This is a genomic window from Mesorhizobium sp. CA6 (genome assembly GCF_020165035.1).
Taxonomy (GTDB): domain Bacteria; phylum Pseudomonadota; class Alphaproteobacteria; order Rhizobiales; family Rhizobiaceae; genus Mesorhizobium.
On the sequence record NZ_JAIUHI010000004.1, the window covers coordinates 111846 to 168391 of the forward strand.

At 60.1% G+C, this 56546-nt stretch carries 55 protein-coding genes and 3 pseudogenes (2 of these 58 cut by a window edge); 35 read left to right on the forward strand and 23 right to left on the reverse strand.

Annotation, left to right across the window (positions count from 1 at the left end; genetic code table 11):
• A protein-coding gene (gene traA, locus LB526_RS07280) for a Ti-type conjugative transfer relaxase TraA (protein WP_224627048.1) crosses the window boundary here: on the reverse strand, nt 1-45 show its 5' end (the start). Its footprint begins 3003 nt before the window's first position; 45 of the gene's 3048 nt are visible here — the first part of the coding sequence; its start codon is at nt 43-45; its stop codon lies off the left edge, out of view.
• 172 nt (nt 46-217) lie between these two features.
• Here traA and LB526_RS07285 point away from each other — a divergent pair, with 172 nt between their 5' ends.
• Entirely contained in the window at nt 218-544 is a 327-nt protein-coding gene (locus tag LB526_RS07285) for a conjugal transfer protein TraD (protein WP_224582117.1), read from the forward strand.
• Nucleotide 545: 1 nt separating this feature from the next.
• Entirely contained in the window at nt 546-794 is a 249-nt protein-coding gene (locus tag LB526_RS07290; protein WP_224582116.1) for a conjugal transfer protein TraD, read from the forward strand.
• A gap of 280 nt (nt 795-1074) precedes the next feature.
• On the opposite strand, the pseudogene LB526_RS07295 reads toward LB526_RS07290, so the two are convergent.
• Nucleotides 1075-1351: pseudogene (locus tag LB526_RS07295) on the reverse strand (zincin-like metallopeptidase domain-containing protein); the annotation flags it as partial.
• A 211-nt stretch (nt 1352-1562) separates the two neighbouring features.
• On the reverse strand, nt 1563-2258 hold the full coding sequence (locus LB526_RS07300; RefSeq protein WP_224627049.1) for a helix-turn-helix transcriptional regulator: 696 nt from the start codon (nt 2256-2258) through the stop codon (nt 1563-1565).
• Nucleotides 2259-2349: 91 nt separating this feature from the next.
• Between LB526_RS07300 and LB526_RS07305 the strand changes: the two genes are divergently transcribed.
• The 5 genes from LB526_RS07305 (at nt 2350) to LB526_RS07325 (ending at nt 5795) form a co-directional block, all read left to right on the forward strand.
• On the forward strand, nt 2350-2748 hold the full coding sequence (locus LB526_RS07305; protein WP_140691910.1) for a VOC family protein: 399 nt from the start codon (nt 2350-2352) through the stop codon (nt 2746-2748).
• Between the two features lie 1398 nt (nt 2749-4146).
• The gene (locus LB526_RS07310; protein ID WP_224582114.1) at nt 4147-4308 is read left to right on the forward strand and encodes a hypothetical protein; all 162 of its coding nucleotides are present in this window, start codon (nt 4147-4149) and stop codon (nt 4306-4308) included.
• A complete protein-coding gene (locus tag LB526_RS07315; RefSeq protein WP_224627050.1) occupies nt 4309-4542 on the forward strand; it encodes a DUF982 domain-containing protein in 234 nt (77 codons plus the stop codon). It abuts the gene before it with no gap.
• 85 nt (nt 4543-4627) lie between these two features.
• Complete coding sequence (locus tag LB526_RS07320; protein ID WP_140691922.1) at nt 4628-4810, forward strand: hypothetical protein; 183 nt, start codon at nt 4628-4630, stop codon at nt 4808-4810.
• Nucleotides 4811-5609: 799 nt separating this feature from the next.
• Nucleotides 5610-5795, forward strand: a complete 186-nt coding sequence (locus tag LB526_RS07325) for a hypothetical protein (RefSeq protein WP_140691926.1) — start codon at nt 5610-5612, stop codon at nt 5793-5795.
• A gap of 28 nt (nt 5796-5823) precedes the next feature.
• Here LB526_RS07325 and LB526_RS07330 read toward each other — a convergent pair whose 3' ends face one another.
• Nucleotides 5824-6039: a hypothetical protein gene (locus LB526_RS07330; RefSeq protein ID WP_224627051.1), complete on the reverse strand. Its 216-nt coding sequence runs from the start codon at nt 6037-6039 to the stop codon at nt 5824-5826.
• Nucleotides 6040-6063: 24 nt separating this feature from the next.
• Here LB526_RS07330 and LB526_RS07335 point away from each other — a divergent pair, with 24 nt between their 5' ends.
• The 6 genes from LB526_RS07335 to LB526_RS07360 all read left to right on the forward strand — a co-directional run bounded on the left by LB526_RS07335 (nt 6064) and on the right by LB526_RS07360 (nt 11367).
• Nucleotides 6064-6294 (forward strand): hypothetical protein, encoded by a 231-nt coding sequence (locus LB526_RS07335; RefSeq protein ID WP_224582111.1) that lies wholly within the window; start codon nt 6064-6066, stop codon nt 6292-6294.
• Nucleotides 6295-6604: 310 nt separating this feature from the next.
• A complete protein-coding gene (locus tag LB526_RS07340) occupies nt 6605-6814 on the forward strand; it encodes a hypothetical protein (protein ID WP_224582110.1) in 210 nt (69 codons plus the stop codon).
• A gap of 12 nt (nt 6815-6826) precedes the next feature.
• Nucleotides 6827-7096: a hypothetical protein gene (locus tag LB526_RS07345; protein WP_224582109.1), complete on the forward strand. Its 270-nt coding sequence runs from the start codon at nt 6827-6829 to the stop codon at nt 7094-7096.
• A 523-nt stretch (nt 7097-7619) separates the two neighbouring features.
• The gene (locus LB526_RS07350; RefSeq protein ID WP_224627052.1) at nt 7620-8147 is read left to right on the forward strand and encodes a beta-class carbonic anhydrase; all 528 of its coding nucleotides are present in this window, start codon (nt 7620-7622) and stop codon (nt 8145-8147) included.
• 447 nt (nt 8148-8594) lie between these two features.
• On the forward strand, nt 8595-11003 hold the full coding sequence (locus LB526_RS07355; RefSeq protein ID WP_224627053.1) for a PAS domain S-box protein: 2409 nt from the start codon (nt 8595-8597) through the stop codon (nt 11001-11003).
• Nucleotides 11004-11172: 169 nt separating this feature from the next.
• Nucleotides 11173-11367 carry a response regulator gene (locus LB526_RS07360; RefSeq protein ID WP_263483172.1) on the forward strand — a complete coding sequence of 65 codons (195 nt, stop codon included), beginning with the start codon at nt 11173-11175 and terminating at the stop codon, nt 11365-11367.
• 107 nt (nt 11368-11474) lie between these two features.
• Here LB526_RS07360 and LB526_RS07365 read toward each other — a convergent pair whose 3' ends face one another.
• The 4 genes from LB526_RS07365 to LB526_RS07380 all read right to left on the reverse strand — a co-directional run bounded on the left by LB526_RS07365 (nt 11475) and on the right by LB526_RS07380 (nt 15717).
• Nucleotides 11475-13094 (reverse strand): MFS transporter, encoded by a 1620-nt coding sequence (locus LB526_RS07365; protein WP_224627054.1) that lies wholly within the window; start codon nt 13092-13094, stop codon nt 11475-11477.
• On the reverse strand, nt 13091-14185 hold the full coding sequence (locus tag LB526_RS07370; RefSeq protein ID WP_224627055.1) for an HlyD family secretion protein: 1095 nt from the start codon (nt 14183-14185) through the stop codon (nt 13091-13093). Before LB526_RS07370 ends, LB526_RS07365 begins: the two co-directional genes overlap by 4 nt.
• Before the next feature lie 251 nt (nt 14186-14436).
• Nucleotides 14437-14847, reverse strand: coding sequence for a GlcG/HbpS family heme-binding protein (locus tag LB526_RS07375; RefSeq protein ID WP_140502839.1), 411 nt, complete (start codon nt 14845-14847; stop codon nt 14437-14439).
• A 33-nt stretch (nt 14848-14880) separates the two neighbouring features.
• A complete protein-coding gene (locus tag LB526_RS07380; RefSeq protein ID WP_224582104.1) occupies nt 14881-15717 on the reverse strand; it encodes an enoyl-CoA hydratase/isomerase family protein in 837 nt (278 codons plus the stop codon).
• Between the two features lie 283 nt (nt 15718-16000).
• Here LB526_RS07380 and LB526_RS07385 point away from each other — a divergent pair, with 283 nt between their 5' ends.
• The 6 genes from LB526_RS07385 to LB526_RS07410 all read left to right on the forward strand — a co-directional run bounded on the left by LB526_RS07385 (nt 16001) and on the right by LB526_RS07410 (nt 21566).
• The gene (locus tag LB526_RS07385; RefSeq protein ID WP_224627057.1) at nt 16001-16585 is read left to right on the forward strand and encodes a hypothetical protein; all 585 of its coding nucleotides are present in this window, start codon (nt 16001-16003) and stop codon (nt 16583-16585) included.
• A gap of 415 nt (nt 16586-17000) precedes the next feature.
• The gene (locus LB526_RS07390) at nt 17001-18275 is read left to right on the forward strand and encodes an epoxide hydrolase family protein (RefSeq protein ID WP_224627059.1); all 1275 of its coding nucleotides are present in this window, start codon (nt 17001-17003) and stop codon (nt 18273-18275) included.
• Nucleotides 18276-18482: 207 nt separating this feature from the next.
• Nucleotides 18483-19079 (forward strand): VOC family protein, encoded by a 597-nt coding sequence (locus tag LB526_RS07395; protein WP_224582279.1) that lies wholly within the window; start codon nt 18483-18485, stop codon nt 19077-19079.
• A 110-nt stretch (nt 19080-19189) separates the two neighbouring features.
• On the forward strand, nt 19190-19966 hold the full coding sequence (locus tag LB526_RS07400) for an alpha/beta fold hydrolase (protein WP_224627060.1): 777 nt from the start codon (nt 19190-19192) through the stop codon (nt 19964-19966).
• Between the two features lie 182 nt (nt 19967-20148).
• On the forward strand, nt 20149-21147 hold the full coding sequence (locus LB526_RS07405) for an alpha/beta fold hydrolase (protein ID WP_411962590.1): 999 nt from the start codon (nt 20149-20151) through the stop codon (nt 21145-21147).
• 89 nt (nt 21148-21236) lie between these two features.
• The gene (locus LB526_RS07410; protein ID WP_224627062.1) at nt 21237-21566 is read left to right on the forward strand and encodes an alpha/beta fold hydrolase; all 330 of its coding nucleotides are present in this window, start codon (nt 21237-21239) and stop codon (nt 21564-21566) included.
• 432 nt (nt 21567-21998) lie between these two features.
• Here LB526_RS07410 and LB526_RS07415 read toward each other — a convergent pair whose 3' ends face one another.
• Nucleotides 21999-22373 carry a response regulator gene (locus LB526_RS07415; protein ID WP_140502853.1) on the reverse strand — a complete coding sequence of 125 codons (375 nt, stop codon included), beginning with the start codon at nt 22371-22373 and terminating at the stop codon, nt 21999-22001.
• Nucleotides 22370-25165, reverse strand: a complete 2796-nt coding sequence (locus tag LB526_RS07420) for a PAS domain-containing protein (RefSeq protein ID WP_224627064.1) — start codon at nt 25163-25165, stop codon at nt 22370-22372. The genes LB526_RS07415 and LB526_RS07420 overlap by 4 nt, the downstream gene beginning before the upstream one ends.
• Nucleotides 25166-25890: 725 nt before the next feature.
• On the opposite strand from LB526_RS07420, the pseudogene LB526_RS07425 reads away from it, so the two are divergent.
• Nucleotides 25891-26162: pseudogene (locus tag LB526_RS07425) on the forward strand (hypothetical protein); the annotation flags it as partial.
• A gap of 161 nt (nt 26163-26323) precedes the next feature.
• Here LB526_RS07425 and LB526_RS07430 read toward each other — a convergent pair.
• Nucleotides 26324-26917: a redoxin domain-containing protein gene (locus LB526_RS07430; protein ID WP_224582097.1), complete on the reverse strand. Its 594-nt coding sequence runs from the start codon at nt 26915-26917 to the stop codon at nt 26324-26326.
• Between the two features lie 246 nt (nt 26918-27163).
• Here LB526_RS07430 and LB526_RS07435 point away from each other — a divergent pair, with 246 nt between their 5' ends.
• The 5 genes and pseudogenes from LB526_RS07435 to LB526_RS07455 all read left to right on the forward strand — a co-directional run bounded on the left by LB526_RS07435 (nt 27164) and on the right by LB526_RS07455 (nt 33773).
• Nucleotides 27164-27820, forward strand: a complete 657-nt coding sequence (locus LB526_RS07435; protein WP_224530498.1) for an MEDS domain-containing protein — start codon at nt 27164-27166, stop codon at nt 27818-27820.
• Nucleotide 27821: 1 nt separating this feature from the next.
• On the forward strand, nt 27822-30881 hold the full coding sequence (locus tag LB526_RS07440; protein WP_224627066.1) for a PAS domain-containing protein: 3060 nt from the start codon (nt 27822-27824) through the stop codon (nt 30879-30881).
• A complete protein-coding gene (locus tag LB526_RS07445; RefSeq protein WP_224582095.1) occupies nt 30878-31252 on the forward strand; it encodes a response regulator in 375 nt (124 codons plus the stop codon). The genes LB526_RS07440 and LB526_RS07445 overlap by 4 nt, the downstream gene beginning before the upstream one ends.
• A 92-nt stretch (nt 31253-31344) precedes the next feature.
• Nucleotides 31345-31962 carry a response regulator transcription factor gene (locus LB526_RS07450; protein ID WP_224582278.1) on the forward strand — a complete coding sequence of 206 codons (618 nt, stop codon included), beginning with the start codon at nt 31345-31347 and terminating at the stop codon, nt 31960-31962.
• 1168 nt (nt 31963-33130) lie between these two features.
• Nucleotides 33131-33773 (forward strand): annotated as a pseudogene (locus LB526_RS07455) (VOC family protein).
• A 66-nt stretch (nt 33774-33839) separates the two neighbouring features.
• Here the strand turns inward: LB526_RS07455 and LB526_RS07460 are convergent.
• Nucleotides 33840-35600: an MOSC and FAD-binding oxidoreductase domain-containing protein gene (locus LB526_RS07460; protein ID WP_224627067.1), complete on the reverse strand. Its 1761-nt coding sequence runs from the start codon at nt 35598-35600 to the stop codon at nt 33840-33842.
• 291 nt (nt 35601-35891) lie between these two features.
• Here LB526_RS07460 and LB526_RS07465 point away from each other — a divergent pair, with 291 nt between their 5' ends.
• From LB526_RS07465 to LB526_RS07485, 5 genes are all read left to right on the forward strand, one after another.
• On the forward strand, nt 35892-36872 hold the full coding sequence (locus LB526_RS07465; protein WP_224627068.1) for a DUF4331 family protein: 981 nt from the start codon (nt 35892-35894) through the stop codon (nt 36870-36872).
• An 80-nt stretch (nt 36873-36952) separates the two neighbouring features.
• Entirely contained in the window at nt 36953-37534 is a 582-nt protein-coding gene (locus LB526_RS07470) for a HupE/UreJ family protein (RefSeq protein WP_224627069.1), read from the forward strand.
• Between the two features lie 133 nt (nt 37535-37667).
• Nucleotides 37668-38378, forward strand: a complete 711-nt coding sequence (locus LB526_RS07475) for a sensor histidine kinase (protein WP_224582091.1) — start codon at nt 37668-37670, stop codon at nt 38376-38378.
• 98 nt (nt 38379-38476) lie between these two features.
• Nucleotides 38477-39541: a dicarboxylate transporter/tellurite-resistance protein TehA gene (locus LB526_RS07480; RefSeq protein WP_224582090.1), complete on the forward strand. Its 1065-nt coding sequence runs from the start codon at nt 38477-38479 to the stop codon at nt 39539-39541.
• Nucleotides 39542-39756: 215 nt separating this feature from the next.
• Nucleotides 39757-40212 carry a VOC family protein gene (locus tag LB526_RS07485; protein ID WP_224627070.1) on the forward strand — a complete coding sequence of 152 codons (456 nt, stop codon included), beginning with the start codon at nt 39757-39759 and terminating at the stop codon, nt 40210-40212.
• Between the two features lie 569 nt (nt 40213-40781).
• Here the strand turns inward: LB526_RS07485 and LB526_RS07490 are convergent.
• The 8 genes from LB526_RS07490 to LB526_RS07525 all read right to left on the reverse strand — a co-directional run bounded on the left by LB526_RS07490 (nt 40782) and on the right by LB526_RS07525 (nt 48062).
• Entirely contained in the window at nt 40782-41576 is a 795-nt protein-coding gene (locus LB526_RS07490; protein WP_224582088.1) for an ABC transporter ATP-binding protein, read from the reverse strand.
• A complete protein-coding gene (locus LB526_RS07495; protein ID WP_224582087.1) occupies nt 41573-42295 on the reverse strand; it encodes an ABC transporter permease in 723 nt (240 codons plus the stop codon). Before LB526_RS07495 ends, LB526_RS07490 begins: the two co-directional genes overlap by 4 nt.
• Nucleotides 42295-43014, reverse strand: coding sequence for an ABC transporter permease (locus LB526_RS07500; protein WP_224582086.1), 720 nt, complete (start codon nt 43012-43014; stop codon nt 42295-42297). The genes LB526_RS07495 and LB526_RS07500 overlap by 1 nt, the downstream gene beginning before the upstream one ends.
• The gene (locus LB526_RS07505; protein WP_224627071.1) at nt 43007-44194 is read right to left on the reverse strand and encodes an NAD(P)/FAD-dependent oxidoreductase; all 1188 of its coding nucleotides are present in this window, start codon (nt 44192-44194) and stop codon (nt 43007-43009) included. Before LB526_RS07505 ends, LB526_RS07500 begins: the two co-directional genes overlap by 8 nt.
• A gap of 47 nt (nt 44195-44241) precedes the next feature.
• Nucleotides 44242-45699, reverse strand: a complete 1458-nt coding sequence (locus LB526_RS07510) for an NAD(P)/FAD-dependent oxidoreductase (protein ID WP_224627072.1) — start codon at nt 45697-45699, stop codon at nt 44242-44244.
• Nucleotides 45696-45992 carry a (2Fe-2S)-binding protein gene (locus LB526_RS07515; RefSeq protein ID WP_140709768.1) on the reverse strand — a complete coding sequence of 99 codons (297 nt, stop codon included), beginning with the start codon at nt 45990-45992 and terminating at the stop codon, nt 45696-45698. The genes LB526_RS07510 and LB526_RS07515 overlap by 4 nt, the downstream gene beginning before the upstream one ends.
• Complete coding sequence (locus tag LB526_RS07520; RefSeq protein ID WP_224627073.1) at nt 45967-47133, reverse strand: NAD(P)/FAD-dependent oxidoreductase; 1167 nt, start codon at nt 47131-47133, stop codon at nt 45967-45969. Before LB526_RS07520 ends, LB526_RS07515 begins: the two co-directional genes overlap by 26 nt.
• 62 nt (nt 47134-47195) lie before the next feature.
• Nucleotides 47196-48062 (reverse strand): transporter substrate-binding domain-containing protein, encoded by an 867-nt coding sequence (locus LB526_RS07525; RefSeq protein WP_224627074.1) that lies wholly within the window; start codon nt 48060-48062, stop codon nt 47196-47198.
• 244 nt (nt 48063-48306) lie between these two features.
• Between LB526_RS07525 and LB526_RS07530 the strand changes: the two genes are divergently transcribed.
• Both LB526_RS07530 and LB526_RS07535 read left to right on the forward strand, forming a co-directional pair.
• Complete coding sequence (locus LB526_RS07530) at nt 48307-49194, forward strand: LysR substrate-binding domain-containing protein (RefSeq protein ID WP_224627075.1); 888 nt, start codon at nt 48307-48309, stop codon at nt 49192-49194.
• An 868-nt stretch (nt 49195-50062) separates the two neighbouring features.
• Nucleotides 50063-52318, forward strand: a complete 2256-nt coding sequence (locus LB526_RS07535) for a hypothetical protein (protein WP_224627076.1) — start codon at nt 50063-50065, stop codon at nt 52316-52318.
• Nucleotides 52319-52422: 104 nt separating this feature from the next.
• Here the strand turns inward: LB526_RS07535 and LB526_RS07540 are convergent, their stop codons facing one another.
• The gene (locus LB526_RS07540) at nt 52423-53073 is read right to left on the reverse strand and encodes a hypothetical protein (protein ID WP_224627078.1); all 651 of its coding nucleotides are present in this window, start codon (nt 53071-53073) and stop codon (nt 52423-52425) included.
• A 251-nt stretch (nt 53074-53324) separates the two neighbouring features.
• Here LB526_RS07540 and LB526_RS07545 point away from each other — a divergent pair, with 251 nt between their 5' ends.
• Both LB526_RS07545 and LB526_RS07550 read left to right on the forward strand, forming a co-directional pair.
• Complete coding sequence (locus tag LB526_RS07545) at nt 53325-53840, forward strand: hypothetical protein (RefSeq protein ID WP_224627080.1); 516 nt, start codon at nt 53325-53327, stop codon at nt 53838-53840.
• Nucleotides 53841-54237: 397 nt separating this feature from the next.
• On the forward strand, nt 54238-54471 hold the full coding sequence (locus tag LB526_RS07550; protein ID WP_140633997.1) for a hypothetical protein: 234 nt from the start codon (nt 54238-54240) through the stop codon (nt 54469-54471).
• Nucleotides 54472-54602: 131 nt separating this feature from the next.
• Here the strand turns inward: LB526_RS07550 and LB526_RS07555 are convergent, their stop codons facing one another.
• Nucleotides 54603-54776, reverse strand: coding sequence for a hypothetical protein (locus LB526_RS07555; RefSeq protein WP_224627082.1), 174 nt, complete (start codon nt 54774-54776; stop codon nt 54603-54605).
• A 308-nt stretch (nt 54777-55084) separates the two neighbouring features.
• Here LB526_RS07555 and LB526_RS07560 point away from each other — a divergent pair, with 308 nt between their 5' ends.
• The gene (locus tag LB526_RS07560) at nt 55085-55264 is read left to right on the forward strand and encodes a hypothetical protein (RefSeq protein WP_224627084.1); all 180 of its coding nucleotides are present in this window, start codon (nt 55085-55087) and stop codon (nt 55262-55264) included.
• A gap of 970 nt (nt 55265-56234) precedes the next feature.
• Here the strand turns inward: LB526_RS07560 and LB526_RS07565 are convergent.
• Nucleotides 56235-56546 carry the 3' portion of an aldehyde dehydrogenase family protein gene (locus LB526_RS07565; RefSeq protein WP_224627085.1) on the reverse strand. 1122 nt of this gene lie beyond the right edge of the window, so 312 of the gene's 1434 nt are visible here — the last part of the coding sequence; its start codon lies off the right edge, out of view — the gene reads right to left on this strand; the stop codon is at nt 56235-56237.

Genomic DNA, 56546 nt, shown 5'->3' on the forward strand with positions numbered 1-56546 from the left:
AGCCTTGCGGCCAATGACCTTGACGTGAAGATGATAGATCGCCATCGCGACCAGACCATTTGCACGTCTAAGCGTACGTCGGCACGACGTATAAGCGCGCCCTCCCTCGAAAAATTCTCGGGAGCGACCAGCCCGTCCCGGGCTGTCTCGGCAACCCTGAAGCCTTCCGGCAGGCGCTCCCCTATCATCCTCCGATCGACAACCGACGGAGACAGCCATGCGCAAACAGCGAGACTTCGACGCCGAACTGAAGGCGCTGGAAGAAAAGGCGCGCGAGCTCAAAATACGAAAGGTACAGCAACTTGGCGAACTGGTGATCGCCACCGGCGCCGATCAACTCAGCACCGACGAACTGGCCGGCGCACTAGTCGCAATTGCCGAGACGAAAGACACCTCAAAGCGCGAGGCATGGGTCAAGCGTGGGGTGATGTTTTTCGAGAGCCGGTCCCGGCGAACTGCTTCGGCATCTCAGCGCAACCCACGCGGCGCTCCAGCGCAACCGGTCAGCCCACAATCGCCGGCAAGCGGCACAGGCTCGCAATGATATGCGCACCTGGCAGGTCGAGCGTCGCAAGCGCACACGGCTGCTCATCGAACTTGGTGGGCTCGTCGTCAAAGCAGGCATTGTCAAGCTCACCAATGACGATCGCGCCACGATGTACGGCGCGCTGCTCTGGATTGCCGAGAAGCTGCAGAGCCATGAAGGCGAGCAAGCGCGCGACCTCTGGGTTGCGAAGGGGAAGCAGGCGTTCAATGCGGAAAGGCATGAAGGGGGAAAGGATCAGCGAACTTAGCGGCGCTTGCGCTACGCCGCGGCCCCGACGTCAAATATCTCGAACCGGACTGAAGGAAAGCAAGACCTGCACTTGTTGCTGCGCCCCTGGTGGAAGAGCTGAGGTCGGCGGAGCCTTGCGAAAGCTACCTGTTCCAGGTCTCAGGCCGTCGAGTAACAAACTTCGGAGATCACCGACACAACTGATAACCCACCTTGGCATGGCGCCCACCCGGTCCAGAGCAGCGCAGCGCGGCCGGATTGAGCAGACCCCGTCGCGCCGTTGCCCGGCAGACCAGACATTACGCAGCCAAGCCCTTAGCCTTCGCCTGTGCATGCAGAAACGCCACCGCGCGACCGGCATGTGATGCAGCGGTGAATATCGCCCGCGTGTCGTCCTTCAAGACCTTCAGCCAGCTTGCGACATAAGCTGCATGATCATCGCGCGTCTTGGGGGTAAGCTGGAGATCGGCGCACAGAAAGGCCGCGCCAAGTTCCGCCACCAGCTCTTCCAGGGCCCTCATCGCCAAAGCGCTTGCGGCCTAACTCCCGGTCAAGGCGCTTGGGATGTTTCGTCCATGGCCATTATGCCGATATCGGCATAAGGGGCATTATGCCGTAAGTCGGATTATGCTGCATGCCTGATTTTGGCCACTGTTGAGCTAGCGTTCAGCGATGCGACAGTTAGGCATAATCAGAGCGGTTCGAGGGGGGCGAGTATGGATGTTTTGCGAAGGTCTGGTTACAGGCAAGCGACCTAGGAAGCGGACTAGGGCTATCACCAAACGTGTTAGCGGACAGGAAGTTGTTTCTCTCGCAATGTCTGCCAGCGCCGACGCAACTCACCATCGCGTAGGGAAATGGCCTCTTCTGAAACCTCCACCGCCACAATGCGATCGGTGCGGAAGTGCCGAAGGTCCTGCCGCAGTTCACACCAGGCCACCAGCAATCGGCTGGTCTCGGAATAACCGAGAATGACCGGCCACACAGTGCGCGTTGTCGTCTCATCGGCTTTCGAGCGATAGCGAAGACGCAGCTTTCGTCCGTCGCAAATTGCCTGGCGGATAGGCGCAATATTGATGGTCTCGTTCGGCGGCGATTGCACCGGCCGTATGGTCATGCTTGGTTCGGCGATGAACGGCCGCAGTGCATCGGGAACGACGGCAGCGATTTTGCTAACGACATCGCTAGCAGCAGTGGCGATGAGCGCATCCGAATGAGAGGAAACCCATTTGGCGCCCAGAAGGATGGCTTCAATCTCGTCTGGCGTGAACATGAGGGGCGGCATGTCGAACCCAGGATGGAGAATATAGCCGAAGCCGGCCTCACCGGTAATCGGCACCCGCTGGCCCATGAGGTCCGCGATGTCGCGGTAGACCGTGCGCTTCGAAACCTCCAGTTCCTGCGAGATAGCAGCGGCCGTCACCGGCCGGCTGCTGCGCCGCAGGATCTGGATGAGCTGAAAAAGACGGTCGGCTCTGCGCATATGCTGACTCCTGCTGCCATAATGCTGGCAACAGCGATGTGAGACAAGCCTGTGAAGATGCGGCAAAGGCATCGCCATCCAGGAGTTTTTCATGAAATTCGCATCCGCTCGCATCATCGCCGGCGACATCAAACAGATGGTCGCCTTCTACGAAATGGTCACCGGGGTCACGGCAAACTGGCTGGCGCCGGTCTTTGCCGAACTCGTCACCCCTGGCGCAGTCCTTGCGATCGGCTCGGTGGAGACTGTATCGCTCTGGCAGGAAAACAGCGCCCAGCCAGGAGATAACCGCACTGTTTTTCTCGAGTTTCAGGTCGATGACGTTGATGCCGAATACGCGCGCCTCAAGGATAGCGTTCCCCTTGTGCATGAACTCAAGACCATGCCTTGGGGCAACAAGACATTCCAGTTCCGCGACCCGGAAGGAAGTGCGGTATCGCTCTTCATGCCGGCAACGGAAGATGCCAAACGCCGGTTCATAGGACGATAATCAGAACGACAGATAGGGTGCGCGAGCGCCCCGCGCGCAGTAGGCAATGCAACAATGGCAAACATGGCGTCGCAGACGTAGCGCTTTCCGTTATCGAGTCGAATGACTGCTATCAGGATATCTGGAACTCGATGGCGAACGTCTGTGCTAGGGTCGAAAACTGCCGCTAGGCTGGAAAACAGATATGGATTTGACGTGAAGATTGTCGCTCCAACAACATGGAGCACAAGAGACGGATATATCAAACCAGACTACCTGCCTCGATCCCCACTTCACGTCGTTCGAGGAAAGTCTTTCTTCCAGGACTTACAAACCTGACACCCCTACGAATTATCGCTACCTGCTTCGCGTGGGCGGCAATCGGCGTCCCAACTCGACAGCAAGGTCCGGCGTCAAAGCCGACGGCGCAATGCCCTCGGCCTCGAGCAAGCGGGCGAAGCGACCGTGATCGTCTGGAAGGTTAGCGGCTGGCTGCGGCGTTGTCATTGTCCGCTGGGCCCTTGCGGGTCGTCGGGGTAGACGATTCGGCCCTCTTTCTTTCCACGCAGATTTTCATTGCTTTCCCGGGGGTCTTGCCGCAACGGTAGGCACTCGGGTTTGTAGGGTGGAGTTGGGCTGGTGGACGTTCAAGCCGACCATGGTCGGGCGAGCACCGCTAAAAAGCTTGTCCATGCAGCGCTCCTAAACGCGTTTCCCATCAATGCCGCTATCCTCACCCCCAGTTCGACAGCACTGGGAGACCCCCCTCGACGGTGCTGCGGGCTGTGAGGGTCGGGTCGCTGCGCAGGCAGAGCGCGCTGAGCTGCCGAGCAACTTCGAAACCTACCTTCTGCGACAGCGCAGCCTCAGCCCGCGCATGGTCTATCACGTGCTCCGGTTCGCGGATGCTTTCTCGATCATCGCTTCGGCGACCATATGCTCGATCTGCCCGCTCTGGCGCGCGAGATGTCGTGGCATTCATGGAGCACCTTCTGACGCGCAAGCGACCGTTCCGCGACAAGACACCAGCCACGCATTTGCGCAGCTTCTTTCAATATCTGTTCCCCCAGGGCCTTACGACTACGCACCTGTCGCTTTGCGTCCCTCGGGTGCATTAAACCCTGGGGCCCAAGACTTCCTCGTCATCTGTTGCCTGACGAGGTGGAGGCAGTCGTGGCCTCGCAATTCGCGGCGCGATGCACGCGACTACGCCATGCTGCTGATGGCCCGCCTTGGCTTGCGCGCGCTCGAGGTCATGGCGATCCTACTCGACGATATCGACTGGCGCGCCGGAGAACTGCTGGTTCGCGGAAAAGGCCAGCAACATGATCGGCTGCCTATCCCGCCGGACGCCCGTCGCCGCGAATGCCTCCCTCAATATCGTGTTGATGACTTGGCTATCCTTGAACGAACAGTTGGGTGCCCGATGCGTTTGGCGAAACGGTTTCGATCAAAGAAACCATCGCTGCCGTCCGCGAACAGGGTCCCAATCTCACCGAGACCGATTGCCAACTCACCGAATGCATCATGTACGAGGCGATATTGCTTGGCCGGTTCGTCGCCTTCGACATGCACGAATAGATGCGCACGCATGGCGCGCTATGGTTCTCGCCGCCGGTCTCGGTGAAGACCCGCCAAACGGGCGTCCGCTATGAGGTCAACAACGTCCAGGCAGCCGCCGAGAACCTGCTTGAGTGGCCCGAGCGTGGCCGCCACTGGAATAGGGCGTTGCAGGCTTGCCTCGATCTGACCCCGGATGATGTGCGCGCCGCATTCGAGACGGCGGCACGCAAGGAAGGCATGCTGCTCGATTGATAGCAGGGCAATTCGATCGGGGAACGATTCCCTCCCGGGTGAGTTCCGCCCTTGAGGGCCGGCCCCCAAGGGATGCCACTGCTCAATGTCTACGCTCAACGAATCTCCCCAAATCTTTCGGCAGCTGGCCACTTCAGAAGGTTTCCGTCGGAGGTTGCGCAAGCAGCTGGACTTGGGCGTTGAACTGACGCTGCCGAAGTCCTTTACTGAATTGCTAGGGGCGCTGGATCAGCAGGAAGAGGAACAGACGCTGGCCCGCAGGCACTGAATTCTCAGCCTACCCAAAGAAAAGCCCATCGCAGCTAATGAGGGTAGGCGACGGGCTTCCCGCGATCGCCCTAGCGACGGAGTTCATATCCTCACCGCTAGCTTGCTGGCCTGGGACTCCTTGGAACAGTGCTGGGGGCTATGAGGGTCGAGTCGCCGGGTAGACGATTCGGCCCTCATCCGATTTGATCACTCGGATGCTCGGGACGGACGAATGGGAAAAGGCTTGGGATAGTCGCGAGCAACGCACCGACTTATTAGGACAGATCGACGAGATTCACCAACGAAGCGCCGACGTCGCGGCCATAGAACAGTTTGTCGGGAAGCGACTGGCGGACCTCTTCCCGAAAGTCTTGCCTTCCGCAACGACCGGGGCGCCCCAATGTTCTCTTTGTTTCTGGCCATATCGAACCCCGAGCCGAAGGCTATTGGGCTGGCAACCAAGATCGGGAATCACATTCTCAAGGCGTCGATGGAACGGGCATCTCGTCATAAAGGCGACCGTTGAAAGTTCGGCCGGCTGCTTTCTTATTCTTCCCGCCCGCCGCCGTCGGGATCATGCTGGAGCTTCTGGGACGGGTGCTCCCCGTCCTAGGTGTCCCCTAGGCCCGGCGGCTTACCACTCCCCCGAAGATACGTTGGCTGCCGGGCCGCCCTTCTACCAGCCATCAGCGCGCATTCCTCGTCGCCGCTCTCTTGGCACCGCCGAAGCGCCGATCGCGTCTTGGCGCCTCGCTGTGGCCCGATGTAGGTCCCACGGGACGCTGGTGCTATGCCTGCGTAAAGCGTGGGAGCAACAAATGGCCTACACTGTCATCTGGTATGGAGTACGGGGCATTATCGACAAGGTGACCTTTGACGCTGAGAAAATGGCGAAGGATCACGCAATCACCATGTTCCCGACTCGAAAGGGTGACGATGGAGTAGTGTCGGTCGAAGTTCGCAAGGACAACGGCGCTGTCGTCTTCAGCCACGCGGAGAATTAGGAAAAGCTCTCAGGCCAAAGGTTGCGGCCTATGCCGCCTGCCTGCGAACCGCCTGCTGCCTATCCAGGGGCAGCTTGGCGAACTGGCGGACGGTGATCCCGCAGCCCAAGGCCAGCACTGCGGCATGCCGTTTCTCGCCCCGCAGACGGCCAAGGCGCGCGTATTGCCATTCGTTGGGCAGGCGATAGGTGCCGACGAGAGAGCCCGCTTGCGTTGCAGCCTCCAGTTGCGCAATTCTGCTCATGCGAGTCTTTTCGGGGGATAGACAATGTTTCACGACATTTGCCTGGAAGCCTATCGTCTGGGCGGGGTGGACGCAGTCAACTCACTCCTCAAGCAGCAATTTCCGGCCGATGCCGATCGGATCCGCGCTATGGAAGATCTTGAAGACACTGGTTATTGGTCGATCTCGTGGCACGAGAAAAAGCATCCCGACGGCGGGATTTACCGCGACTTCGGAAATGTGAGGGAATACCTAGCCGACGAGGGAGAGCATTGATGGTCCGTTTGTTGCACGAAGCGTTCCAAATGAGGGCTTGCAATTATGCCCGCCAGCTTATGGGCAAGGCGTCGAACCCTCGCGCTGCTTCGGCGTCATCGCATGACTCGTGAACTGTAGATTCCGGTCGTCGCGGCCGGCGGCACGGCACTCGGCGCCGCCGGCCGCCAGGACGGTCGCAAGCGCCAGCGCGGTGAGGATGAGCGAGGCGATCGAGGGGCTCGACGCGCGACCTGGCTGCCACAGGAACAAATGCCGGGCTCGCTTGTTGATTCCGTGAAGGGACCTCAGCCCGCAAGGAAACGGGACGATGCTTGAACTTGTCGTTCTCGAAATGGCGGTCGCAAGGCAACGCGCGCAGCGAGCCGAGCGCACCCTGAAGCAGGCCACGGCTATGCTCGACGAAAAGCACGGCCTCGCGGTCAGCCTTGCACTGTGCCGCCGGATCCGAGCCGGCCAGGCGAGAGCGAAGGCAGCCAAGCGGCGGCGGCTGAAGATAACGCCGCCGACCGCCCATTGAGGAGCCGATACCATGACGACGATGATGTTCGCTCCCCTCGATTTCGACCACCGCGAAGAGCGCTCCGATCTGCACCGGGCAGCGCGGCTGGAAATGCTGCACGATCGTCTGGCGAAGCGTCTTGACCGTATTGAACGCGCTGCCGATGAGGTCGAGAAGGCGGCATCGCTTCTGGTCGACGTCACGCATGGCAAGGCGACAGAGGCATTTGAAGACGCCATTCGCAGCAATTCGTCGGCGGCGTTCCTGCACCTGGACGCGGGGCAGACATTGGGCATGTGAAGCGAGCCGGGCTGTCATGTGCCCCTCATGGCTTCGAGCATTTCGCATCGTCGCGCCCTTCCGGCCAGCGCCGCCACCATTCTCGCTCGAGTACGCTTGCCACAACGTCGCCGGCCGGCGTCCGTTATGATCGGCTTGGATGGTTGGAGACGTCCTCACGATGGGCTCGGCCAAGGGAGAGGATCGCCAACCGTTCAAGTTCTACGTGTGAGTTCGAATTCCCACGTGTGAGTTCGAACGTTCTTCACGTGGCGCCGAAGTACGAGCCGTGAAAAGGCACCGAAACCCCGCCGGTACGCTTCAGCGGCCCAAAGCAGGAAAGAGGAGTTGCTGCCGACTCGGCATGTGTCGTTGTCGGCCGGCGATGTCCGCTTCCTGGCTTCTGCCCGTTGGTCGGAAATGGCCGACATTCAGTCGGCAATTTGTCGGTCCACCCGACACCTTGGTCTCATCGACAGCGGCAGCTCTCCAGCGGACTATGACTGCCGCAATTGAAGCGGATTGCTAAACAAGGAGAAAGATCATGAGTCTCATCGATAAGGCTCTAGAGGCCAATGAGCGGTATGCCCAGGGGTATGACTCAAAGCTGGGGGCGCACCCTCGGCCAAAGATTGCGATCGTAACCTGCATGGATCCGCGGCTCTCTGACCTAGTGGGAATCTTAGGTTTGAACAATGCCGACATGGACGTAATTCGCACTGGCGGTCCGGCTGTAACAGATGATGTGATGGGGGAACTTATTGTGTCCACCCGGGTACTGGGCTCAGCAGAGATTATGCTGCTCAACCACACGGGCTGTGGATTCACGAGCTTTACAGACGAGGATTTGAACACAAAGTTCAGCGCGCAGACTGGCGACGCAACGCCGGCGCCTATGCGATTCTTCTCATATAAAGATCCTGAAAACCACACGAAAGAGCAAATAACGAAAATTAGATCGCACCCATGGATTGCTAAAGACGTTCCCGTGCGCGGCTTTATTTTTGATGTCGACACCGGTGGTTTGACGGAAGTGACGGTGGAAAGCGAGCAGTTGTCAGAGCAGAAATGAATATATTCGCCAGCGGTGGTGGAGAGGACCCATCCCGCCGTGGACCGAGTGTGGAGTAAATGGTGCCGTAGGTCGCGGCTAGTGTGGAATTGACTTGCGCCGCATCCCCGACGTCCGATCCGTCCAAGCGCCGCGTGAGAGCGGTCGTTGGTGAGCCGGGCCCGCGGAGGAAGCAATAATCTTGCGCTCTGCTAACTCTGTCGTGCCAGTTGGGCCATACCGTGTTCGAGCACCTCGGGTCCAGCGACCAACGGTCGTGCGACGAGTGCCACCTATGATAATTTGGATTTGGTGCTCAAGGCGGGAGCTTCCTGAAGTTGCCTAGCGCTGCTGGCGGGTGTACCGAATTGGCCGGTCATGCCGGGGTCGGCATTTGTGGCGACTGCCGCCCAGGAGCAGCCTGGAATCCTACGCGGCCGAAGGCTTCGACGGGAGACAGGCGGCCAAATGGAAATGGACATACCTCAACTTACGGCGGATCTCGCTCGCGCTAACGAAGCACTCCATCGCGAAGTGGCCGAGCGACGGTTTGCGGAGGACGCGCTTCGGGCCAGTGAAAGTGAGCTGCGCCTGACGCTCGACACCCTTCCAGCGGGCATTATCGTAGTCTCTCCAGAGACAGGAATCACGGACGCAAACAAACGGCTTCTGGGATATCTCGGGTACACGCTTGAGATACTGAAGCAATGGACGACGACCGATATGGTCCATCCCGACGACTTCGGTGGGACGTTGAAGTACTTCCGAACGTTCATGACCCTGGATCGAGAAAGCCGGTTCGAAACTCGGATACGACGATTCGATGGCGTCTATCGATGGTTCCAGGTCCGCAACAATCCGTTGCGAGACGCCGATGGCCGCATCCTCCGCTGGTATGGGGTGCTGACCGACATCGATGATCAGAAAAAGGCGGAGCTAGCGCTGCGCGAAAGCGAGGGTCAACTCCGGCTAGCGGTGAACACCACCCCCGGCCTGATCGCCACCTTCGCGCCGAGCGGTGCCGCCGAAGACGTCAACGCCCAGTTCCTTGAATATCTCGGCCAGACGATCGAGGAATTTTCGAACTGGCCGACGAACGGCACGGTCCATCCCGCCGATGTCGAACACCACGTTGAAGTCCTGAGGGGATCTTTCCATTCAGGACGTCCGATCGACACGGAAACGCGACTGCGGCGCTTCGACGGGGCGTATCGCTGGTTCCAGGTCCGTGGTCTCCCAGCCAAAGATGCCGATGGACGCATCATCCGCTGGTACTGTCTGATGATTGACATCGACGATCGCAAGCATGCTGAACAAGCCCTCGCGGCCAGCGAGCGCAACCTGCAAGTCACCGTCGATGCCATCCCGGCATTGGCCTGGTCAGCACATCCAGACGGCGCGGCCGACTTCTTCAATCAGCACTATCTCGACTATGTCGGGCGATCGCTCGACGACTTAGCGGACTGGGGCTGGACGTCGGCAGTGCATCCAGAGGATTTGCAGCGATTGGGTGCCGCATTGGAGAAAGCCCGGGAGACCGGCTCGAGCGCCGAGTGCGAGGCGCGGCTATGCGGTGCCGACGCCAAATACAGGTGGTTCATCTTCCGAGCGAGCCCACTACGCGACGAAACCGGAGCGGTCGTCAGGTGGTACGGCATCAATACTGACATCGAGGATCGCAAACGCGCCGAAGACGAGTTGGTGAAAAGCGAAGCCTCGCTCGCGCATGCGCAGCGCGTGAGCTCCACCGGAAGTTTCGTGTGGATCTTAGCGACAAGGGAGATCACGTTCTTTTCGGAAGAACTCTACCGGATCTTCGAGTTCGATTCGAGCGTGCCGATTACCGTTGAGCAGATCGCCACCCGGGTCCATCCCGACGACATCCCGCTGCTGACGACTAAGCTTGCAGAGGCGCAGGCCGGTATTGTGGATCACGATTACGACGTTCGACTCCGCATGCCCGACGGCCGCGTCAAATATCTGCGCACAGAATCGCGCCCGGACACTCAAGTTGACGGGCAGAAGATCTTCGTTGGCACCATGCAGGACATTACAGAGCGGAGATTGGCCGAGGAGGCTGTCAACGAGCTGCGCACAGAATTGGCGTACGTCTCGAGGGTCAGCACCCTTGGGGCGATGACGGCGTCGATCGCTCATGAAGTTAACCAGCCGCTTTCGGGTATCATTACTAACGCCAGCACCGGACTGCGCATGCTCGCGTCCAATCCGCCAGATATCGAGGGCGCGCGCGAAACCGCGCGGCGCACAATCCGCGATGGCAATCGCGCCGCCGAAGTCGTCAGCAAGCTGCGCGCCTTGTTCAGCAAAAAAAGTGAGACCACCGAGTCAGTCGACCTCAACGAGGCTGTGCGAGATTTGCTCGCCCTGACGACCATCGAGTTGCGGCGAGGACGGGTGGACCTCGAGGTTGATCTCGCGCCTGACCTGCCGAAGATCGTTGGCGACCGTGTGCAGCTTCAGCAGGTCGTGTTGAACCTTCTTCTTAACGCGGCTGATGCTGTGAGCGAGATCGAGGATCGACCGAGGCGCGTCACACTCAGCACCGCAATGGACGAAGACGGTCAAGTGAAACTGACGGTAAAGGACAACGGCGTAGGTATCGACCCGGAGAGTATCAATAGAGCCTTTGACGCGTTCTATACGACCAAGCCGACCGGCATGGGCATCGGTCTATCTGTCAGTCGGTCAATCATCGAGCATCACCGCGGCCGCATCTGGGCAAGCCGAAACGCCGACACGGGGGCGAGCTTCTCGTTCGCGATCCCGCAGCCTGCGGTGCAGGTTGTTCCAGCCGAGCCCGCAGGGCACACGCCACAAGGAGCGAAGGCATCCCACGAAGGAAGCCCCAATGCCTAAGCGCCCCTCGTGACAATCATCGATGATGACGAGTCTGTGCGCGAGTCTTTGCCTGATCTGCTGAAAGTGCTCGGTTACCCGTTCAGGCCTTTCCCTCCGCACAGGCATTTCTCCCCTCGAAAGACCTCGAAAGACGCGATGCCTAATCCTCGACATCGCAATGCCCGATATGACGGTGGCCGAACTGAGAACCGAGCTCAGGCGTCACGGCCACGATATTCCGGTGGTGTTCATTACGGCACATCGCGACGAGTCGATCCGCCCGTTACTAGACGGTCGGGACGCGGTTGCATGTCTATTCAAGCCAATTAGCGAAGCCGCTCTCGTGGAGGCGCTCGATAGAGTTTTTTCAAAGCTAATTTAGAAGACGCCGTGTCTCGCCGGAGGTGGAGCGGAAAGGATCGCAAACTCTGAGTTTTCGCTCGGCATGCGATGAATGTGTGAAACCCGAATTTCGCAGTAGATGTGGCATCACCGAAGCATGTCTTGCTTATGCGCGGCTGTCCGGTTGCGCCTGACGGCTCCGAGGCCGAGCAATCGCTTAGCCAGAATGAGAAACGGCGCGGCGACCGCGAACAGCAGGACGAAAGAGAAGAAAGCTTCATCGAAAGAGATAACCGCGGCCTGCCTGTCGAGCGCGTGCTGCAACAATAAGACCGCTCCCTTTGTCGATGCAGTGCTGTCGACACCGTTTGACGCCAAAGCGCTCGCAGCAGCCCTCAAGCGCTGGTCAGCCGCGGGATCGCCACTGAAAACGTGGGCAACCAGTATCGTCCGGTTATACGCATTCTGGTGGTCAATATATGTTTGCAGAAGGGCCGTGCCGGCCAAACCACCAACCTGCTTGCCAAAATTGAACAGGCCAATGCCGAACGGAAGCGCGTCGGCCGCAAGCCCCTGGAGGGTGATCATCGTCAACGCCATGAACAGAAGACCAAGACCGAGTCCGCGCAGGAGCAACGGAACGGCCAGGTCCGCCGAACCGCTGCCGCTCGTCGAACCAGACAGCAGCCACATGGCTCCGGCGAAGAGCAAAATTCCGAATGGAGCAAGCATGATCGCACGTATCCCCGCCTTTTCGATCAGAAGGCCCGACAGCAGAAGTGCCAGCGCAAGCGCGGCTCCGCTGGGCAGCAGAAGCACTCCCGCGCCCGTGGCGGTGAAATCGAGGACGGTCAGGGCAAAAGTGGGAATGAGATAGGCGCTGCCAGAAAGGGCAAAGCCAGCAAGCAGGCTGGCGAGAAGTCCGAAGCGGAAGTCCGGATCGCCAAGTGGCGAGATCGGCAACAAAGAGCCTCGTGGACGGAACCCGATTTCGCCGATAGCCAGAAGGCCGACAGACATGACACCGAGCGCGGCAAGGACAGCAATGTCGGTGTCATCGAACCAATTGAACCTGCTGCCCTGCAGCAGGACGTAGGTCAAAAGCGTGGTACCGATGCCAAGCAAAATTACCCTGTGGATAGGAAGCTTGGCATCTCGCCAAAATGTCGCGTCACCCTCCGCCGCCAGCAGGATAAGGGAGGCGAGGCCCAGCGGAATGTTGGCCAGAAATATCCAGTCCCAGGTGAGATGGTCGACAAGCCAACCATGGAGAGCAGGCGTGATTGTCGTCGGAGCCATCACGGCGCCTGTAGCAAAAACTGCCTGAACGACCGGCTGGTGTCGATGCGGAAACCGTAAAAACAGTAAGGTCTGGCCGGCGACCAGGATTGTGCCACCGGCCAGCCCCTGGGCAACGCGGCAGACGCAAATCCAGACGAGATCGGCCGACAATGTCATTGCAGCGGAGGCCAGAAGAAGGATGACAGCCCCTGCGCGCAAGCAGGCAGTAGGCCTGACCGCTCTGACAAGGAGTGGAGCGACAAGGAAGGAAGTCAGCTTAGCGGCGATGAAAACAATATCGATCATCGCCAGTCCGTCCGGCGTTGCGTGGGTGTCGCCAAGCAGGCCGATCCGGCCGATGGACAGAGCAGTGGATGCGATCGCATCCATGAGCGCGGCCAGTACAACAGCGCCTGTTACGGATAAAGCGCGCAGCCGCGCGTCGAGAAGGTGCTGCGCCGACCGCTTTTCGACAAGGTGGGTCACTGTATTGGTTGTCCGTTCGCGATTCCGCCGGTCTGTGGTTTCAGCGCCGCCGCCCAAGTGTCTCCGGCGCTGACGGCGATAGCAACACGAGCCGAAAGGCCAGGAACCAGGCGGCCGGGCAAGGGGTTGCGCATTATCCTGATCTTGACCGGCACGCGCTGAACGACGCGGATGAAATTTCCCGTGGCGTTGTCTGGCGGCAGCAGGCTAAATGCCGCACCACTGCCGGGAGAGAAGCTGTCGACGACGCCGTCAATTTCGAGGTCTGGATACTCGTCGACAGTCACACGTACCCGTTGCCCTATGTTTACCAGCTCTAGCTGCGTTTCCTTAAAATTCGCGACAATCCAAACGTCTTTTACAGGAACAATGTCCAACGCCGCAGTACCCGCAGTGACATATCGCCCGACACGTATCTGACGATTACCAACAATTCCGTCGATCGGGGCCTTCACCACCGTGTTGGACAGGTCGAGCATAGCTAGGTCGAGCGCAGCCTCCGCCTGTGATTGGGCTGCTTCCGCGCTGGCCAACTGTGCACCCAGGACGTCTAACTTCAGCCTTTGAGCCAAAACATTGGCGTCTGCGCCATCCACCGATGCTTTTGCTTTGTCATAAGCCGCCTGCGCATCTTGCAGTTTCTGATCGCTCGCGGTCCCGTTCCTCTGCAGGGTGACGTAGCGGTCGAGGTTGGAGCGCGCAAACTGCAGATCGGCTGCAGCTGATTGCCTCTGCGCGTCGGCCTGCACGATCAAGGCCTTCTGCAATGCAGAGGTGGCCACGATGTTGTCAACTTCCGCCTTCCTGGCGGCGGCGTTGGCCTTCGCCTGCTCCACCTTGGCCCGATAATCGTTGTCGTCGACTCGAAACAGGACAGCGCCCTTCAAAACACTCGCGTTGTCATCTACGTCGACCTCCACCACATAACCGGCGAGCTTCGGAGCGATACTGGTGATGTCTCCACGCAGATATGCGTTGTCAGTCGTTTCCTCGAAGCGGCCTATTGTGAACCACTGCCAGCCCCACGAAGCCGCCAGCGATGTCACGAAAAGGACAACGATGACGATTGCGATCCTGCGAACTCGGCTCATGGCTGCCTCGGCCTCAAATCGACGCACTCGCCGTCGATGGAGATGTTCGCGCCCCTGACAGCAAGACGATCGGTGATGTTGCAGATCGTGGGTGGCCAGTGGAGTTTCACGAACCTGTCTCCATCAAAATCCAGACGTGCAGGGCGTAGAACGGCGAATGATTATTGACTTCACGGCCTCGCCGCCAAAAAGCCACACAGGGTCTCGTCTGCCCGCCGGGCGGCCGGCGAGCAAGACTCATCCTTCTTCGATCAAGCAGCCACCTGGGCGCGCTCCTGCAGAGCAGCTTCAACGATAGCCACGTCTTCCTCGGCCGTTCCGCCGCTGACGCCGATACCAGCGTACACCTCGCCCTTCTCGGTCAACGGGACGCCGCCACCCATGGGGCAGAAGCGGCCGCCACCAACCGAAGGGAGCACGTAGAGCGATTGACCAGGCTGCACCAATGTCAGCAGATCAATCGTGCGCATCCGCACCAGGGCCGAGGTGTAGGCCTTCCGCTCCGATATCTCGAGTGAGAACAGCGGGGCGCCGTTCATGCGATGCTGGAGCACGAGGTTGCCATGGACGTCGACAATGCAGACGGCTACCGGAATCTTGGCTTTGATTGCTTCAGCCTCTACGCGCTCGGCCAGCTTCTTGGCTGTCATGAGCAAATCCATGAGAGTCATCCTTTCTGAACGTTTGGTGATTGCCTAGCGAGGCAGCTCGCCGAGGTGGAACCCCAGCCGATTTTCAACATCGCCGGGCGTTTGGAAGCCTTTGGCAGTCAGGGCTTTGATGCCACTCTGCGCGGCGGGCCGCCCGAGCGAGGCGATACAGGCCTCCCATCCGGCGCCGAGTTCGACATCCGGCGGCAAGCTGGTATTCACCAGCCGCTTGGTCTGGCCGATGGCCCACTTGTCGAAGCCGGAGATGCGGGTGGCGAGCGCTTCAACGTAGGCGTCGAGTTCAGCGTCGGGAAGCGCCCGGTTGATGTAGCCGTAGGCTTCCGCCTTGTCGGCGGAAATGTCCTCCGAGCTCAGCAGCACCTCCATGGCGCGATTTCGCCCGATAAGGTTAGGCAGCCGAGCCATCGGCCCGCCGCCAGCCACCATGCCCACGCCGACTTCCCACTGCGAGATGATCGTCTTCTCCTTGCTGGCGAAGCTCATGTCGCAGGAAAGCAGCAGCTCGCTGCCGTTGCCAGTCGCGCGCCCACGGATCAGCGCGATCGAAACCACAGGGGCACGCGTAAGGCGCACGAGGAAATCGGGCCAGGGCGGCAAGCCCGTCGGTCCGGGTGACATCGAGGTCATCTCTTCCAGAGGGGCCATGAAGTCTGAATGGTTCAGGAAGAAATCTTCGGCCGCGCTGTCGAAGACCACGACCCTGACGTCACCGTCAGCCTCGATGGCGTCGATCGTGGCCTGGAACTGCCGCACCATCTCCGGTCCCATGACATTGAGTGGCGGGTTGTTGAAGGTGACACGCCAGCAAGCGGCCGTGTATCGGACCAGGCGAATTTGTGAAGCGATTGTCTTGGCGTCCACTGAAACCTCCTTTGGCAAATAATTGCGAGACGCTTGTCAGTTACCGCTCAAATTCGTGCACTTCGATTGGACCTACGTATCGGCGATACTATCGTCTCGACGATATCGTTCAGTGGGGAGTGATCTAGCCAAGCCCGAAGTGAAGAAGGCCGGCCCAGGCGCATTCGCCTTAGGTATCGGCGATACCTTGGCGCAATAGATCAGCAGGATCGCCTCTGCTCTGAGTGGATCGAGCACCACGCGACAATTCCGTCGATGGCGCGGACTTTGCGAAGGATCCGTTATGCAACTTGTCACGACCAGTACGCGCACTACACCCCGCCAGTTGCGATTGGCAGCCTTGCGCGGCGACGCGGTCGCAATGCTTGCACTGAGCATGGCGGCGCAGCGGATGCGCGCAACACCCTCGGCCCGCCGGGCTCCGGTGATTCCGACTGATGATGGGACCATGGACCTTGGTGGCCACGTGGGAAGCATATGTGCGGCTCTGTCGGAGCAGCTGCGAGTTCGGCTCAGCGTCAAGACGGACGAGATACGGCTAGACGCCGCTTGTTGCCGGCGGGTGGGACTGATCCTATCCGAGCTGGTCCGCAGCGCGGCGCGCCACAATCTCAAGGGCCGGCGAGGAGCTATCGCGGTTACTTTGAGTGGATGGGGCGGCAATGTGCGCTGCCTGGTCAGAGGCAGCCGCTCGACGGCGGCGGACTCCCAGGAGCGTCCTGAGCGGCGGCGGGTCCGAACCCTGGCTGAGGAACTCGGCGGATCGGTCGACTGGTGGTTCACCGAGTCCGGATCGTTCGCCGGCCTGCATTTCTCGATCGAGCGATCCAAGGATTTGCCGTCGCAACTGAACGCGGATTTAACGTGATGCGTGGGTCAGAGATGCTCGGCGCGCGTCGCGACGCAGAGCTCTGACCAACAGAGCGAGGATTGCCATTTCCACGATGCCCGGCGAGCCATTGTTCGCATCAGCCTGGCGAGGAGTTGCTCTTGGCCGTCCGACCGCAAGACATCGCGTGGAAGCGGTTCACTGCCTACCCGCCAGCCACGCCCGCATAGCGATCCTGGTAAGACCGACCCCGGCTCATATGCTGTACGGGTCAGTTGACCAGCGAACTCGCATCGTGGCCTCGCTGCTGGTCTTGTCCTTATGAAGGACAGCAGACGCCTGGTAGCCCAGCAATACAAAAGTATCGGCGATACCATCGTGTGATGGATTCGCCTTCGCCGACAGTTGATCTGTTAGCAGCATTCGAAAAAACCAATTTAGACAGGAGGACGTCATGACACGACGCGAACTACTTGCCGCCGCAGCCGCCGCCGGGGCTGCCAACATGCTTCCCGGAACATCCCAAGCGGCGGAAGGGTTGATCCGTCCCTTCACTGTCAACTTCCGAGACAGCGACCTCGACGATCTGCGCCGGCGGGTGATGGCGACCCGCTGGCCCGATAAGGAGACCGTTGCGGACGATACGCAGGGCGTGCAACTGGCGACGATTCAGAAACTAGCGCAGCACTGGGCGAAGGATTACGACTGGCGCAAGGTGGAGGCCCGCCTCAACGCGCTTCCGCAGTTCATTACGGAGATCGACGGGCTGGACATCCACTTCATTCACGTGCGTTCCAGGCACGAGAACGCGCTGCCGATCATCGTGACGCATGGCTGGCCTGGCTCGATCATAGAACAGCTGAAGATCATCGAGCCGCTTACCAATCCGACCGCGCATGGCCGAACCGAAGGCGATGCGTTTCACGTCGTGATCCCCTCGCTTCCAGGTTATGGCTTCTCGGGCAAGCCGACCGCACCGGGATGGACCCCCGTCCGCATCGCCAAGGCATGGGCAAGGCTGATGCAGCGCCTCGGTTACATGAAATACGTGGCGCAGGGCGGCGATTGGGGGAACGCCGTCTCTGAGCAGATGGCTCTGCAGGAGCCACCGGGATTGCTGGGCATCCACACCAACATGGCCGCAACGGTGCCCGCCGATATCTCCAAGGCACTGGCGGCAGGGGCTGCTGCGCCCTCCGACCTTTCGCCGGACGAGAAGCGTGCTTACGGCCAGCTCGACGACTTCAACAAAAACGGGCTGGGATATGCGATCGAGATGAACAACCGTCCGCAGACGCTGTACGGCATCGTGGATTCGCCTGTCGGGCTGGCCGCCTGGATGCTTGACCACGACATTCGCAGTTACAGGCTCATCACGCGCGTCTTTGATGGGAGCGCCGAAGGGCTGACGAAGGATGACATCGTCGACAATGTCACGCTGTACTGGTTGACCAATACGGCGATCTCGTCGGGCCGCCTCTATTGGGACAATGCACATTTCCCGACGGGGGGTTTCTTCGATCCGCGTGGCATCAAGATCCCAGTTGCCGTGAGCGCCTTCCCGGACGAGATCTATCAGGCGCCGCAAAGCTGGGCTGAAAAAGCCTATCCGAAGCTGATCCACTACAACCGGCTCGCCAAGGGCGGGCACTTCGCGGCCTGGGAACAGCCGACGGTGTTTTGCGCAGAGCTCAGAGACGCCTTCCGCCCGCTGCGCCAGTCCATCTGAAGCCGAAGGGCAGCCATCAGGTCGTCCGCATTTCAAAACGGCGGTCGGACCGGCAGGTCGGTCCGCCGAGGCGGCGCAGGGCGGCAACATACTGCTTGTGACAAAACCAAGAGAAGGAGAACGACCATGTCATCCACGGTTGAAGCGCGGCAGGTCGAGACCACGTTGGAAACATCAGTCCGCACAGCGAGCGCGCCGCCCATCGATATGAAGCTCGAAGTGATCGCTATCCCTGTCTCGGATGTCGATCGCGCCAAGAGCTTCTACGGCGGCTTAGACTGGAGGCTTGATGCCGACTTCGTGGTCGGCGACGTGTTCAGGGTCGTTCAGTTCACTCCGCCCGGCTCATCAGGCTCGATCCACTTCGGCAAGGGCATCACCTCGGCCGCTCCGGGCTCGGCGCATGGCCTCTTTCTCGTCGTCTCTAACATCGAGGCGGCGCGTGCCGACCTCATTGCTCACGGCGCCGAGGTCAGCGAGGTGTTCCATCGCGCCGGACCGGGCCAGCCCGCGATCAGCGGTCGCGATCCTGAAGGGCGCAGCTACGTCTCGTATGCTACATTCAGCGATCCTGACGACAACGGCTGGGTGCTGCAGGAAATCATTGCTCGGCTTCCTGGCCGGATCGACGGCAATTCGACAAGCTTCGCCTCTGAAGCGGATCTGGCTGCCGCGATGCGGCGCGCGTCGGTGGCCCACGGTGAGCACGAGCAGCGGAGCGGCGGCCGCCGTGATGAGAATTGGCCGGACTGGTACGCCGCCTACATGGCGGCGGAGCAGACCGGAAAGCCCCTGCCGCAATAGGCCAAGCCCTGGGGGGCATGGGTTGGACGCCCAGGCTCGTCCACACCGAGGAGGCACGCCTACGTCTCCGCGCGGTTCGCGGGATACCTCAAACATGAAGGGACATTCAGATGAAAACACTTCTCGCAGCCTTTGCGATCGCCAGCGCCTCGTTCGGCAATGCATATGCGCACGCCGACAAACCCACGATCGTTCTGGTTCACGGTGCGTTCGCGGATTCGTCGAGTTGGAACGGCGTCGTCAAAATCCTCGAGAAGGATGGCTATCGCGTCGTAGCTGTCGCCAATCCGCTACGTGGGGTCAAAAACGACGCCGGCTACGTCGCCGACATCCTTGGCTCCATCAAATCGCCTGTCGTTCTCGTTGGGCATTCCTACGGCGGCTCCGTCATCAGCGAGGCGGCCGAAGGCCACGCCAACGTCAAGGCGCTGGTCTATGTCGCCGCCTTCGCGCCGGATACGGGCGAGACAGCCGCGCAACTCGCCGCCCAGTATCCCGGCAGCACGCTCGGTCCGGCCCTCTCGCCGCCAGTCAGCCTGTCAAGCGGAGGCAAGGATCTCTACATCCGGCAGGACAGGTTCCACGGGCAGTTCGCCGCCGACGTCCCCGAGGCCGAAACCAGGTTGATGGCCGCGGCGCAGAGGCCCATTGAAGAAGCGGCGCTGAACGAAATCCAAACTGAAGCGGCGTGGAAAGAGTTTCCAACCTGGTTCATCTACGGGGCCGGTGACAAGAACATACCGGCGGAAGCTTCAGCATTCATGGCTGCTCGGGCCCACTCACGGGATACCGTGGTCATCAAGGGCGCCTCGCATTTGGTGATGGTGTCGCACCCTGAAGCCGTGGCGCGGCTGATCGAGAAGGCCGCTAAGGAGACATCACGATGAAAGCCGTCGTGATGGGGCGTCGACTGGCGCGACATGCGACATTGATGGCGACCAGCGGCTCGGATCTTGATCAGGCATGCCAAGGAAATCGAGATTAGTCCTGCCACAGGAGAGGCATCACCATGGACAGTGTTTCCGACAGGATCGATGAGCGCCGTCGCCACATAATCGGCGCGGCGGCAATGACCCTCGCGATCGCCGAACTCGGTGTGACCACGGCCGCGAAGGCCGCACCCGGCGGAGCCGACAAGACGACCGCGTCAGCGATGCAGACAACACACAACTCGGTTGGCGCACCGAAGCAGATTGACGCCGGCGTCCTGAATGTCGGCTATGTCGAACTGGGACCAGCCGACGGCGCGCCTGTCATCCTGCTGCACGGCTGGCCCTACGATATCCATACTTACGTCGACGTCGCTCCGTTGCTGGCGTCCAAGGGATATCGCGTGATCGTACCTCACCTGCGTGGCTATGGCACGACGCGGTTTCAGTCAGGCGAAACGCCGCGCAATGGCCAGCAGGCGGCAATCGCATCCGACGTCATCGCCCTGATGGATGCGCTCGGCATCGGGAAGGCCACTATAGGCGGCTGCGACTGGGGTGCCCGCACGGCAAACATCATTGCCGCGCTGTGGCCGGAGCGCTGCAAGTCGATGGTCTCGGTCAGCGGCTACCTGATCGGCAACCAGCAGGCCGGCAAGTCGCCGCTGCCGCCCAAGGCTGAGCTTCAATGGTGGTACCAGTACTACTTCGCCACCGACCGTGGCCGGGCGGGGTACGAGAAATACACGCGCGATTTCGCAAGGCTGATCTGGCAGCTTGCCTCGCCGCAATGGAACTTTGACGACGCCACCTTCGAGCGCAGTGCGGCGTCCTTCGACAATCCGGATCATGTCGATATCGTGATGCACAATTACCGCTGGCGGCTCGAGCTGGCGGAAGGCGAGGCGCGATACGACGCGCTGGAACAGCGGCTCGCTGAGGCGCCCGTTATCTCCGTGCCGACAATCACGCTCGAAGGCGACGCCAATGGTGCGCCGCATCCGGAAGCCAGCGCCTATGCGAAGATGTTCTCCGGCAAGTACGAGCATCGGTTGATCGCGGGCGGCATCGGCCACAACCTTCCCCAGGAAGCGCCGCAAGCCTTCACGCAGGCCATCATCGACGTAAGCGGGATGTGATCCGATGGCGCATCCGATCATTTACCGCACGATTTTCGGTCGATGGTCTTCCGATCTTCGACTGCGAAGCAGGAGACCGCGATGCGCCGGTGATCCTGCTCCTCCACGGATTGCCGTCGTCGTCGCGCATGTATCAGCCGCTGCTTGCGCGACTCTCGGACCGTTATCATCTGGTCGAGCCGGACTATCCCGGGTTTGGTCATAGCGCTGCGCCTGTCCCCAACGCGTTTGGCCACACTTTCGACCACCTAGCTGAGGTCATTACCCGCTTCACCGAGGTTCTGGCACTCTCCCGTTACAGCCTGTTCATGCAGGATTACGGCGGTCCGGTGGGCTTCCGCATGGCGATGGCTCATCCCGACCGCCTGCAATCGCGGATCGTGCAGCATGCCCACGACACGGGCCTCGGCGCTGCCTGAGCTCCCCGCCTCGCTTTCTGGGCAACCGCGCAACTCATGAAGAGACGCTGCGCAAGAAGCTCCTGTCGTTGGGGGCGACGCGCCGCCGCCACCGCGGCAGCGATCCGGCCGTCGAGCGCTATGACCTTGATCTGTGGACCGATGAATTCGCGATTCTCAGCCGACCCGGCCAGGCAGATATTCAGACGGGCCCGATAACCTAAAAAATTATCAGCCAAGCGGTGAAACCGCCGACATGAGGGTTGAAGGCCGTCGGCCGCCAACCCGCTTAGCCCCTCCAGTGCTTCGCGGACGGAGATGTCATCATCCACCATATTGACTGTCGAAGTAGCATCCGGCATGGCCGTCCACCGCCGTTGCACCCGGCACGTTGACCTCCACGCGCCCATGCATTTTAAGCCTCCCTTTCCTTGCAGACACAAGACAGGCGAATCACTTCGATCGAAGCACGCCCTGCAGCGCCTCCATCAGGGCGGTATCGCTGAACGGTTTCAGCAGACAATCGACAGCGCCGCGCTCATGAAGTCGGAGCCGTACCGCCCCATCGCCATGCGCTGTGATGAAAACGATCGGAATCTGCAGCTGCCGCCGGCTCAGTTCGCGCTGGAGATCAAGCCCGGACATTCCCGGCATCGCGATATCGAGCACCAGACACTCAGCCTGCCTGAGCTTATCGGATGCTAGAAACTCTTCAGCCGACGAAAATCCGCCCGCCTCGTAGCCGAACTCGCGCAGCAGGTCCGGAACCGACTCGCGTACCGACTCGTCGTCATCGATCACAGCGATGAACCTCCGGCGTTGCGTCATGCGTTCACCTCCGCACCGTCGCCAGCGTCCCCGGACGGGATTGAGACAATAAACGTAGCGCCGGGACCGTCATTCCGCTCGGCCCAGAGCCGGCCCTGGTGGTTCTCGACAATCGACCGGCTGACTGAGAGACCGATCCCCATGCCGTGCCTCTTGGTCGTATAGAACGGATGGAAGAGCTTCTCGGCGATTGCGGCCTCGAAACCCACGCCTGCATCCTGGACGACGACGCGCACGGCGTCGCAACCGTCGCGCTCCGTCGCCACGACCAGCTCCTTGGACCGGTCGGCGATACCGTCCATGGCCTGCATGGCATTCAAAATCAGGTTCATGATCACCTGCTGAAGCTGGACACGGTCTCCCTCCACAGATGGGAGCGCCTCGGCCAGTTGCACGCGCAAGCTCACGTTGGCCTTCTTCAACTCAGTCAACGTCAGCGCTATAACCTCTTGCGTGGCCGTGTTCACATCCACCGCTTCGATGACCGGGTCCTTCTTGCTGAAGAGCGACCGCAGCCTGGCGATCACATCCGCAGCCCGGTTGCCGTCTCGTATGGTTCGTCGTGCGGTCTCTCGCGCACCTGTCACGTTGGGTGGATCGGCTGCCAGCATGCGCAAGCACGTGCTGGCATTGGTGATGATGCCGGCCAACGGCTGATTGAGTTCATGGGCGATCGAAGCGGTGAGATGGCCCATGGTCATTACCCGCGTCATATGCGCGAGCTCGGCCTGGGCATCACGAAGCTCGTCTTGGGCCTGTTTCCAGTCGTGCATGTCCGCGCAGGCACCATGCCATTTGAGGATGCGGCCGTCTGCGTCGCGCAGCGGCAGCGCACTGGTCAACAGCCATCGATAGGTCTGATCCGACGCCCGCAGCGTCCGCACCTCGACCCGATAGGGATCACCGGTTGCGATGCAGTGCAGCCAAGCCCTCACCGTTGGCTCGACGTCGTCCGGGTGCAGCATCTTCGCCCAGCCGGTACCCATCGCTTCTTCGGGGGTGAAGCCGGTGAACTCCAGCAGCCGCTTGTTGCAGTAGTCAATCGAGCCATCCGCCGTAGCACTCCAGAGCATCTGGGGAATGGTTTCTGTCAATTGTCGCAGATTGAGCTCGCTCGCCCGCATGGCCGCTTCGGCGCGCTTCAGGTCTTCGATGTCTGTATTAACACCGAACCAGCGTACGACGTTGCCTGCATCATCCAGCACCGGGCTGGCGCGAAACAGGAAGCACCGATATTCCCCATCACATCGGCGGATTCGCGCCTCGGACTCTCCGCCACGACGCTCCGACATCATGGCGCGCCAATCGGCGATCAAATGCTCCCGATCGTCCGGGTGAAGGGCCAGCATCCAGCCGACGCCCCGCGCCTGTTCAAGTGAAAGTCCGACATAGTCGAGATAATGCTGATTCAAGAAGTCTGCATGGCCATCGGGAAGAGCGGTCCATGCCAAACCGGGAATCCCGCTGATGATCTGATCGAGATTCCGTTCGCTTGCGGCCAGACGGGCCTCGGCCTGCTTCCGGTCGTGAATGTCGATCTGCAGTACGCACCAGCGCACGATGCGGCCTTCGGCGTCCCGCATCGGATAGCCGCGATGGTCATTCCAACGATACTCGCCGTCCGCGCGGCGGATGCGGGCCTCGTGCTCATAGGCCGCGCCGGCCTCAATCGCCCGCTGCCAGGCGGCCTGCGAGGCGACCAGATCATCCGGATGCACGATGTTCTCCCACTGGGAGACCTCCTCGAAGCTCTTGCCGAAATAATCGCCGACCAGATGATTGACCGCCTCCAGTTCGCCGTCGGAATTGAAGAAGCCGATCGGCGCAGCGATGCTGTCCAGCATCGATCGCAGCATCAATTCGCTGGCGCGCAGCGAATCCTCCGCCTGCTGCCGCTGCCGTTCGGTCTGCCGCCAAGCATCGACGTCGGTGTTGATGCCGTACCACCGCACGACCTTTCCGGATTCATCGCGCAGGGGGCTGACCCGCATCAGGAACCAGCGATAGGTGCCGTCGAAGCGCCGCAGTCGCGCCTCGGTCTCGCCGGTCCGGCCGGCGGCCATGACGACTTTCCAAGTCTCAAGCAGATCATCGACATCGTCGGGGTGTACGGCCTGCTTCCAGCTGTCGTCGAGCATGCGGTCGAGCGGCAGGCCGACATAATCCAGGAAATTGTCGTTGAAGAACTCGACATTCCCGCTCGTATCGGCGGTCCAGGCCATCGCCGGCATCGTGTTGATGGTCAGTTTGAGATTGCGCTCGCTGGCCGCGAGAGCTTCTTCGGCCGACTTGCTGTCATGAATATCCAGATACAGCACACACCACCGCAGGATGCTGCCATCGGAATCGCGAACCGGAAATCCATGGAAACGCATCCAGCGATAGGGTCCGTGGGCCCGGCGGGCACGGACCTCGACATCATAGGGCTCGCCGGTCTCGATCGATCGCTGCCATGCCGCTTTCACACGCGGCAAATCAGCGGCGAATATCATTTCGCCCGAGGTCCAGTCCATGATCTCTTCGACGGATTTGCGGTGGTATTCCTGGCCGAACCGGTTGACCGCCACCATTTCGCCGGTTGGCGCGCATAGCGTGACCGGTGCCCCAATGCCGTCGATGAAGGATTTCAGCAAGATTTCCCGGAGGTGCGGATTTTCGTTGTCACGGTGCCGCACGGAAAGCTGGCGCCGCAAATCCTCACTGATGGCGGAGAGCTCGGCCGTCCGCTCTGCGACGCGTCGTTCGATCTCCTCGGCAATGCGCGGGTCGGTCGGCCCGTCTGCTGTCAGCATCGAAAATCTCCTCGATCCCAGAATGCGCCACTCGATCTTTCGCGCGCATTATACCTTGGTATCGGTTTGCCGAAGTTTCCGGGATTTCAACACGCTACGGCCATTCCCTTGGGCCGTCCAGTGAGACTGAATGGTTGATGTGCTACGGGTGTTCGATCCCGAGGAACAGGCTGAAATCGTCAGAGCGCTTGACCAGCTCCGTAAAGCGACTATTCGCCGACGTGCGAGAGCGACCGGACGGCGACCATCACTGTAACGCTGCCGGCAAACCGCGGAAGGGTCATTCTGTTCCATGTCTACCCGCCTGAACTGGCCTCCCCGTGGCGAGCGCACAGCTCTGTGTAATGGCACTCGAAACCAGCGGGCGTGACCGTTGCCTGCCAATTGGACGCGACACTTCGCGCTGGAATGGGCCGTATGCCTATATCGGCTTTGCCAAAAATGACGTTGGAAATTAAGACATGCGTTTATGGCGAGCCCTCTGCGGCCAGCGGCCACAATATTCTGAACGTAATCGTCCACCGACACAGCTAAACGGCCGCTTTCACGAATGTGAGCCAAGATTGGCGACTGGAGAGCGGCGCAAAAGTTCCTGCTCTGGTCCAGGCGAAAGTCAGCTATGGGTCAGACCTTCGCATTCGGCAAATGCCGACCCCGACGCAGCCCTGAGATCGCAGAGAGCGGCAATCGGGCCTGCACCCAATTGGCAACAGGTCATTTCGAACGGCGAAACGCGATGCGACGCGCTGGAACAGCGGCTCGCGCAGGCGCCTGTGATCGCCGCGTCGACAATCACGCTCGAAGGCACGCCAACGGTGCGCCGCACCCGGAAGCCAGCGCCTACGCGCGGATGTTCTCGGGCAAATATGAGCACCGGCTGATCAGTGGCGGCATCGGTCACAACCTGCCTCAGGAAGCGCCGGAGGCCTTTGCTCGGGGCCATCACCGACGTGAGCGCAACGTGATCCGGACCCGCCAATCAGCTACCGCATCATAGCGGTAGTTGGATTTCCGATCTCCTACCGCGAGGCGGGTGGGCGCAACCTCCATAGGGTGGCGGATTCGTCCCGCATGTACCAGCCGCTGCCCGGCGAAGGCCGGAGGACCGTCGGCCGACCGAGCGCATGCCAAAGCGTGCTGCCTCGCCTTCAACGCAATTCAATGCTCTGCCGCAATCTTCGAACTTGGCTTCTGGTAGGGATAGAAAAGCTCCCTTTGGCCCATTTGCCACGCCGACCTGAGTTCGGGTTTCGAAATATCCCAATCCATCCGAGATTTCATAGTCACCGCGCGCATGTCCTGGCGGAGCTCTTCCAATGTGGGTCGACCGAAGAACCAGTAGCCATTGTAGATCTTGTAGACGACCAGGCCAGGCTCCAAGACGACCACGTGAGGAATCATAGGATTGTGCAGGGGGTCCGTGTACTCCGCGATATCAAGGTCCTTTTGGATGATGCGCCGCGGGTCGGAAAGAAAAGGCCAATGGGCGCCAGCCCCCAATCGATACTCGTTCGTTTCCAGAAGATTGTCCGTCGTGATGGTCACGAGCCTGCAATATCCGACTTCCATTTCACCATAGAGCCGTACGAGCCCTTCGGTCTGCCGACGGTCCCGAGGACAAAACCCGCCTCTGCCGAGAACCACCACCATTGGGTCTTCTCCCTGCAGATCGGAAAGCTTTCGCCGTACGGCCGTGTGATCCGGCAACTCGTAATCCGGGAAATTGGACCCTGGAACAATGTCTGAGCGCATTTCGAAAACCTTCACTAACATGAGACCCAGGGCCAACAAGAGCGGAAGAACAATCAAAATCCATTATTCCAAGGTATCGGCGACACCATGGAACAATGAGTACCCCGGTGCGGGTTCCGACCGCTACGGCTGGAGACACCGTCGCAACCCGATGTCCCTCATCAAACCGACACCAACGCATAATGGACCTTGGTATTGGCCGCGTGCATGGTGGGACGGGGCGGAGCTGCGTCCCGTGAGGCAAACATGCATAAGAAGACGCCAGCCATTCCCTTCGCGGGATCCGAACTTGGCGAAATGCGGCACGCCTGCGCATTCTTTAACGGCGACGACGAGGCGTCTCGGGTGTTGCTTCCCTTCATGAAGGATGGCTTCGAGCGCGGTGACAAAGTCATCCACGTCGTCAATCCGGGCGAGCGCTGCAAGCATTTGCATCGCCTGGCAGCGGCGGGCGTTGATACAACGGCGGCGGAACAAAGCGGCCAGCTTGAATTTCGCACCAATACCGAAGCCTACCTTCGGGACGGTCGTTTCGATCAGGATCGAATGTTGGAGATCTTCGAACAGCTGGCGAGCGGCAACGTCAGAGGCGATTTTCCACTTAGCCGCATTGTCTGCCATATGGACTGGGCTTGTGAGGTCAGATCGCACATTGACGATCTGGTGGAGTTCGAAGCGCGGGTGAACGAGGTATGGTCGCGTCACGAGGACGCGGTCATCTGTGTGTACGATCTTGCGAAGTTCGGCGGCGACGCGGTCGTCGATATCATGCGGACGCATCCCATGATCGTCATAGGCGGCATACTGCAGCACAATCCATTCTTTGTACCGCCGGAAAATTTCCTTCAGGAACTGCGCCAACGCAGAGCCGGACAGCTGCTTCAGCCAGAAATGGACCTTTAGCATGGAGCCGCCGGTGGAGACCTCCTGGGAGGAAAATCAACGGCTCAAGCGCTCGATGAACGACTTGGTAAGCCTGCTAGCTCTCCCAGCGATCTGGGTAGGCGAGGATCCTGTTCACATCGCAAGCACATTGCTTGACGTGCTAAGCGCCATGTTGCCCGTTGATTTCGTTTATGCACGGCTGTTCGACACAGATGGCGCATGCCCGAATGAAATCGTTCGGGTCGGCCAGGCCTGTGCATTGGGGATGAGCGAGATAGGCAAAGCCCTCGATCATCTGCTTAGAGAGACGGAATCGAATTGGCCGTCCAGCGCCAGAATGGATGTCGGAGTGGGTGGTGTTTTTCTGGCGGTGGCGCGACTGGGGCTTGAGGGGGAAGCTGGAGTCCTGGTTGTGGGTTCAGCCAAGGCCGATTTTCCCAGCCAGTCCGATCAACTGCTTTTGAGTGTTGCTGCCAACCAGGCGAGCATTGCGCTCCAGGGGGCACGGCAGGCAAGAGATCAGAACCGCCTCGCCAAAGAGCTCGACCAGCGGGTTACAGAGCGAACGAGCGAACTCGTCGCCGCGAATAGAACTCTGATGCTGGAAATTGAAGAACGCCGGCGGACAGAAGAAGCCCTGCGAGAAAGCAAGGAAGCTCTTGCGACGAGCCGGCACGATCTCCAGCTGATTGTCGACACCATTCCGGCCTTCGCTTGGTTGACCCGCCCCGATGGCTATGTCGAGTTTTTCAGCCAGCATTACCTTGACTACGCCGGTCTGTCTGCCGAGCAGTCACAGGGCTGGGGCTGGACCGCCATAATGCATCCCGATGACCTGGATGAACTGACCGCCAAATGGCAGGCGTTGATGATCGCGGGTGTACCAGGCGAAGCCGAAGCACGAGTGCGTCGATCTGACGGAACCTATCGCTGGTTTCTGATCCGCGCCAACCCGTCGAGAGACGAATACGGCAACATTATCAAGTGGTACGGTGCCAATACCGACATCGACGAACGCAAGCGCGCTGAGGAGAAGGTCATCGATGCTGAGCGCGAGCTTCAAAGGATGATCGACGGTATCCCGGCGCTGGTTGGAGCTTTCCGCGCCGATGGCTCACAAATTTCCAGCAACAAGCGAGGACGCGATTTCACCGGGCTTTCTTCCGAAGACATCGCAAATGGTGGTTGGAGAAATAGAATCCATCCAGAGGACGTCGAAGCTGAAGAGAACAAATGGCTCGAATGTATCGCGACCGGAGAACCGTTCGAGCTAGAGTACCGAGTGCAGGCGGCCGACGGTACGTATCGCTGGCACATGGCGCGTCGCATACCGATCCGGGACGACGCCGGCAAAGTGATGCGCTGGTATGGTGTGAGCCACGATATTGATGGTCGCAAACAGGCAGAAGCCTTTCTGGCGGGTGAAAAGCGACTGCTCGAGATGATCGCGTCGGGCAGTTCACTGCGTGATGTTCTAAGCGCCTTGTGCACATTCGTCGAAGAGGCTGCCCCTGACTGCTTCTGTGATGTTCACATGTTCGATCAGGATAGCCTGACAATTGCCTACGCCGTGGCTCCTTCCCTGCCTTCAGCCTACAGCGATCCGATCGCGGGTACGCCTCTGAGCGGTGATTTGCTGCCATGCGGCATAGCGGCCGTTGAGAAAGTACAGGTCGTCACCGAGGACATTGAGCGGGATCCTCGCTGGTATAACTCGCCAGTCAGGTCCCATGTGCTGCGACACGGATATAGGTCGGTCTGGAGCACCCCGGTCTGTTCCAAGGAAGGGCGAGTGCTGGCCACCTTCTGCATCATTCAGCGAAAGCCCTCGTCGCCATCACCACACCAGCAAGATCTTATTGCGCATGCCACGCAGATAGCCAGCATCGCCATCGAGCGCTCGCTGACCGAGGCCGCACTCAGGCGGACCGAAACATTGCTTTCCGAAGCTCAGCGTCTGAGTTCGACCGGAGCGTTTTCATGGCGTGTGGATACGGATGAAATCGCGTTTTCCGAGGAGCTCTATCGCATTTTCGAGTTTGACCCTGCGCATCCAGTGACGATGAACCAAATTCTCAACCGAATCCATCCGGACGACATTCCATCCCTATCAACGCAAATGGCACGGGTTCGCGCCGGTGAGGGTAATCTGGGCTATGAGATCCGAATACGAATGCCGGACCACAGCGTTAAATTCCTGCGCACCTTCGGCCGCGTCGTGCGTCGCCAGGACGATCGGCTGGAGTGCCTCGCCGCGGTTCAAGACGTGACAGAGTACAGACGCGCAGAGGAGGCGCTTGGGAAGGCCCGGACTGAACTTGCACACGTATCGAAGGTTTCAAGCCTTGGAACCTTGACGGCCTCAATCGCGCACGAAGTCAATCAGCCGCTATCCGGCATTGTCACTAACGCTAGCACGTGCCTGCGCATGCTGGCCGCCAATCCGCCGAATATCGACGGCGCGCTCGAGACGGCGCGTCGTACGATACGCGACGGCAACCTGGCGGCGGATGTAATCGCTCGGCTGCGCGCGCTTTTTAGCAAGAGGGCTCCGATAATAGAGGCTGTGGATCTGAATGAGGCCGTGCGCGAGGTGCTGGCACTGTCGTCAGGAGACATTCGTGACAGTCGCGTGGTTCTGCAATCCCAACTGGCCGAAGGGCTACCGCATGTCGCGGGGGATCGAGTCCAGCTCCAGCAGGTGATCATGAACTTGTTGCGCAACGCCGCCGACGCCATGAGCGAGATCGAAGATCGTCCCAGGCAGGTCATGATCAGGACCGAGCCGGAGGTGAACGGTCATGTGCGGCTGTCGGTACAGGACACGGGCACTGGATTCGGTCCAGACGGCTCCCACCGTCTCTTCGAAGCTTTCTACACCACCAAGAGTGACGGCATGGGAATAGGATTGTCCATCAGTCGATCCATTATCGACAGTCACTCTGGGCGCCTGTGGGCAGCCGCAAATGATGGGCCAGGGGTTACGTTTTCTTTTTCCGTGCCCGAGTTTTCCGAGGCCCTGCTGATGCAAGATATGGATGTGGCCCATAATGATAAAAAATCAGTGGGGGTTAGATGAAGACTGCGCATGTAGTAATTTCTGTTGTCGACGATGACCGGTCCGTGCGCGAATCTTTGCCAGACTTGCTCAAGGAATTCGGTTTCAGCGTGAAGACGTTCTCTTCAGCAAATGAGTTTCTCATATCGGATAGCGTTGATGAGACCAGGTGCCTGATTCTTGACCTAGCGATGCCCGAAATGACGGGGCCTGAACTGCAACTTGAGCTGGCGCGTCGCGGACAGCTAATCCCGATTGTGTACATAACAGCGTGGAAGGATAGCACGGTCCGGCCGCGTCTGATGGAGCAGGGTGCGGTTGAGTGTCTGTTCAAGCCTTTCAGTGACCGAGCCCTTCAGGTGGCGCTTAGCTCGGCACTACGTGCACCTTGAACGCGGTGGTTGTTAACGATGTGCGAGAAGGATACTCTGCGATGCATCCGAATTTGGCGACTGAACTGGGCGTTGGGGCAAGGTCGGCATCCATGTCACAAGGAACGCCTGTCGTGTTCGTCGTTGACGACGACATCTCGGTACGTGAATCCCTTGAGTCACTGATCGGCTCCGCAGGCTGGCGGCCGGAGACGTTCGCCTCGGCGGAGCAATTTCTCAACTGCCCCCCCGCGTTGGTTCCAAACTGTTTGATTCTTGACATCAATCTCCCCAATCTCAGCGGGCTTGACTTGCAAAAGCTTTTGTCTGTCGGTCGCACCGACATGCCGATCATCTTTGTCACAGGCTATGCCGACGTGCCAATGAGCGTTAAGGCAATGAAGGCCGGTGCGGTGGAATTTCTAACAAAGCCATTTAGTGACGAAGAGCTCCTCGCGGCGGTTGGGTCAGCGCTGGAATGGAGCAAGACCTCACTCGCTCTTGGTTCGGAATTGCACGAGCTCAGGGATCGGCACGCGTCGCTCAGCCGTCGCGAACAGGAGGTTATGGCACTGGTCGTCTCCGGTCTGTTGAACAAGCAGGTCGGGTTTGAGTTGGGCATCAGCGAAATAACCGTGAAAGCACACCGCGGTCAGGCCATGCGTAAGATGAGAGCTCGCTCGCTCGCGGACCTGGTGAACATGGCTGCGCGGCTCAGCGGTGCTCAATAGCCAAACTGTCTGCGCCAGATCACGCTTCACATGGGGCAACATGGGAGGATTGCCGCCTGGGGAAGTGTTCAAATGCCACGCGGATCAGTTGCCCCCGTTTACCCAGCTGGCGCAGAGGTAAACAGTCCCATTCCTAATGTCACTGGATGGAACTCTCCACGCAAACAAATGGCGGGCACTCGGCCCGCCATCGTTCGGCTCGGACAGGGATCGCGCCCCGGCTTGGAAGATCACGAGCCGGCAAGCGCATTCAAGTCGGCGCAGAACTCCGCATAGGGCTTCGTCATTCCAGCGTCCTGGCATTCCTCATCATCGCCTCGCGCTTCGTGTTCGGGAGAGTGGCCAGCGCCGCCCTGAACCGCGATCTCATGACGGGACTTGTGTGTCCCGTTTCCCTGATCGAACCGGTATGAACGGGCTGCAGCTGGTTGATTGGGTCAATGACGTCAAGAGCCCCCGCAGCAGCAATCCCGCTGGACGCCGAAAGAGAAAACGCCGCTCCCAAGCACATACCTCTGATATTCATGATAAACTCCTTCCCTTTGTTAATATGCGTTACCGAGCAATGTCGGTAACTACAATGTTTACCCAACCATGGATTCACTGGAGCAAGTCCAGATGGGGTGTGAAGTATCAACGTTTCTGCGCGTTCACCATTGTTCGATGGTATCGCCGATACTTTGGAATGGGATGCCGGACAAATGCCCAGATTGGTGCGGGTACCGGCCTTTTGGAGTCCCTAATGTCCAAGGCGCCTCTTCGCCAGGAGCTGCCGAGATTCGACTGTAATCGGCGTCGCCGGCGGTTGCCTATACCAACGTGCAATGGATTTATCTCCATTGGGATCGGATGGTGTCTCAAGCGAGCCTAACGATAGAGCCTGAGGTGGCAGGAACGAGATTGCTGACTCCCTAGGAGCGGCAGCTGGTTGCCGCGACTGCACGTGTGGGAATCGTCGGTGCGCTTCCAGGCACGGCGCAAGCATGGGAGCGCGACCAGCGTGTCGAACCGGCGTTGGCTCAGTCCGCCGGGCTAGGCGGGTATGACGGCCGGAGGATGGCATTCGGCGACGCCATGGCTCGATTGATGCAGTTGACCGGTCTTCGTTTTCGCACGTCCAAAGTGTCCGAAGGCCCAACCCGAGGAGATTGACGTGAGTAATGATGCAATGAGCGTTGCAACTGCGACTGAAATTGCGAAAAGGGCCACCATCGAGATGAAGCTGGAGGCCATCGTCATCGGTGTCTCCGACGTCGATCGCTCCACGAGTTTCTATAGCCGTCTGGGCTGGAGGCTCGATGCGGACTTTGTCGTCGGCAATGCGTTCCGCGTTGTTCAATTCACCCCTCCGGGCTCAGCGTGCTGCGTGCACTTCGGCAAGGGCCTGACTTCGGCCGAGCCTGGGTCCGCGAAGGCAATTTACCTTGTCGTCCCCGACATCGAAGCGGCACGCGCTGAACTCGTGGCGCGTGGGGTCGACGCTAGCGAGGTGTATCATCGGGCCGGCCCAGGCCAGCCACCTGTCGGCGGCCGAGATCCAGAGGGGCGCAGCTATTCGTCTTTTGCCACATTCGCTGATCCCGATGGCAATGGTGGCTGTTGCAGGAGATCACGCACCGATTGCCTGGTCGCGAGGACGCGCAGGACACGACATTCTCGAGTTTTTGGAGCTTGCCGCTGCGTTGCGGCGGGCGGCTTCGGCACATGTCGAGCATGAAAGGCGGACTGGCGGCCAGCGTGACGACAACTGGCCCGACTGCTACGCGCAGTTCATGGTGGCGGAACAGACCGGTGGCCCGCTGCCGACGTAGTGGCCACGCGCGGAGATTTCCAATCCTGCGAGCGACAGCTCCGGTGTCGAAATTCCCCGGGGCAGATCAAAGGTCGAGAACAACGTCCCCATCGGGCTGCGAGCAGCAAATCAGCGCATTGGCCGTCGCCGGCGCGTCGATTGGCTCGGGGCTATAGGTGACGGTCCCAGTGACGAGTCCCGTCTCGCAAGTATGGCAGACGCCAGTTCGGCATGACCATCGCGTGGGCACGTCGCAGGCTTCGGCAAGTTCAAGTAAGCTCTGAAACCGTGATCCCCAGCGGACGCTCAAGCCACTCCGGGCAAAAGAAACACGGGGGCCCGCGTTGGGAGCTTCAACCAGCGGATGCGGCGATCGCGATGGATCGCTGGCTATCCCGGGCGTCGTCGAAGGACCTGGGCCAAACACTTCGGTATGGATTCTTGCAGGGGCGACGGCGCATGTGGCAAGACCGGCAGTCATGCCACTCATGAACACCGATGGTCCGCAGATGTAGAAGTCGGCATCTGGCGGCACACCCAGATCTTGGAGTGCGCGCACATCCAAGCGTCCGATAGCGTCGAAATCGACACCTAACCTGTCCTCGCGATCGGGCGAACTGTAGCGTATGTGGGAATGGCTGCGCGTCAAGGCCTCAAGCAGGTTTCGGGCCTCTTCGGCGAAAGGATGCTCGCGACCGCAATGGGCCCCATGGAACCACCAAACTTCTTGCGTCGACGCTCGGGCTGCCAATGCGTGAAGCATCGACATCATGGGCGTAACGCCCACTCCGGCGCTCAGCAGCACTATCGGGCGATCCTCGTCCCCGAGAATGAAATTGCCCCGTGGCGCGCTCACGTCCAGGAAATCTCCAACCTGGACGCTCTCGTCTATAAACGTGCTTGCCTCGCCATGCGGTTCCCGCTTTACGCTTACCCGATAGCACGGATCCCCGGGCGCACTCGACAAAGAGTAACTGCGCATAACAGCCGGCCCGTCGGCCGAAACCGCGAGGCGCAGCACGACGAATTGGCCGGGGATGGCGGCGTACAGATGAGAGTCATCCGTAGGCTCGAGGATCAATGAAACCACAGTCCCGCTTTCATGGACCTTGCGAGCCACCTTCAGCGGCCGGAACCCCGGCCATGCTGGTGGCCGTCCGGAGACAGGGTCCAGACCGGCATTTCCCGTCGTGGTTCCCTTCTCCCCTTGTCCGAGAAGTGCTCGGAAGGATCCTTGCCAACCAGGACTCAGCGCGGGAATGCGCAGTGCGCGCTCAAGCTGGCTCCGCGGATGGCTGGGCGTGTAAAGCAGCGCGTCCACCTCGGAGACCGTCATCGCCTCTGGGCCGATTTCCACCCGAGTGATTTCATCTCCCGCCTGAACCTGGCCTTCTTCCAGTACGCGCAGGTAAAAGCCAGGCCTGCCGCGCGCGACCAGCAGCGCGGCCATACGCGGCTCATTCATCCGGATGCCAACACGGTAACAGGTGACGCGCGGCTGCGTCACTTCCAACAGCGCGCCGCCGATGCGGTAGCGATCGCCAATGCAAACCTCACGATCCGGCAAGCCATCGACCGTGAAATTCTCGCCAAATTGCCCGTAAACGAAGTCGTTGCGACCTAGCTCGCTTTGCCAGAACCGATAAGAGTCGATTTGATAAACCAGCACGGCGCGTTGTTCCCCACCGTGCCCCGCGATATCTCCTTGCCGGTCGCCATCGATGTTGAGCCGACGCACCTGGCAGAGGCCCTCGACTGGCGTTTTCCAAACGGCGGTGTCGACGATCTTGCCTTGCCATGGAATGCCGCGCGGCAATCCCACATTGACCGATAGCACGCGAGCCATGTTCCCTCTTCTCCGTCAGCGTCGCGGGCTGCACCGCTCGCCAACATTTCACCAGAATGCCTTCAGGGTTACCACCAAAAGTACCATCGCGGGCCCGCCGATGCGACCGAGACCAAAGTATTGGAGATACCATCGTGCAATATATTCTGCCTCGTGGCACTGCCACAGTTTGTTCTGCTGAAGTGACGGACAGGTGTTTTCGTGGTCGCGATTTTACAGATGGTACTCTCGTGTCAGGGATAAATGTAGCTTTCGGCTTCCGCTTTGGTTCACAATTCGGAGAACATGATAATGTCTCATCACTATTCAGGCCCTGAGTTTGGCTTTCCTCGTGGAGACGCACGTTTGGACCTCACTGACATTTATGCCTTCCCCAAACCGGGAGACGCGAGCAAGTCGATCCTCATCATGAATGTGCATCCATCCTCGACGGTGATTGATCCACATTCCACAACCGCAGAGCCATTCGCCCCCGACGCGGTGTACGAGCTGAAGATCGACACAAACGGCGATGCAGTCGCCGATGTCGCGTATCGAGTGAATTTTGTGTCCTTATCGGAAGGAAGGCAGATCGCCTCTGTGAGTCGTGTGGAAGGCGCCTTAGCAGCTGGGGCCGACGACGGCGGGGAGGTCGTCGTCACGGCCGCACCAGTCTCGAGAGGAAGCGACGCCCAGGTAACGGAAGCAGGCGATTACCGTTTCTTCGCGGGTTGGCGAAGCGAGCCATTTTTCTTCGATACTCTCGGCGCAGTCGCTGATTTGCAATTCACGGGTGCTGATTTCTTTGCCGACAAGGATATCTGCAGCATCGTGCTGGAAGTAGCCAATTCCACGCTGGGCTCAAAGCCCATCGGTCTATGGGCTCGCATTTTGGACAGACAGGGCGACCGTTGGATACAGGTTGAACGTGGTGCTCGACCCCAGCAGGCAGTGTTCCTCCCCGGCGAGCAGAGAGAGGACTATCTCTCTGCCGAGCCGGCAGACGACAACCAGTTCATCAAGACGTTCGCGCACACCCTTGAGCACTCGGGAGGATACGGGCCTGCTGAAGCAGAGCGCGTGGCAAGAACGCTGCTTCCCGACATTCTCGTTTACGACCCGTCACGACCTGCGTCATTCCCGGAAAACGGCAGAAGCCTGACTGACGATGCCGCGGATGTCTTTATGGCCATTTTCACGAACGGCAGGGTTCCGGGGGATGGAGTGGGGCCGCACCGCGACCTGCTTGCCGAGTTCCCGTATCTGGGGTCGCCGCACAACCCGCACCTTTGAGGGTTGGAGATGTTCCCTGGGTGTTGTTCGATCCACTACCCGGCCGAACGACGCCCGTGTGCTTCACTGAGGAGACAGACATGCGATTGATCCTGATTTTGATAACTGTAACCCTCGCCTTGGCAACGCCAACCTTTGCCCACCCCGGCGTTGATTCCGTCGTTTCCTTTAACGCAGGGTTGGGTCATCCCCTCACGGGCCTCGATCACATCACAGCCATGGTGGCCGTCGGGATGTGGGCCGCCGCCAAGGGAAACCGTGCGCTCTGGGTGTGGCCGTTGACCTCCCTTGTGGTGATGCTGATTGGCGGCGCTCTTGGCCTGGCGCACATCACTGTGCCGTTGGTGGAGCCTGGCATCCTGGCTTCGGTGATCATCCTGGGGCTCATGGTGGGGTCGGCGGTAAATCCGCCGGTATGGATCGGAGCTGCCATCATTGCTCTTTTTGCGCTGCTGCATGGTCACGCCCATGGAACTGAGTTGCCTGAGACCGTGAATGGGGTTGAATTCGTTGCGGGATTTGCGTCTGCCACCGCGGTCTTGCAAGCAATCGGAATCGGATTGGCGCTCGCCTTGCAGCGCTCTGCGTCAGTTCCCCTCAGTCGCGCGAGCGGCGCGCTCTGCGTCGCGATCGGGGCGGGCCTGTACGCAGGAGTTCTTTGAAGCGGGGCCAAGCAAGAGCCGTTTCTGGCGTCAGATTCATTGCTGGATTGCAGCACAAGTGGCGCTGTGTGGCTGGGACTGACGCAAGAACTGTCGACCGGGCAAACGGAGGAATGGAATGTCAGGACCAGAGATGGATGATGACGTGTCTCTCAGCCCGGGCGTCGTTCCTGGGGGTCGCGTGCGTTCGCAGTTATCCACGGCGGGGGTGGTCCATGACCTGGGCAATCTCATCCAGGTGGCTTCCTCTGCGTTGAACCATCTGGCTCGCGAGCCCAGCATCTCAGCGGTTCCGGGAATTGATATTGTAATTGCCGGTGCCAGAACCGCGTTGGATCGAGCGGGCGGGCTTGTCAGGCAGACGATCAAGACGGCCCGGGAGATTCAGGGCAATGTCGAGCATGCGAACATAAGCGTGTGCCTGGTCGAGATTGAATCTCTTGTCCGAAGTGCTCGATATGAAAATGTTCGTTTTGAGTTTCGGGTAGATTCCAACCTCCCTTTGGTAAGGTGCGATCGGGCAGGCTTGCAGAACGCGGTCCTGAACCTTGTGTTCAACGCTCGTGACGCAATGCCTGACGGCGGTTTGATCTCAATCGACGCCTTTGCCCCGGAAAGCCTTCGTCAGGTCGCCATTCGCATTCGGGACAGCGGAATTGGAATGACCGGCGAGACAGTGGTCCGGGCATTTGATCCCTTCTTCACGACAAAGGGCGGTGGCTTTGGCGGTGTCGGCCTGCCGATGGTGAAACGTTTCGCCGAAGAGTCCGGAGGAAGCGTCCATATCGAGAGCGTACTCGGGATGGGCACAACCGTGACATTGCGATTGCCCGTAACAAGCTGACGAAGCACTGCGAGCGGTCCAATCGCGACTGCGGCCGGGCACCGGGTGTGCTGTGACAATCCCCTATCACCACGAGCCGGAAACCGTGAGGAGCAACAATGGAAAAGCCGTCCATATCTGAAGGCATCACACCACTGAGTGGGTTGGCGTTGGACGAAGCGGTGGCATCCGCGCACGAGGGGATGATCCCTCCGCCCATCGAAAAATCTCTGATAGCGCGGTTTCCCGCTTCGTTCTTTGCGATCGGCCTGGGGACAAGTTCCTTCGCTGGTTCGTGGCAGTTAGCGCATCAGCTCTGGGCGGCTCCGGAGGGGATTGTTGTGGCATTGGTGTTGCTTGCGGCGTGTCTGTGGGCAGTCCTTCTGACGCTCTACATTCTGAAGTTGTCGCTGGCTCCAATGGCGTTGCGAGCAGAGCTCGCCAATCCCGTTCAGAATTGCTTCCCTGGTCTGGCGGGCGTCGGCATGATGCTCACTGCAGTGAGCATGTTGCCCTACAGCAAGATTGGGGCAGTCGTGCTGCTTTCTACGGGAGGTGTGCTCGCAGCAAGCTACGGCATCTGGCGGACCCAAATGATCTGGCGGGGGACGATTTCGATGTCCGACGCGACCCCTGCCCTATATTTGCCGGTTGCCGCGGCCTCTTTTGTCCTGAGTATTGGCTTGTCGACATTTGGCTGGTTTGACTGGGCCGAGCTGGCGTTAGGGGCGGGACTCTTCTCATGGCTGGCGACCGAATCGCTATTGTTTGGCCGGCTCTATTTTGGTGAGCCGCTAGCCAGCCAGATCCGATCGACGATGGGTGTCCAACTGGCGCCGCCGGCGGTGTGCTCACTGGCCTACGCTGATTTGTCGGGTACCGCTGGAGACGTGTTCGTCCACTCCCTCGTGGGTTACGCGCTTCTGCAAGCAATTGTCGTTGGCGCCATTCTCTCACGGATCCTACGACGCTTCTCCGCCGGACTTTGGAGTGTCAGCTTCGGGGCCACAGCATTGGCAACGTCAATTGAAAAGCTGGCTGTTCGAGGCGACACGAATGTTGCGACGGTCCTTGCTCTGCCGGTTTTTGTCGGCGTCAACCTGCTTATCCTGTGGCTAACCGTCAGAACGATCATTTCGGCTATCTCCGGTTCTCTACTGCCTGTCGCCCAGGAGGAGAAATGATCCCGTGTGCAAATTCCGCCCTGCAATAGCGGCCACGTATAGCCGTGCTTCGTGGGTCTGAAGGGCCGCGACTTGGCAGGTGCTTCGGTCGGCACTGCGACGTTCCCTTGCCACGGGCTGCTCACAACTGCCGATTTGCAAAGGAGACGCCCGCGCAGGATCGGCAGCCAAGGAAGGTCGCGAAGATTTGAACTTTGTCTCAATGGGAGTCCCGGATGACCCAAGCGATCGTAGCGGATCAAATCTATGCAATGCCCCCGCAAAAGGGCTTTACCGTCGCGCATTTTTTGACAGTGGCCGACATCGGTCGTTCGGCGCGGTTTTACGAGAAGGTCTTCGGAGGCCGCATTCTGAGCCTGGGAGATAGCAGTGGTGCGCCCGGCTACATTCAGATCGCGAATACTTGGCTGATCGTAAACGTCGGGGGTGGGCCTACCCCCGACAAACCGTCCGTCATGCTGGATGTTCCCGGCGATCCCAATTTAGTCAGCAGCTTTCTGAACATTCGCGTTGCCGATATCCACGGCTGCCATGAACTATGGCAAGCCCGAGGTGCTGAATTCATTACCGAGCCGATGGAGAAGTACGGCGAGACGCGGTGCTACATTCGCAATCCGGACGGCTATATCATCGAAGTGGGTCAAAGTGAGCCAGGGGTCGTATTTGGTTAGCCAGGGAGGCGCAAGGCCAGAACTGCACGACGAGGAGAGCAAGCATGCTGCCGAGTTGTTGGGTCAAAGCTTGTGACGAGCAGCCTATCGGTCCTGCGACTGATCTGCGGCCCGGGCGCTTCGATGGGAAATCGATGTCAAGTATCGGCGGCCTGGTTCTGATATTGGAGGAGCCAACGTCAAGAGCGTCATTGGCGAGACGTGGCCCGTACAGAACGCCGGCTGCCGCTTTTTCTCGCCTCCCGCGGCTCCCATGCCTAACTTTTTGAGCAGCGATGTCTGCTTACGGGCGGGGGCAAGCTGGCTCCAATGGCCGACATCAGGCGCGAAGCGGCCGTTCGCGTCATGCAGACGGGCGTCGGCTTCGAGTCAGATTTGCCCTCGCCCTTGCAACACCGATACAGTCATCACGCCCAACACCGTAGGAAATATCGCGGGGTTTCCGAGTGGGGGGGAAAGGCGGTAGCGCTCTCCCGTCTCGAACCCCCGATTGCGAGCGAATGCCTCCGATGATCAAATTTGTCCAGCAGTTTGACCGGACGCCTAACCGAACGCGAGCGTCTTTGCTGTTATCTCATCAAGAACTGGCGAAGGCGTTCAGAGCGACTTGAGCTGAAAACTTTGTCGGGCCGCCCCTCCTCTTCAACAACTCCCTTGTGAAGGAAGACGACTTTACTCGACACTTCCCGCGCGAAGCCCATCTCGTGCGTGACCACCAGCATGGTGCGCCCCTCTTCCGCCAGCGCCCGCATCACTTTCAGCACCTCGCCGACAAGCTCGGGGTCGAGGGCGGAGGTCGGTTCATCGAACAGCATGACGCGGGGGCGCTGGCCCAGTGCTCGCGCGATCGCGGCGCGCTGCTGCTGACCGCCGGAAAGGTGTATCGGATAGTGATTTAGCTTGTCGCCGATGCCGACCTTCGCCAACAGCTCCTTGGCCTCCTCGACACATTCAGCGCGCGAACGGCCCTGGACGTGGAGCGGAGCCTCGATCACATTCTCCAGCACTGTCTTGTGCGACCACAGATTGAAGCTCTGAAAGACCATGCCGACATGGGCGCGCAGGCGGTCTACCTGCGCCCGGTCCGCGGGCTTCGGGCCGGCTTTCGTCTGCTTCATCCGGATGGTCTCGCCACCTATCGAGACTTCCCCTCCGGTCGGAGTTTCCAACATGTTGATGCAACGCAACATCGTGGACTTGCCGGAGCCCGAGGATCCAAGGATCGAGACGACATCCCCATCGTTGGCGTCGAGCGAAACGCCTTTGAGCACTTCGAAAGCCCCGTAAGCTTTTCGTAGATCGCGGATGCGGACGGCTGGCACTATCTCATCTGCCGGCTCGTGCTGTTGTTGCGGCAGGCTCATGCTGCATCCTCTCTCTCGATGACGACCGGTGTCGATACAGATCTCAGATGCGGCGTCAGCCAGTATTCCAAGAGATGAATGACGCGCGTTATGACGTAGTTGATAATCAGATAGATGCTTCCCGCGACGACGAAGACTTCGACCGCGCGGTAGCTCTCGGAAATCAGCTTCGCAGCAAGGCCAGTGATTTCCATCATGGTGATCACCGAGGCCAGCGCCGTCGCCTTCACCATCAGGATGATTTCGTTGCCGTAGGCCGGAAGAGCCTGCCGGATGGCAAGGGGCAGCACGATACGCCGGAACACGGTGATCCGGCTCATGCCACAGGCACGGGCGGCCTCTATCTGGCCTTCGGGCACGGAACGCAGGCCACCCCGGATTATTTCGCTGCCATAGGCGGCCGTGTTCAGCGCAAGCGCGATGATGGCGCACCAGTAAGGCTGGCGCAGGATCGGCCATAGCACACTGTAGCGAACTGTCGGGAACTGACTGAGGCCGTAATAGATCAGAAAGATCTGGACCAACAGCGGCGTCGAGCGAAACAGGAAGATATAGGCGCGCGCGATCCACTCGAATGGGCGGATGCGTGATAGACGCAGCAAAGCCAGGATGAGGGCAAGGACCATTCCGAGCCCCACCGATACGAAAGCCAGTTGCAGGGTCAACGGGACGCCGGGCAGCAGTCGAAGAAAGGCACTGAGAAAGAAGGAAAAGTCCATTACCCCCTCCTGAGCCCGCGAGTGAAGTGCCTTTCGGCGAACTGCAATAACCATCCCGAGGCGGAGGAAATGAGCAGATAGAGGATCGCCGCCGCCAGAAAGAAGGTGAAGGGCTGCTTGGTCGAGCCCGCGCCGATCTGAGACTGGCGCAGGATTTCGACAAGCCCCGTCACCGAGATCAGCGACGATTCCTTGAGAACGAGCTGCCAGATGTTTGCCAGGCCCGGCAAGGCGAAGCGCAACGTGAGCGGCGCGATGATGCGCCGGAACGCGAGCGCTCGCGACATGCCCGTGGCGTAGGCTGCATCGATCTCTCCAAGCGCTACGACCTGATAGGCCCCACGGAAGACTTCGGTGTGATAGGCGCCCGACACGATCGCAATTGCCAGGCAGCCGGCGAAAAAAGCCGGCAGGCTGAGGAAGCCGTTGGCTCCAAAGAACCGGCCGATGGGTGTCAGGACGGCGCTGGAGCCGAAGTAGAAAAGATATATCACCAGAAGGTCGGGAATGCCGCGCAGAACCGTCGTGTAGCCATCGGCGACCGAGCGGACGATCCTTCCTCCGGAAATCTTCGCCCACGCCCCGAACGTGCCTATGATCGCTCCGGCGATGAAGCCTGCCATTGCGACCGCGATCGTCATTGCGCTTGCAGCCGCCATGGCGGCACCCCAGCCCCCGGGTGCAAAGCTGAAGACGGTCATCACCCCGAAATCATTCATGACCAGCCTCCTGCGAGACTTTGCGGTCAGGAATGCACGTGGTCCCCAGCATGTCGTTGCTCGAGAAGCGGCCCGGGTTGAACGCGGCTATCGGAATGGCACTTTCACCAGTGGCGACCAGATCAGCAATGACCGAGCCGACGATAGGGCCGAGCTGGAACCCGTGCCCGGAAAAGCCGAAAGCGTGCCAGAGATTGCGGGCGACCTGACTGGGACCGATCACCGGTATGACGTCTGGCATCAGGGCTTCCAGTCCGGCCCAGCTTCGCACGATGGTCGCGCGGCGCAGGATCGGGAAAAATTCGCAGACGGTCTGGGCGCTCACCACCATTCGGTCCGCAACGGTGTCAGCCGTCTCGCTATTCAGGTCGGGATCGCCGAGAACCCCTCCCCCGATGACGACTGTGCCGGCTTCCGTCTGTTTGAACGAAAGCACCCGGTCGATGCCGATCACCACGGGGTCGATGAAATGGGGCATGCGAGACGTCACCATCAGCGTCGAGGCAAAATGCGTCCTGGGCAGGTGCTCGCCGATCATTTCCGCGACTTGCCAGGCCCACGCTCCGCCGCAGTTGATCAAAATATCGGCCCTGAAGACGCCGCTCTCGGTCACTACGGTCCAGCAGCGGTCGCCCTGCTCGAGCCCGGTCACGCGCGTCCGCTCCATGAAGCGGACGCCAAGCTGCTCGGCACGCAGCCGAAATGATTGCGTCGTGCGGAACGGATTGGCATGACCGTCCCGGCGCGAGATGATGCCGCCACGGCAGATATCGGCTGCGGCAGGAACCAGACGCCTGAGTTCTCTGGCGTCGATCACTTCCTCAAACTCGTGGCCGAGCGAGCGCATTTGGGTCACCCGCGCATGGCACCATTCCATCTCGGCTTCGCTTTCGGCGATGCCAATCTGCCCGACACTGCCGATGAATTCGCAGTTTCTTGCCAGATCTGGACCAAGCAGGTCGTCCAGGCGCTCCCAGGCGTCCATTGCGGCTATGGATAACGGTACTTCGGCTTGGTGGCGCATCAATTGCCGTACGCCGCCCGCGTTGACGCCCGAGGCGTGGCGACCGACGGTGTTTTTTTCCAGCACGATTGTACGTAGGCCCCGCAGCGCGAGGTGGAGCGCCGTGCAGCAACCGTGGATGCCACCGCCGATCACGATTGCGTCTGTCGCGGTCATTGCGGCTTCCCAATCCGTCCCATTGTGCGGCTTCTGCTTCTCATCGCTCAAACGCGCTGGCTCGGGTCGCCGTCGACACCCATTGGCGACGGCCTCAAGTCGCGTTCGGCGTTGCCGAGCTCGGCAAGCTGAGCGACAGGCAGCGGCTTCACCGGCAGGCGCAACCGGTAGTAGCCGACGGTCTCGATGTCAGTTTCGAGGCTCTGCGCCAGGACGCGGGCGACAGTGCCACCGCACATGCGGCCCTGGCACTGACCCATGCCGCATCTGGAGAAGGACTTGAGCTGGTTGATGTCAGTGAAGCCCTCTGCGACGAACGCGCGCAGCTCGCCAGCTGTCACCTCCTCGCAGCGGCAGGCGATTGCCTCGTCGGCTAACCGGCGTACAGCTTCGGTGGGGCGGTAGGTGCTGTCGAGGAACGCACGGAACCGGGCCTCCCGCTGGAGATGCCGACGCTCGGGAAGCGCACGCTCGTCGCGTTCGGCCCGCGAAATGCGACCGATGCGGCAGGCAGCATCAAGTGCAGCCAGTCGTCCACGATGCGCCGCCGCTCTGGCGCCGGAGATACCCGCGCCATCGCCAGCGACGGCCACCAACTCCGTGCTCGTTGCACCCCACTCGTCCGTCCAGGGACGCCAAGCCATCTGCGCGGTGTCCCACACATGCCTGCAGCGTAGACTTGCGGTGATCTGGTTGTTGGGGACCACACCCTCATGCAGAAGTAGAAGCGACGCCGACAGCCGCTGCCGCTTGCCGCGAGTTTCGAAGCTGACGGCCTCCACGCGCGAAATGCCCTCGACCGCGAGGTTGCGCCCACTGAAGACGGGGATGCGGGCCTTTCGCAACGCAGCCATCCAGGACAGGCCCTTCAGCAGATCGCGACCAAAGCCCGATAGCACTGGCAGCGCTGCGAATCCGGTCTCGAACAGTCCTTTTTGCGATGTGTCGATGACGGCACTCAGCGGCGCGCCTGCTTTCATGACCTGAAGCGCCACGAGATAGGCAAGAGGCCCTGAACCGGCGATCACAGTCGGTTCTTCTGGCACCAAGCCGGACGCTTTCATAAGCGTCTGTGCCGCACCTGCTCCCATGACGCCGGGCAGCGTCCATCCTGGAATCGGAACCGGACGCTCCATTGCGCCAGTTGCCAGAATGACCCTGCCGGCTCTCGTCAGATAGGCTCGGCCCTTTTGCGATACACCGAGCTTGCCTGCAGCCGATACCTGCCAGACAGCGCTCAGGGGCTCGTATGCGGCACCGCTCCTGCGGAACCGCTCCACCAGCGCAAGTCCCTTGGCGTAGTCGGCGCCGAGAATATTGCTCAATGCGTCGTGCTTGCGGCTGTTAGCTTCTATGTTCCGATAGATCTGTCCGCCAGGCGTTGGCTGCTCGTCGAACAGTATTGTTTCCACGCCAAGTTCCGCAGCGAGTGCCGCGGCCGCCAGGCCTGCCGGGCCGCCGCCGACAATGGCAAGCTCGCAGTGTGTGCGCGGGGCATCGGTCATGCTGCGTCGAACCTTCCCGTGCCCAGTTGTGATCGCACTTGGGAGCCTTCTCTAACCGGCACCAGGCAGGCCTGCTGGTCGGCCTGCCCATCGATCTCGACCAGGCAGTCGAAGCAATTGCCGATCATGCAATGGGGCATGCGATCGGTTCCACTGACCGGCGTCGTGCGGAACCGCTCAATGCCTGCAGCCAGCAATGCCGCGGCAACGCTGTCGCCTGGCCGGCACCGCAATGGCCGTCCATCGAAGAAGATCGTCGTGGTCAAATCATCGGTCCGGAGTCGTCGAAACATGCTGGGCCTTCCGAGTGGACGCGGATGTGTCGATTTGGCGTCCGAAGAACCGGGCCGGCCGAAAATCCTGGAGCGCATCGTTGTCCGCGTCGCCCGCGAGTTCGGCGGCAACAACTTGTCCGAGCCAAGGCGCAAGCGTCGCTCCGCTATGGGTGACGGCAGCATAGTAGCCGCTTACTTCTGGGACCGGACCGACGGCCGACACGCCGTCGCCTGGGATCGCGCGATGCGACAGCCGCATTGCCTCGGGCCTGGCCCCTGCAAGCTCCGGATAGATGCGCGATGCGCGCTCGATCATCGCGACAGCAGCGGGGTAAGTATCGTCCGAACTGCTTTCCAGCGTGAACCCTTGTTCGTCGTGCTCGCTGTGCAGCATGATCCGACCCGCGCCATCGGGCCGGAGGTTGACTGCACTCGTGCGGACCACCCGCCGCACACCCGATTGGGCGGGGGCGGTCACAACGAGAAGGCCGATCGTGGGAGCCAGCGGGAAGGTCATGCGCACGTCCTGACCCAGATCATTTGCCCAGCGGCCAGTGCAGTTGACGACCACGTCTGCACCGATCGTCGTTCCTGACGCCGTCTTGACGCCCGTGACCTTGTCGCCGCTCAACTCGACGCCAGTGACGCTCTCGCGGCGCAATTTCGCCCCGAGGTCGCGCGCCTTGCCGAGGAAGAATTCGATGTAGACGCCGGGGTCCATCCAGCCTTCGTCGGCAAAATAGGCGATCTTCGCATCACCTGAAGCCTCCCGAGCCAGGGCGGGCTCAAGCTTGTGTAGCCTGTCCGCCGAAATCCATTCGGCGGCATAGTTCCATCCAATCAAACGGGCGACGCGATCATCGAGTTCTTGCGCCTCATGCGCGTTCGAGCGCCATTCAACCGCTCCGCCACCATGGAACCAGGGACGGGCGCCGAATTCGTTTTCGAGTTCCCGGTGCGCGCGCATCCCCAGTGCATTGATCAGGTGGTAGTTGTAGGGACTCTTTTCGTTCGAGTTGGTCCAGGCAAAGCTCGAACCACTGGTGCCGGCGCCGGGATGGTCGCGCTCAACAATAGTCACGGAGTGGCCTCGTTCCACGAGGCGATAGGCGATCGACGTGCCGAGGAGCCCGGCACCCACAACGACAAACTGGGTCATGCTATCAATTTTTCCGATGGACAAGATGGGCGGGCCGCACATTTGCGCCCGCCCGGCTGAACTCAATCCTTGGGCGTGATATCAACCCCGAACCACTTTTCCGTTAGGGTCCGGTTGAACCCGTCGGTGTTGACCTCGGCAATGGCCGCGTCGAACTTTGCCTTGAGCGCGGTGTCGTCTTTGCGCATGGCCACATTGGCTGTACCGCTGCCGAGAACGCCTTCGATGAATGTAGGTCCGGCAAGGGTTGCGCCGGCCATGTCTGGCTGCTTCATGGCGGCCTTGAGCATAGTGATATTGCCCATGACCAGGTCGATGCGGCCGGCGGCTAGGTCGAGGTTGTGTTCGTCCGTTGTCTTGTATTCGCGGATTTCGACCAGGTCCTTCAGCTCGGCCGTGGCAAATGTCGCCGCCGTCGAGGAGCCCTGGACGCCGAGGACCTTGCCCTTGAGCGCCGCGGCCATCGCAGCGATCGCTTTCTTGGCGCCTTCCGGGTCCTTCTTCAGGCTGTAGTCGACCCTGGAGCCAAGTTCGGAGGCCAGCGGATTGTCCTTCATCATCATGAAGGCGTTGGGCGCCTTGGCGTAAGGCACAGAGAATGAGGCCACCTTCTGCCGCTCGGGCGTAACCGACATTGACGCGATGATGGCGTCGAACTTTCCGGCGTTGAGCGCGGGCAGCATGCCGTCCCAGTCCTGGGCGACGATCTCGCAGTCGGCCTTCATGCGGCGGCACAGTTCCTGGGCGAGATCGATCTCGTAGCCCGCAAGCTTGCCGTCGGAGGAGGTATAATTCCAGGGAGCATAGGCGCCCTCGGTCGCAATGCGTATTTTCGACCATTGGCCGGCCTCGTCCGCGCGGGCGGCTCCGGTGAGGAAAATGAGGACGCTGGCCGCAAGGCCCATCCATCGTATCAATCCCGTTTTCATTGTTACCCTCTTTTTGATTGGCAGCGCGCGAAAGGACCACCTCGATCTATCTATCGGGGAGAGTGACCCAATCGCGATAGTCTCTGCTCAGTGGCTATTTGCGGCGCCGCAATGGCCAGTTCCGGCGCCAATCAGCTGGAGACTTCTCCCAGCAGGTGGAGAATAAAGCGAAAACCACGGCAATTGACAAATATGAAAAGCTTCGTGTTCTATAGCTTTTTCCTATAGTGATCGGTCGAGAAAAATGAACTACAGACAGTTGCAGGCGTTTCGTGCGGTGATGGATGCAGGAACGGTGATCGGCGCAGCCAATCTCCTGCACATCTCGCAGCCTTCCGTCAGCGCCCACATTGCCAACCTTGAACACGCGCTGAAGATCCAGCTGTTTGTGCGGCAGGGCGGCCGGTTGGCTCCGACCGCGGAGGCCTACCTGTTGCACGAGGAGGCCGGTCATATCGTCAAAGGCATGGCGCGGCTGCGGCGGCTGGCGGCCGATATACAGCAGCTCGATGCGGGCCGGCTGATCATCGGCGCCTATCCCGCGCTGTCCAGCTACGTGCTACCCCGCTTTATCGGTGCCTTCGCCCGCCGCCATCCGAAGCTGCGGCTAGCGCTGGAGCCGGAGGCTTCAGTACGGATCTCCGAACTCGCAGCAAGCAAGCAGCTCGACATTGGCCTGATGACTATGCCGGTAATCGATCCGGCGACGACCTGCGACCTCATTTTCGAGACCGCTTCGGTCTGCATCCTGCCGGCGGAACATCCGTTGAGCGAGAAGGAGACGATCGAGGCTTCTGACATACGCGACGAAAGCTTCATCGCGCTGGGGCGCGAGGACGGATCGCGTCAGGCGGTTGACCGCAGCCTCGACGAAGCGGGGGTTCGCGTCGAGACTCGTTTCGAGGCTCATTACAGCGACGCCGCCTGCGCTCTCGTGGCCGAGGGGCTTGGCGTCTCCATCGTCGACAAGTTCTCTGCGGAACGCTGGCGCGGAACGCTCGCCATCAAGCCGTTCCGTCCCTACGTGCCCTGCCATGTCTATCTAACGCGCAGCCGCACTCATATGTTGTCCCTCCTCCAAGAGCAGTTCGAGCGGGAGTTCCGCGTCTATCTGGAGGAGCACTTTTCCTAAAAACACGATCAGCTGCTCCAATGTGCAGCAAAGGAAAACGAGGGTCGGCATCACCCTCGGGGGATGTCCCGTTTGGGGCGCGTATCAGGGTTCGTGCTGACGCGCTATCAGGAAGGCTTATGTCCCGGAAAGTCGATGCCTCCCAAACTATCCAAAAACCGAATCTAGTCCCCCACCTTGTCCATAAGCACCCGCAATTCGGGTTGAGGCGCGACCCAGAAAGTTCGAAAAGCTTCCAGGAACCCCAGCCAAAACTGGATGTCCTGTGGACGACTTGGTTCCACAACCTTCTTTCGCGTCCCCCATGTACGATTCTCCGGCTTCGCCGTGCCGCGATTTCACGCGGGAGACGCGTCTGTTCGACCAATGTGCAGACATTCGATCATAGAAGGCGTTGTCGACGCGCCTATCGAGTTTGAACGGAGACTCAGACGCGCGCGAAGAGCGGGCATCACAATGGCCGTTCTGCATGGCCGGAAGTCCTGCCGAGGTGGTTGACCGTGGGGGTCTGTGACCTAGCTTAGGGTTCAGAATGGACCGTCCGGACTCCCCAAAAATGCGGATTGGAACGCACCGTGGGAGAACTTTTGGGATATTGACGGTGGAGAGGTGCGAGTCGGCTTTTCGGGACATTGGCGGCGGGCGACAACCGGCGGCCACGGTGTCTTCGAGCTTCGGTTCGTGCGCACATCTTCTGCGCCGGCATCTTCTGCCGGCGTATGACCGCGCTCCGCAACGCAACAAATACACTCGCACGGCACTGCAGGGCCCGAAGCAGTGACAGCTTTGAGAGCAGCAGCAGCTTTAGCCAGCATCGGGGAGAAGACCCAAACACCGCTTCGCGAACTTGAATTGCACCCAAGACCACATGGGCACGACGATGCCAAATCATCTTGCCGAAATTTACACGAATAACACAGATCTCGCCATCCTGGCCGGGATTGCGATACTCGTACTGGCGGGCGTCTTTCTTGTGCTCCGGCATGCCCTTGTCGCAGTGCTGCGGAGTCGCCCGAAGCCAAATGCCTACCTGAAAGAATGCAAGCCTGTTCCTCTCGAGGAGGTTCCTTGGGTCTGGGAACGCCCGGTCGACCTTGCAACCGGACCTGGTTCTTCTCAGGCTGTCGTATCCTCGGATGCGGATGCCCGGCCTCAGGATGCAAACTACCGTCAGTTCGGGGTGCGAATCGAGCATTTCGAGATGATCTCCGAAGCTTATGAGAGTTCGCCAGGCGACCTGCCCAATCCCTTCGCTTCCCCGACAAACAGCGCTACGGACTCACCTCCCCGTGTTCGCTGGCCTATCGGTCTTGTATCAGGCCTGGGCATCGCCACGATCTGCCTGGCCGTGTCGCTTGGCTATACGATGACGAGACAGAATTGGGTCGAAAGCGCCCCCGCCATTTCGCAGGCCCAGAATCCCTCCCAGCCCGATCTTTCGCGATCCTTCGCGGTTCCGGCGAGTGCTGCATTGGATATGGAGGGACCAGCCCAGGGCGACGGGCGTACGAATGCCGCATCGTCTGGCCCGGATCTCGCGGCTGCCAAGGCTGAAGTCGAGGCTGCTCGTGCTCAGGCATCCGCCGCGAGGAATCTGGCCGGCCAGGAGCACCGAGCTGTGGAAGAAGAGCGCGCCAGAAGCGCCTCTCTGCAGAGTGCGCTCTTGGAATCGCGCAAGCAGGTCGATGCGCTGAGGACAAGCATGGCAGCAGCCGACGACGCATACGGGGAGCGTTTGCGCAACGAACTCACGGCAGCCCGCACGTATGACGCATTGCAGCGCATTGCGGGAGATGCTCGCAGGCTGCTGGGCGAGAGCATCAACTATGTCGTTACGCAGATGCCGGCTGATCATCTGGAGCGTCAGCGAACTGAATTGATGGCCCGCGACCTATCCCAAGCGCGGGCGCAAATTTCACAGCTTCAGGCCACGGCCGCCGAGGACCGCGCCAGTGCCAAGGCCTCGCTTGCGCAAGTGAACGCATTGCTTGACGACGAGCGCCGGAAGTCGAAGGACCTTCGTGGCGACCTCGCCGCAATGGAACTGTCCAAGGCCGCGATCGCGGATAAGGCTGAGCGGGAACGAACCGGTGCAGCCACAGCGAGAGGACGGGTGGAGCAGACCGCAACCGAGACTGCCCAGACCCTCGCCCGAGAACGCGCTTCCGCAGCATCGACCCGTGAGGACCTCGATAAAGCCCGCCTCGAGCGCGAGGCGGCTGAACAGGAGCGAGCCAAGGCTGTCTCAGCAAAAGAGCGTGCCGAGCAGACCGCAGCCGCGACGGCGCAGGCTCTGACACGAGCACGCGCTTCCGCAGCATCGACCCGTGAGGACCTCGATAAAGCCCGCCACGAGCGTGACGCGGCTGAACAGGAACGAGCCAAGGCTGTCAAAGCAAAAGAGCGTGCCGAGCAGACCGCAGCCGCGACGGCGCAGGCTCTGACACGAGCACGCGCTTCCGCAGCTTCGACCCGTGAGGACCTCGATAAAGCCCGCCGCGAGCGTGACGCGGCTGAACAGGAACGAGCCAAGGAAGTCAAAGCAAAAGAGCGTGCCGAGCAGACCGCAGCCGAGACGGCGCAGGCTCTGACAAGAGCACGCGCTTCCGCAACATCGACCCGTGAGGACCTCGATAAAGCCCGCCTCGAGCGCGACGCGGCTGAACAGGAACGAGCCAAGGCTGTCAAAGCAAAAGAGCGTGCCGAGCAGACCGCAGCCGAGACGGCGCAGGCTCTGACACGAGAACGCGCTTCCGCAGCATCGATCCGTGAGGACCTTAATAAAGCCCGCCTGGAGCGCGGCACGTCCCCAGCACTTTCAGGAGAGGTCACCAGGCTGAACGAAGCTCTGGACAACCAGCGCGAAGCCACTGTTTCTCTGGCCCGCGACCTGGCTGCCAAACGCGCGGACAATGACAAACTCAGAGCTGAGCGCCGCAGCGCGCAAATTGAGCCGCCGCTGCAGCCTCGCTCTGGCCGCGCATCGGTCGGCACCGGTCAGATGAAGGCTGTCAGCCAGAAGACGACTACGCGCAGCAAGCTTCGCAACTCCTCGCAGGTGATCCGCGTGCGTACTATCGCGCTTCCCTTTGCCCTCCGGCCAATACACCCGATGTCGGATTGAATTCAAAACGATTGCGACGACGGTGAACGCTCCAGTCATTAGCCTGCACCATTCGCAACACACGGAGGCCCGGAAAAGGGGATCGCAAGGAGTTCCGCTCTGCGCTACGTCAGACCGATCACGCTGCCTTTCGCGTTCAATTCGCACCCGACCGGCGCCTCACGCGTCTCCACCCGTCCCTGATGCATATAGTCGATGCTGACCTGAATGGGGGCCGAGATCTTGCGTTTGCTCAACCGACGTATGGAACCTGCGCTGCTGACGCGCACACTGGCCGCACCAAACTTGGCGGCGGCCTGCTCGATTGCGTCCTGACAGGCGCGAACGACCTTATCCGGGACACCGGGCAGCGCTTCGATCGGGTGGACCGCTGATAGAACAGTGTTGTCTTCGAGAGGCTGCAGGGCGGGCGGGAGGTCGAGCGAATGTCCGCCGCCTGTGGACAGGTCGACAATGGCAGCTGGAGGTGACGGTATTGAGGCCGTTGGAGTGGTGCTGATCCCGTCATCGTTCGACGACGGACTGCCGCTGGCGCCTACGGGATCAGCGGGATCGCCGGCAGGTCCTTTGCCTTTGCCCTTGCCTTTGCCGTTGCCGCCGTTGTCATGGCTGCCATGACCCCCGTTGTCACCCTGATGGCCGCCACCGTCATGCCCCCCGCCGTGCGGGCCGGCGGCTGCAGTTCCAGCGCAAGCTACCGCGATCGAGCAAGCAAATGCCAAATAAGCCAAGCTGAATCCAAGGGATTGACGCACGGTAGTCTCCAAATGTGCCCAGCTGTCCTTGCGCGGCATGCGGTCAGAACGTCTAAACCGCCGCCCCAAGGCAAAAACTAGCGAATACGGTGCCCACGGAATTAACTAGTGGATGAATCCGCTGCATCAAGGATGCTGTGGGGGGCGATCGCGATAGCGGCAACACAGCAATTTTTCCCAAGACCCAGAAACCACAACGCCGCAAGTTATCGCGGCGATGTTCCAGCTCCCTGCTCGCCTTGGAGAAAGCGATGACGACCACAATGTCCCCTTTTCTCACCGCCCTCACCTCCGATGGCCCTTCCACCGACTGGGCGAAAGACATGGACCTGTACGCTTGGCTGATCGGCAGTTGGGACATGGACACGGTCCACCATCTCGACGATGGCACGATCCGGAAATGGGATGGGGAATGCCATTTCGGCTGGGTGCTCGAAGGCCGTGCCGTCCAGGACCTCTGGATCAGGCCGAGGCGCCCTGCCCCCTCGATCATGTACGGCACCACCTTGCGCGTCTTCGATCCCGGCATCGACGGCTGGCACATCATCTGGAGCGATCCGCTCAACCAGGATTACTCACGCCAGATCGGGCGGGCTGAGGGCAACGACATCGTCCAGATCGGCCATGACTCGCGCGGCCTGCAAGCCCGTTGGCGCTTCACCGAGATCACGGCCGACAGCTTCCATTGGATCGGCGAGGAAAGGATGACTGAGAGCGATTCCTGGCGGGTGACTTATGAGCATTTTGCCCGGCGGGCAGGTTCCTGACGCACTGTCTGTGGCCGATCGCAGATTTCCAGGACCGCTCCTCCTTCCGCGTGCGCTCGCCGTAACGAACCACGATCATACGGCCTTGACGATGCTGATTGGGGTGCGTGCCGACGCCTATCCGCGTCCCGGCGCATAGGCGGCCTTCAACTGCTTACTTTGAGCCTTTCACCGTCAAGTGCCGGGATCGCTCGAACATCTCCAGTTTGTGCCCATATGTCATCCGCACCTCGGATCGGCACCCTTCGCATCTGAACATTGTGACGATGCGCTTCATATATTAGTGATCAACGATATATTAATAGCTACAGTGCAGCCTGTTCGACTCGGGAAATCTCCCGATCGACGATCCGGCACTCGGTGTGCCGAGACGCTCGACCGATGCGGAGCAAAACGCATGAGTGTCGAAACAGCATTGGCGCAGCTACTGCGCATGATCCACCGTCGCGCCCTGAATTTGGCTGCACTACCGGACGATGAGAGAGATCCATACTACGATAGCATCCGCCGGTCCTGTTGCGGAGCGGCCGAGCACATCGGCCAATCCCCCGACAATGCCGCCATCACCGCAAACAGCATGGTCGAATTTACCCGGGCGATGGTCGGCATCATCGAGGCGGGGCGCGGATAAATCGCGGGTCAACACGCTCGCGACGAGCTCGGGAGGTGCCGAGAAGCGCGGCTACGGCGCGTTGCCTGCGGCTCGCGCGGTGACGATTGCCATGCGCAGGCCGTCGATCGGGCTTCCAAGCGATCGCTATCTCAGATCCCGCCCCAGATGTTCGAGGACAGATGCTTGGTTGTCGGCATCACCGGCCAGCAAATATCCAGCTGATTGTCGGACGGCATGCCGTTCCGCATCCGCGTTGGGTTGCGGGCATCCTGCGCATATTTCAACGCCGCGCCCATGCGATTCAATGTCTTCAGGAACGACATAAAGTTTATCCTCAATTCGCCATGGCTGTAACGGGGCAATCCCGCCGCCTTCATGATGGCGCCTTAGATGACCGACGGTTGTTTCCGCCGCATTGCACGCAAGCGCAAGGCTCGTAACGAGAAGGACAGGCTTTGAAACATTTGTATGCAAACGATCCGCCATGGCATGCGAGGCGTCTGGCCGGCTCGGCTACTGCCGTTGCTGTTTCGAAACAAATTTGCGTTCAAGCGCCATCAAACCGAAACCAAACTGCAGGAAAACCGCCATCGACCGGCTCGACCGGAATTTAAACAAAGGAAAAATCGAAATGTCCAAGATTGTTCGCAATGCAATTTTCGCTATTGTTGCTGTCGCCGGCTTTGCTGGTTCGGCTTATGCTCAGCAGGCGGCCCTCAATTCGTGCAGCAACCATGACGATTACTACGCCATGTGCCTGGGCGCGAACAACGGCGACCACCATGATGGCCGCGGAAGCGATCGCCGTTAATCGACTATCCGCTGAAAAAGCCCCGCAGGCATCTCGCCGGCGGGGCTTTTTCGCGCTTCATCATCCTACCGGAAGACCTATGCCCTCGGGTTGCCAGGTCATTACTTGAAAAGTTCGGAAAGAACGGCATTTTCAAATTGCGACGGGTGGTGAGCCATGCTGGCAACCACGCCCAGCTTGTACGCCGGCAGGCCACAATGAATCACGGCGAGTCGGCGGCCATTAGGGGCAGCCGCCGCATTTAATTAGCGTTAACTAATTATAGACCGCGCTGTTCTATTCTGACACAGCGCGGTCTACTGCCACACAATGACCGTGCAGGCGGCTCTGGCCCAATCCACCCCCCCCAAGCTGGAGCCGCCACTCTCACCATACTCGGTCCGGTTGAACTAATTCTTACCAAATATCCTTTCTGGTGTGTTTCGCAGAAAGGTTGCCTTGTAGCCAAATGCTCGGTCGGTCGAGCACGATGCTTGGCCCTGATCGCAGTTCCGTTGCCAGGAATCACTCTCGTTACAACGCGGCAGTCTGGCGGTCGCAGGGCTGAAACATTGCTACTTTAACGTGCTATCGGTGGGTGCATAGGAGCGTGTGGCAAAATGTCGATTCCTCAAAACCTGAATGAGACAGATCTCAGATTCGAATGTCCAAGATGCCGGCATCCGATTATCCGGAAAGGCTCCTGGTTCAAGTCCGTGGCTACATTCAAATGCGGGGTTTGCCAAACACCGATACGGCTTGGATATCCGGCAAAGCTCCGATTGTTCGAGAAACACAACCAGTCAGCCAGCCCCAATCGCATCAGCCAAGCCTAATAGATACGCGTCATCTCATCCCGACCAGGCGATGTCTCCGTTGGATCAGTCTTTGAGTATAGTGGCCGTCCCTGGTCGACTTGTTTTCAAAAACAAGAACGCGGTTGAACCGCGCCTTTTTTACTTCAGCGCTGACGATCACTGGCTACAGTGCCCTACTCTGCCGCCGCATACCCCGCGATACCCTTGATCTCGAGAAAATCCTCCAGCCCGTATTCGGCATATTCGCGACCGTTGCCGGACTGCTTGTAGCCGCCGAAGGGCAGGCCCGCGTCCCAGGCCGGGTAGTTGATGTAGACGGTGCCGGAGCGCATGCGGGCGGCCGCCTGGCGCGCCTTCTCGATGTCCTTGGCCTGGATATAGGAGGCAAGGCCGAAGACGGTGTCATTGGCCTGCTCGATCGCCTGCTCGACTGTGTCGTAGGGCATGATCGACAGCACCGGCCCGAAGATTTCCTCCCTGGCGAT

Excerpts from the sequence above, each read along its gene's own strand:
- LB526_RS07500 (WP_224582086.1), bottom strand. The coding sequence starts at position 43,014 with ATGAATGATTTCGGGGTGATGACCGTCTTCAGCTTTGCACCCGGGGGC.
- LB526_RS07525 (WP_224627074.1), bottom strand. The coding sequence starts at position 48,062 with ATGAAAACGGGATTGATACGATGGATGGGCCTTGCGGCCAGCGTCCTC.
- LB526_RS07440 (WP_224627066.1), top strand. The coding sequence starts at position 27,822 with ATGGAGCCGCCGGTGGAGACCTCCTGGGAGGAAAATCAACGGCTCAAG.
- LB526_RS07340 (WP_224582110.1), top strand. The coding sequence starts at position 6,605 with ATGCTTGAACTTGTCGTTCTCGAAATGGCGGTCGCAAGGCAACGCGCG.
- LB526_RS07460 (WP_224627067.1), bottom strand. The coding sequence starts at position 35,600 with ATGGCTCGCGTGCTATCGGTCAATGTGGGATTGCCGCGCGGCATTCCA.
- LB526_RS07385 (WP_224627057.1), top strand. The coding sequence starts at position 16,001 with ATGCAACTTGTCACGACCAGTACGCGCACTACACCCCGCCAGTTGCGA.
- LB526_RS07390 (WP_224627059.1), top strand. The coding sequence starts at position 17,001 with ATGACACGACGCGAACTACTTGCCGCCGCAGCCGCCGCCGGGGCTGCC.
- LB526_RS07495 (WP_224582087.1), bottom strand. The coding sequence starts at position 42,295 with ATGGACTTTTCCTTCTTTCTCAGTGCCTTTCTTCGACTGCTGCCCGGC.
- LB526_RS07350 (WP_224627052.1), top strand. The coding sequence starts at position 7,620 with ATGAGTCTCATCGATAAGGCTCTAGAGGCCAATGAGCGGTATGCCCAG.
- LB526_RS07445 (WP_224582095.1), top strand. The coding sequence starts at position 30,878 with ATGAAGACTGCGCATGTAGTAATTTCTGTTGTCGACGATGACCGGTCC.
- LB526_RS07515 (WP_140709768.1), bottom strand. The coding sequence starts at position 45,992 with ATGTTTCGACGACTCCGGACCGATGATTTGACCACGACGATCTTCTTC.
- LB526_RS07530 (WP_224627075.1), top strand. The coding sequence starts at position 48,307 with ATGAACTACAGACAGTTGCAGGCGTTTCGTGCGGTGATGGATGCAGGA.
- LB526_RS07480 (WP_224582090.1), top strand. The coding sequence starts at position 38,477 with ATGGAAAAGCCGTCCATATCTGAAGGCATCACACCACTGAGTGGGTTG.
- LB526_RS07325 (WP_140691926.1), top strand. The coding sequence starts at position 5,610 with ATGGCCTACACTGTCATCTGGTATGGAGTACGGGGCATTATCGACAAG.
- LB526_RS07470 (WP_224627069.1), top strand. The coding sequence starts at position 36,953 with ATGCGATTGATCCTGATTTTGATAACTGTAACCCTCGCCTTGGCAACG.
- LB526_RS07375 (WP_140502839.1), bottom strand. The coding sequence starts at position 14,847 with ATGGATTTGCTCATGACAGCCAAGAAGCTGGCCGAGCGCGTAGAGGCT.
- LB526_RS07545 (WP_224627080.1), top strand. The coding sequence starts at position 53,325 with ATGACGACCACAATGTCCCCTTTTCTCACCGCCCTCACCTCCGATGGC.
- LB526_RS07370 (WP_224627055.1), bottom strand. The coding sequence starts at position 14,185 with ATGAGCCGAGTTCGCAGGATCGCAATCGTCATCGTTGTCCTTTTCGTG.
- LB526_RS07355 (WP_224627053.1), top strand. The coding sequence starts at position 8,595 with ATGGAAATGGACATACCTCAACTTACGGCGGATCTCGCTCGCGCTAAC.
- LB526_RS07360 (WP_263483172.1), top strand. The coding sequence starts at position 11,173 with ATGACGGTGGCCGAACTGAGAACCGAGCTCAGGCGTCACGGCCACGAT.
- LB526_RS07535 (WP_224627076.1), top strand. The coding sequence starts at position 50,063 with ATGGGCACGACGATGCCAAATCATCTTGCCGAAATTTACACGAATAAC.
- LB526_RS07450 (WP_224582278.1), top strand. The coding sequence starts at position 31,345 with ATGTCACAAGGAACGCCTGTCGTGTTCGTCGTTGACGACGACATCTCG.
- LB526_RS07420 (WP_224627064.1), bottom strand. The coding sequence starts at position 25,165 with ATGCTGACAGCAGACGGGCCGACCGACCCGCGCATTGCCGAGGAGATC.
- LB526_RS07485 (WP_224627070.1), top strand. The coding sequence starts at position 39,757 with ATGACCCAAGCGATCGTAGCGGATCAAATCTATGCAATGCCCCCGCAA.
- LB526_RS07300 (WP_224627049.1), bottom strand. The coding sequence starts at position 2,258 with ATGCGCAGAGCCGACCGTCTTTTTCAGCTCATCCAGATCCTGCGGCGC.
- LB526_RS07490 (WP_224582088.1), bottom strand. The coding sequence starts at position 41,576 with ATGAGCCTGCCGCAACAACAGCACGAGCCGGCAGATGAGATAGTGCCA.
- LB526_RS07520 (WP_224627073.1), bottom strand. The coding sequence starts at position 47,133 with ATGACCCAGTTTGTCGTTGTGGGTGCCGGGCTCCTCGGCACGTCGATC.
- LB526_RS07555 (WP_224627082.1), bottom strand. The coding sequence starts at position 54,776 with ATGTCGTTCCTGAAGACATTGAATCGCATGGGCGCGGCGTTGAAATAT.
- LB526_RS07560 (WP_224627084.1), top strand. The coding sequence starts at position 55,085 with ATGTCCAAGATTGTTCGCAATGCAATTTTCGCTATTGTTGCTGTCGCC.
- LB526_RS07415 (WP_140502853.1), bottom strand. The coding sequence starts at position 22,373 with ATGACGCAACGCCGGAGGTTCATCGCTGTGATCGATGACGACGAGTCG.
- LB526_RS07305 (WP_140691910.1), top strand. The coding sequence starts at position 2,350 with ATGAAATTCGCATCCGCTCGCATCATCGCCGGCGACATCAAACAGATG.
- LB526_RS07285 (WP_224582117.1), top strand. The coding sequence starts at position 218 with ATGCGCAAACAGCGAGACTTCGACGCCGAACTGAAGGCGCTGGAAGAA.
- LB526_RS07465 (WP_224627068.1), top strand. The coding sequence starts at position 35,892 with ATGTCTCATCACTATTCAGGCCCTGAGTTTGGCTTTCCTCGTGGAGAC.
- LB526_RS07405 (WP_411962590.1), top strand. The coding sequence starts at position 20,149 with ATGACCCTCGCGATCGCCGAACTCGGTGTGACCACGGCCGCGAAGGCC.
- LB526_RS07400 (WP_224627060.1), top strand. The coding sequence starts at position 19,190 with ATGAAAACACTTCTCGCAGCCTTTGCGATCGCCAGCGCCTCGTTCGGC.
- LB526_RS07330 (WP_224627051.1), bottom strand. The coding sequence starts at position 6,039 with ATGAGCAGAATTGCGCAACTGGAGGCTGCAACGCAAGCGGGCTCTCTC.
- LB526_RS07345 (WP_224582109.1), top strand. The coding sequence starts at position 6,827 with ATGACGACGATGATGTTCGCTCCCCTCGATTTCGACCACCGCGAAGAG.
- LB526_RS07315 (WP_224627050.1), top strand. The coding sequence starts at position 4,309 with ATGCGCACGCATGGCGCGCTATGGTTCTCGCCGCCGGTCTCGGTGAAG.
- LB526_RS07510 (WP_224627072.1), bottom strand. The coding sequence starts at position 45,699 with ATGACCGATGCCCCGCGCACACACTGCGAGCTTGCCATTGTCGGCGGC.
- LB526_RS07430 (WP_224582097.1), bottom strand. The coding sequence starts at position 26,917 with ATGCGCTCAGACATTGTTCCAGGGTCCAATTTCCCGGATTACGAGTTG.
- LB526_RS07505 (WP_224627071.1), bottom strand. The coding sequence starts at position 44,194 with ATGACCGCGACAGACGCAATCGTGATCGGCGGTGGCATCCACGGTTGC.
- LB526_RS07395 (WP_224582279.1), top strand. The coding sequence starts at position 18,483 with ATGAAGCTCGAAGTGATCGCTATCCCTGTCTCGGATGTCGATCGCGCC.
- LB526_RS07435 (WP_224530498.1), top strand. The coding sequence starts at position 27,164 with ATGCATAAGAAGACGCCAGCCATTCCCTTCGCGGGATCCGAACTTGGC.
- LB526_RS07475 (WP_224582091.1), top strand. The coding sequence starts at position 37,668 with ATGGATGATGACGTGTCTCTCAGCCCGGGCGTCGTTCCTGGGGGTCGC.
- LB526_RS07335 (WP_224582111.1), top strand. The coding sequence starts at position 6,064 with ATGTTTCACGACATTTGCCTGGAAGCCTATCGTCTGGGCGGGGTGGAC.
- LB526_RS07290 (WP_224582116.1), top strand. The coding sequence starts at position 546 with ATGCGCACCTGGCAGGTCGAGCGTCGCAAGCGCACACGGCTGCTCATC.
- LB526_RS07550 (WP_140633997.1), top strand. The coding sequence starts at position 54,238 with ATGAGTGTCGAAACAGCATTGGCGCAGCTACTGCGCATGATCCACCGT.
- LB526_RS07320 (WP_140691922.1), top strand. The coding sequence starts at position 4,628 with ATGTCTACGCTCAACGAATCTCCCCAAATCTTTCGGCAGCTGGCCACT.